This is a genomic window from Bradyrhizobium sp. UBA2491, assembly GCF_002341725.1.
Classification (GTDB): Bacteria; Pseudomonadota; Alphaproteobacteria; order Rhizobiales; family Xanthobacteraceae; genus Bradyrhizobium.
The window spans coordinates 1-55254 of the sequence record NZ_DDOP01000061.1 but is presented as its reverse complement, the minus strand read 5'-3'; the positions used below and the strand labels follow the sequence as shown (position 1 = coordinate 55254).

The 55254-nt window shown below is 65.1% G+C and carries 58 protein-coding genes and 1 tRNA gene (1 of these 59 only partly in view); 28 read left to right on the top strand and 31 right to left on the bottom strand.

Features of this window, described 5'->3' with window-relative positions:
• Positions 1-34, bottom strand: the 5' end (the start) of a protein-coding gene (gene rpoZ, locus B2W55_RS20730) for a DNA-directed RNA polymerase subunit omega (RefSeq protein ID WP_024512695.1). It extends 359 nt beyond the left edge of the window; the window shows 34 of its 393 coding nt (coding positions 1-34); the start codon lies at positions 32-34; its stop codon lies off the left edge, out of view.
• A gap of 360 nt (positions 35-394) precedes the next feature.
• Between rpoZ and B2W55_RS20725 the strand changes: the two genes are divergently transcribed.
• From B2W55_RS20725 to B2W55_RS20715, 3 genes are read left to right on the top strand one after another with little or no spacing between them, the layout of a single operon-like run.
• A complete protein-coding gene (locus tag B2W55_RS20725) occupies positions 395-1036 on the top strand; it encodes an NYN domain-containing protein (protein ID WP_024583334.1) in 642 nt (213 codons plus the stop codon).
• The gene (locus B2W55_RS20720) at positions 1017-1679 is read left to right on the top strand and encodes a uracil-DNA glycosylase (protein ID WP_024583333.1); all 663 of its coding nucleotides are present in this window, start codon (positions 1017-1019) and stop codon (positions 1677-1679) included. Before B2W55_RS20725 ends, B2W55_RS20720 begins: the two co-directional genes overlap by 20 nt.
• A 17-nt stretch (positions 1680-1696) precedes the next feature.
• Entirely contained in the window at positions 1697-2872 is a 1176-nt protein-coding gene (locus tag B2W55_RS20715; protein WP_024583332.1) for a lanthionine synthetase C family protein, read from the top strand.
• Between the two features lie 234 nt (positions 2873-3106).
• Here B2W55_RS20715 and B2W55_RS20710 read toward each other — a convergent pair whose 3' ends face one another.
• From B2W55_RS20710 to dapA, 4 genes are all read right to left on the bottom strand, one after another.
• Positions 3107-3688 (bottom strand): peroxiredoxin, encoded by a 582-nt coding sequence (locus tag B2W55_RS20710; RefSeq protein WP_024583331.1) that lies wholly within the window; start codon positions 3686-3688, stop codon positions 3107-3109.
• Positions 3689-3796: 108 nt separating this feature from the next.
• Positions 3797-4270: an SsrA-binding protein SmpB gene (smpB, locus tag B2W55_RS20705; RefSeq protein ID WP_024583330.1), complete on the bottom strand. Its 474-nt coding sequence runs from the start codon at positions 4268-4270 to the stop codon at positions 3797-3799.
• A gap of 1 nt (position 4271) precedes the next feature.
• The gene (mscL, locus tag B2W55_RS20700; RefSeq protein ID WP_024583329.1) at positions 4272-4685 is read right to left on the bottom strand and encodes a large conductance mechanosensitive channel protein MscL; all 414 of its coding nucleotides are present in this window, start codon (positions 4683-4685) and stop codon (positions 4272-4274) included.
• Between the two features lie 59 nt (positions 4686-4744).
• Entirely contained in the window at positions 4745-5635 is an 891-nt protein-coding gene (gene dapA, locus B2W55_RS20695) for a 4-hydroxy-tetrahydrodipicolinate synthase (RefSeq protein WP_024583328.1), read from the bottom strand.
• A gap of 331 nt (positions 5636-5966) precedes the next feature.
• Between dapA and B2W55_RS20690 the strand changes: the two genes are divergently transcribed.
• Complete coding sequence (locus B2W55_RS20690) at positions 5967-8465, top strand: transglycosylase SLT domain-containing protein (RefSeq protein ID WP_024583327.1); 2499 nt, start codon at positions 5967-5969, stop codon at positions 8463-8465.
• Positions 8466-8704: 239 nt separating this feature from the next.
• A tRNA-Ser gene (locus tag B2W55_RS20685) sits at positions 8705-8797 on the top strand.
• 43 nt (positions 8798-8840) lie between these two features.
• On the opposite strand, the gene B2W55_RS20680 is transcribed toward B2W55_RS20685, so the two are convergent.
• A complete protein-coding gene (locus tag B2W55_RS20680; RefSeq protein ID WP_024583326.1) occupies positions 8841-10025 on the bottom strand; it encodes an IS481 family transposase in 1185 nt (394 codons plus the stop codon).
• 240 nt (positions 10026-10265) lie between these two features.
• A complete protein-coding gene (locus B2W55_RS20675) occupies positions 10266-10553 on the bottom strand; it encodes a hypothetical protein (protein ID WP_145987198.1) in 288 nt (95 codons plus the stop codon).
• 54 nt (positions 10554-10607) lie between these two features.
• Here B2W55_RS20675 and B2W55_RS20670 point away from each other — a divergent pair, with 54 nt between their 5' ends.
• From B2W55_RS20670 to B2W55_RS20655, 4 genes are all read left to right on the top strand, one after another.
• Positions 10608-10901 carry a DUF3606 domain-containing protein gene (locus B2W55_RS20670; RefSeq protein WP_052506903.1) on the top strand — a complete coding sequence of 98 codons (294 nt, stop codon included), beginning with the start codon at positions 10608-10610 and terminating at the stop codon, positions 10899-10901.
• A 211-nt stretch (positions 10902-11112) separates the two neighbouring features.
• Positions 11113-11949, top strand: a complete 837-nt coding sequence (locus tag B2W55_RS20665; protein ID WP_244468643.1) for a hypothetical protein — start codon at positions 11113-11115, stop codon at positions 11947-11949.
• Between the two features lie 299 nt (positions 11950-12248).
• The gene (locus B2W55_RS20660; RefSeq protein WP_024582063.1) at positions 12249-12413 is read left to right on the top strand and encodes a Flp family type IVb pilin; all 165 of its coding nucleotides are present in this window, start codon (positions 12249-12251) and stop codon (positions 12411-12413) included.
• Between the two features lie 265 nt (positions 12414-12678).
• Complete coding sequence (locus B2W55_RS20655) at positions 12679-14277, top strand: hypothetical protein (protein WP_244442231.1); 1599 nt, start codon at positions 12679-12681, stop codon at positions 14275-14277.
• Positions 14278-14393: 116 nt separating this feature from the next.
• Here the strand turns inward: B2W55_RS20655 and B2W55_RS20650 are convergent, their stop codons facing one another.
• Entirely contained in the window at positions 14394-15299 is a 906-nt protein-coding gene (locus B2W55_RS20650; protein ID WP_024582065.1) for a DMT family transporter, read from the bottom strand.
• Between the two features lie 112 nt (positions 15300-15411).
• On the opposite strand from B2W55_RS20650, the gene B2W55_RS20645 reads away from it, so the two are divergent.
• Positions 15412-16185 (top strand): AraC family transcriptional regulator, encoded by a 774-nt coding sequence (locus tag B2W55_RS20645; RefSeq protein WP_024582066.1) that lies wholly within the window; start codon positions 15412-15414, stop codon positions 16183-16185.
• 17 nt (positions 16186-16202) lie between these two features.
• Here the strand turns inward: B2W55_RS20645 and gcvA are convergent, their stop codons facing one another.
• Positions 16203-17105 carry a transcriptional regulator GcvA gene (gene gcvA, locus B2W55_RS20640; RefSeq protein WP_029879306.1) on the bottom strand — a complete coding sequence of 301 codons (903 nt, stop codon included), beginning with the start codon at positions 17103-17105 and terminating at the stop codon, positions 16203-16205.
• Positions 17106-17298: 193 nt separating this feature from the next.
• On the opposite strand from gcvA, the gene B2W55_RS20635 reads away from it, so the two are divergent.
• The 4 genes from B2W55_RS20635 to B2W55_RS20620 all read left to right on the top strand — a co-directional run bounded on the left by B2W55_RS20635 (position 17299) and on the right by B2W55_RS20620 (position 20689).
• A complete protein-coding gene (locus B2W55_RS20635; protein ID WP_024582068.1) occupies positions 17299-17805 on the top strand; it encodes a PaaI family thioesterase in 507 nt (168 codons plus the stop codon).
• Positions 17802-19064: an MFS transporter gene (locus B2W55_RS20630; RefSeq protein ID WP_029879309.1), complete on the top strand. Its 1263-nt coding sequence runs from the start codon at positions 17802-17804 to the stop codon at positions 19062-19064. Before B2W55_RS20635 ends, B2W55_RS20630 begins: the two co-directional genes overlap by 4 nt.
• Positions 19065-19149: 85 nt before the next feature.
• Positions 19150-19851: an AraC family transcriptional regulator gene (locus B2W55_RS20625; protein ID WP_024582070.1), complete on the top strand. Its 702-nt coding sequence runs from the start codon at positions 19150-19152 to the stop codon at positions 19849-19851.
• A 73-nt stretch (positions 19852-19924) separates the two neighbouring features.
• Entirely contained in the window at positions 19925-20689 is a 765-nt protein-coding gene (locus tag B2W55_RS20620) for a sulfite exporter TauE/SafE family protein (RefSeq protein WP_024582071.1), read from the top strand.
• 47 nt (positions 20690-20736) lie between these two features.
• Here the strand turns inward: B2W55_RS20620 and B2W55_RS20615 are convergent, their stop codons facing one another.
• The 9 genes from B2W55_RS20615 to B2W55_RS20575 all read right to left on the bottom strand — a co-directional run bounded on the left by B2W55_RS20615 (position 20737) and on the right by B2W55_RS20575 (position 30190).
• Positions 20737-21003 carry a hypothetical protein gene (locus B2W55_RS20615; RefSeq protein WP_024582072.1) on the bottom strand — a complete coding sequence of 89 codons (267 nt, stop codon included), beginning with the start codon at positions 21001-21003 and terminating at the stop codon, positions 20737-20739.
• 1515 nt (positions 21004-22518) lie between these two features.
• Positions 22519-24006, bottom strand: coding sequence for an Asp-tRNA(Asn)/Glu-tRNA(Gln) amidotransferase subunit GatB (gene gatB, locus B2W55_RS20610; protein WP_024582073.1), 1488 nt, complete (start codon positions 24004-24006; stop codon positions 22519-22521).
• 118 nt (positions 24007-24124) lie between these two features.
• On the bottom strand, positions 24125-25486 hold the full coding sequence (locus B2W55_RS20605; protein WP_024582074.1) for a patatin-like phospholipase family protein: 1362 nt from the start codon (positions 25484-25486) through the stop codon (positions 24125-24127).
• A gap of 165 nt (positions 25487-25651) precedes the next feature.
• Positions 25652-25933 carry a hypothetical protein gene (locus tag B2W55_RS20600; protein WP_029879313.1) on the bottom strand — a complete coding sequence of 94 codons (282 nt, stop codon included), beginning with the start codon at positions 25931-25933 and terminating at the stop codon, positions 25652-25654.
• Positions 25934-25936: 3 nt separating this feature from the next.
• Positions 25937-27412, bottom strand: a complete 1476-nt coding sequence (gatA, locus tag B2W55_RS20595) for an Asp-tRNA(Asn)/Glu-tRNA(Gln) amidotransferase subunit GatA (RefSeq protein WP_024582076.1) — start codon at positions 27410-27412, stop codon at positions 25937-25939.
• Positions 27413-27652: a hypothetical protein gene (locus tag B2W55_RS20590; RefSeq protein ID WP_024582077.1), complete on the bottom strand. Its 240-nt coding sequence runs from the start codon at positions 27650-27652 to the stop codon at positions 27413-27415.
• 66 nt (positions 27653-27718) lie between these two features.
• Positions 27719-28006 carry an Asp-tRNA(Asn)/Glu-tRNA(Gln) amidotransferase subunit GatC gene (gene gatC / locus B2W55_RS20585; RefSeq protein ID WP_024582078.1) on the bottom strand — a complete coding sequence of 96 codons (288 nt, stop codon included), beginning with the start codon at positions 28004-28006 and terminating at the stop codon, positions 27719-27721.
• Between the two features lie 94 nt (positions 28007-28100).
• A complete protein-coding gene (locus B2W55_RS20580) occupies positions 28101-29177 on the bottom strand; it encodes an NAD(P)H-dependent flavin oxidoreductase (protein WP_024582079.1) in 1077 nt (358 codons plus the stop codon).
• Between the two features lie 23 nt (positions 29178-29200).
• Positions 29201-30190, bottom strand: a complete 990-nt coding sequence (locus B2W55_RS20575) for an NAD(P)H-dependent flavin oxidoreductase (RefSeq protein WP_256372054.1) — start codon at positions 30188-30190, stop codon at positions 29201-29203.
• Positions 30191-30292: 102 nt separating this feature from the next.
• Here B2W55_RS20575 and B2W55_RS20570 point away from each other — a divergent pair, with 102 nt between their 5' ends.
• The 4 genes from B2W55_RS20570 to B2W55_RS20555 all read left to right on the top strand — a co-directional run bounded on the left by B2W55_RS20570 (position 30293) and on the right by B2W55_RS20555 (position 33223).
• Entirely contained in the window at positions 30293-31183 is an 891-nt protein-coding gene (locus tag B2W55_RS20570) for a LysR family transcriptional regulator (RefSeq protein ID WP_024582081.1), read from the top strand.
• 75 nt (positions 31184-31258) lie between these two features.
• Complete coding sequence (gene ruvX, locus B2W55_RS20565; RefSeq protein WP_024582082.1) at positions 31259-31741, top strand: Holliday junction resolvase RuvX; 483 nt, start codon at positions 31259-31261, stop codon at positions 31739-31741.
• Between the two features lie 2 nt (positions 31742-31743).
• Positions 31744-32670, top strand: coding sequence for an AEC family transporter (locus B2W55_RS20560; RefSeq protein WP_024582083.1), 927 nt, complete (start codon positions 31744-31746; stop codon positions 32668-32670).
• Positions 32671-32683: 13 nt separating this feature from the next.
• A complete protein-coding gene (locus B2W55_RS20555) occupies positions 32684-33223 on the top strand; it encodes a chloramphenicol phosphotransferase CPT family protein (RefSeq protein ID WP_024582084.1) in 540 nt (179 codons plus the stop codon).
• A gap of 39 nt (positions 33224-33262) precedes the next feature.
• Here B2W55_RS20555 and B2W55_RS20550 read toward each other — a convergent pair whose 3' ends face one another.
• From B2W55_RS20550 to irrA, 8 genes are all read right to left on the bottom strand, one after another.
• Positions 33263-34036, bottom strand: coding sequence for a CPBP family intramembrane glutamic endopeptidase (locus tag B2W55_RS20550; protein WP_024582085.1), 774 nt, complete (start codon positions 34034-34036; stop codon positions 33263-33265).
• Between the two features lie 122 nt (positions 34037-34158).
• Positions 34159-35802 (bottom strand): acyl-CoA dehydrogenase family protein, encoded by a 1644-nt coding sequence (locus tag B2W55_RS20545; RefSeq protein ID WP_024582086.1) that lies wholly within the window; start codon positions 35800-35802, stop codon positions 34159-34161.
• 182 nt (positions 35803-35984) lie between these two features.
• Positions 35985-36398, bottom strand: a complete 414-nt coding sequence (locus B2W55_RS20540) for a hypothetical protein (protein ID WP_024582087.1) — start codon at positions 36396-36398, stop codon at positions 35985-35987.
• 132 nt (positions 36399-36530) lie between these two features.
• Positions 36531-37292 carry a M15 family metallopeptidase gene (locus tag B2W55_RS20535; RefSeq protein WP_024582088.1) on the bottom strand — a complete coding sequence of 254 codons (762 nt, stop codon included), beginning with the start codon at positions 37290-37292 and terminating at the stop codon, positions 36531-36533.
• A 111-nt stretch (positions 37293-37403) separates the two neighbouring features.
• A complete protein-coding gene (locus B2W55_RS20530; protein WP_024582089.1) occupies positions 37404-38012 on the bottom strand; it encodes a superoxide dismutase in 609 nt (202 codons plus the stop codon).
• 39 nt (positions 38013-38051) lie between these two features.
• Positions 38052-38684: a hypothetical protein gene (locus B2W55_RS20525; protein ID WP_291532278.1), complete on the bottom strand. Its 633-nt coding sequence runs from the start codon at positions 38682-38684 to the stop codon at positions 38052-38054.
• Positions 38636-39175 carry a peroxiredoxin gene (locus tag B2W55_RS20520; protein WP_024582091.1) on the bottom strand — a complete coding sequence of 180 codons (540 nt, stop codon included), beginning with the start codon at positions 39173-39175 and terminating at the stop codon, positions 38636-38638. Before B2W55_RS20520 ends, B2W55_RS20525 begins: the two co-directional genes overlap by 49 nt.
• Before the next feature lie 63 nt (positions 39176-39238).
• The gene (gene irrA, locus B2W55_RS20515) at positions 39239-39853 is read right to left on the bottom strand and encodes an iron response transcriptional regulator IrrA (RefSeq protein WP_244442247.1); all 615 of its coding nucleotides are present in this window, start codon (positions 39851-39853) and stop codon (positions 39239-39241) included.
• 366 nt (positions 39854-40219) lie between these two features.
• On the opposite strand from irrA, the gene B2W55_RS20510 reads away from it, so the two are divergent.
• The 3 genes from B2W55_RS20510 to plsY all read left to right on the top strand — a co-directional run bounded on the left by B2W55_RS20510 (position 40220) and on the right by plsY (position 43303).
• Positions 40220-41173 (top strand): aspartate carbamoyltransferase catalytic subunit, encoded by a 954-nt coding sequence (locus B2W55_RS20510; RefSeq protein ID WP_021078323.1) that lies wholly within the window; start codon positions 40220-40222, stop codon positions 41171-41173.
• A 5-nt stretch (positions 41174-41178) separates the two neighbouring features.
• A complete protein-coding gene (locus B2W55_RS20505; protein WP_024582093.1) occupies positions 41179-42480 on the top strand; it encodes a dihydroorotase in 1302 nt (433 codons plus the stop codon).
• A gap of 226 nt (positions 42481-42706) precedes the next feature.
• Entirely contained in the window at positions 42707-43303 is a 597-nt protein-coding gene (plsY, locus tag B2W55_RS20500) for a glycerol-3-phosphate 1-O-acyltransferase PlsY (protein WP_024582094.1), read from the top strand.
• 113 nt (positions 43304-43416) lie between these two features.
• Here plsY and B2W55_RS20495 read toward each other — a convergent pair whose 3' ends face one another.
• Positions 43417-44655, bottom strand: a complete 1239-nt coding sequence (locus tag B2W55_RS20495; protein WP_024582095.1) for an amidase — start codon at positions 44653-44655, stop codon at positions 43417-43419.
• Between the two features lie 103 nt (positions 44656-44758).
• Here B2W55_RS20495 and dprA point away from each other — a divergent pair, with 103 nt between their 5' ends.
• Positions 44759-45874, top strand: coding sequence for a DNA-processing protein DprA (dprA, locus tag B2W55_RS20490; protein WP_024582096.1), 1116 nt, complete (start codon positions 44759-44761; stop codon positions 45872-45874).
• Positions 45875-46039: 165 nt separating this feature from the next.
• Here the strand turns inward: dprA and B2W55_RS20485 are convergent, their stop codons facing one another.
• Complete coding sequence (locus B2W55_RS20485; protein WP_024582097.1) at positions 46040-46438, bottom strand: winged helix-turn-helix transcriptional regulator; 399 nt, start codon at positions 46436-46438, stop codon at positions 46040-46042.
• 99 nt (positions 46439-46537) lie between these two features.
• Between B2W55_RS20485 and B2W55_RS20480 the strand changes: the two genes are divergently transcribed.
• Positions 46538-47146, top strand: coding sequence for an FMN-dependent NADH-azoreductase (locus B2W55_RS20480; RefSeq protein ID WP_024582098.1), 609 nt, complete (start codon positions 46538-46540; stop codon positions 47144-47146).
• Positions 47147-47258: 112 nt separating this feature from the next.
• Here the strand turns inward: B2W55_RS20480 and B2W55_RS20475 are convergent, their stop codons facing one another.
• Complete coding sequence (locus tag B2W55_RS20475) at positions 47259-48059, bottom strand: DUF899 domain-containing protein (protein ID WP_024582099.1); 801 nt, start codon at positions 48057-48059, stop codon at positions 47259-47261.
• A 206-nt stretch (positions 48060-48265) separates the two neighbouring features.
• On the opposite strand from B2W55_RS20475, the gene B2W55_RS20470 reads away from it, so the two are divergent.
• From B2W55_RS20470 to B2W55_RS20450, 5 genes are all read left to right on the top strand, one after another.
• On the top strand, positions 48266-48769 hold the full coding sequence (locus B2W55_RS20470; RefSeq protein WP_024582100.1) for a MarR family winged helix-turn-helix transcriptional regulator: 504 nt from the start codon (positions 48266-48268) through the stop codon (positions 48767-48769).
• Entirely contained in the window at positions 48766-49623 is an 858-nt protein-coding gene (locus tag B2W55_RS20465; protein WP_024582101.1) for a DMT family transporter, read from the top strand. Before B2W55_RS20470 ends, B2W55_RS20465 begins: the two co-directional genes overlap by 4 nt.
• Positions 49624-49695: 72 nt before the next feature.
• Positions 49696-51282 carry a tetratricopeptide repeat protein gene (locus tag B2W55_RS20460; RefSeq protein WP_080891135.1) on the top strand — a complete coding sequence of 529 codons (1587 nt, stop codon included), beginning with the start codon at positions 49696-49698 and terminating at the stop codon, positions 51280-51282.
• A 45-nt stretch (positions 51283-51327) separates the two neighbouring features.
• Positions 51328-52200, top strand: coding sequence for a helix-turn-helix domain-containing GNAT family N-acetyltransferase (locus tag B2W55_RS20455; RefSeq protein ID WP_024582103.1), 873 nt, complete (start codon positions 51328-51330; stop codon positions 52198-52200).
• A 192-nt stretch (positions 52201-52392) separates the two neighbouring features.
• Positions 52393-52890 carry a peptide deformylase gene (locus B2W55_RS20450; protein ID WP_024582104.1) on the top strand — a complete coding sequence of 166 codons (498 nt, stop codon included), beginning with the start codon at positions 52393-52395 and terminating at the stop codon, positions 52888-52890.
• A 106-nt stretch (positions 52891-52996) separates the two neighbouring features.
• Here the strand turns inward: B2W55_RS20450 and B2W55_RS20445 are convergent, their stop codons facing one another.
• Both B2W55_RS20445 and B2W55_RS20440 read right to left on the bottom strand, forming a co-directional pair.
• Positions 52997-54256 (bottom strand): serine hydrolase domain-containing protein, encoded by a 1260-nt coding sequence (locus tag B2W55_RS20445; protein WP_024582105.1) that lies wholly within the window; start codon positions 54254-54256, stop codon positions 52997-52999.
• 159 nt (positions 54257-54415) lie between these two features.
• The gene (locus tag B2W55_RS20440) at positions 54416-54889 is read right to left on the bottom strand and encodes a VOC family protein (RefSeq protein ID WP_024582106.1); all 474 of its coding nucleotides are present in this window, start codon (positions 54887-54889) and stop codon (positions 54416-54418) included.
• Positions 54890-55254 lie beyond the last annotated feature (365 nt).

The window sequence follows — 55254 nt, the reverse complement described above, 5'->3', positions numbered from 1 at the left end:
TGTCAATGCAGTCTTCGACGGTGACGCGAGCCATCTCGAGGCGCTCCGTGGTAAAAGGGTCCAAACATGTCGGTTATGAGGGTTAGTTATAGGGCTAGACCCGGTTTCGCAAGGTAAAATTTGTGATTTGCCTTCCCAACAGGCTCTGATAACCCCGTCAGCCGGGGCCAGAACGGCCGGAGCGTCTGACGACATGGCTAGGTTGCCGTCCCAGACAAGTAAATCTCTTCATTGCAACGTCAAAGGTCTAGGCTTTTTGCCCTCGCCTCACCATAATTGCGGTGGTGACTGTCGTGGGGAAAGATTCACCGAACTTTAGGCAGCAACGCAGGAAATTGCGCGCGGTTGATCACCGCTGCGCTAAGAACACTAACAACCACGCGAGAACACTTTGATGTCGTCACCTGTTTCCAACAAGATCGCGCTCTTCATCGACGGAGCGAATCTTTACGCAACCGCAAAGACACTGGGCTTCGACATCGACTACAAGCGCCTCCTCAAGGAATTTCAGGGCCGCGGCACGCTGCTCCGCGCGTTCTACTACACGGCGATCATCGAGGATCAGGAATATTCGTCGATCCGTCCGTTGATCGACTGGCTCGACTACAATGGCTACACCGTGGTCACCAAGGCCACCAAGGAATTCATCGACGCCAGCGGCCGCCGCAAGGTGAAGGGCAACATGGACATCGAACTCGCTGTCGATGCCATGGAGCTTGCCGAACACATCGACCAGATGATCCTGTTCTCCGGCGATGGCGACTTCCGCTCGCTGGTCGAGGCGGTGCAGCGCCGCGGCGTCCGCGTCACCGTGATCTCCACCATTGCCAGCCAGCCGCCGATGATCGCCGACGAGTTGCGCCGCCAGGCCGACGTCTTCACCGACCTCGTCGAGCTGCAATCCAAGCTTGGCCGCGATCCGTCCGAACGCCCGGCCCCGCGCGAACCGCGCCACCATACGTCGCATTCCCCGCAATTCCTGCAACGCGCGACCACGATGGCCCCACGGGGAGCCGATGACGATTTCGACGAGTAATATCGTCGCTCGAGCCACGCGCCCCGACAGCAACTGTCAGCTCTGTCCACGGTTGGCCGGATTTCGCGCCGAGAGTCGCGCGCGCCATCCGGACTGGTTCAACTCGCCGGTGGAATCGTTCGGCGATCCGAATGCACGGCTGTTGATCGTCGGGCTCGCACCGGGCATGCAGGGTGCCAACCGCACCGGCCGTCCCTTCACCGGCGACTACGCGGGCGATCTGCTCTACGCCACCCTGCTCGAATATGGTTTCGCCAGCGGCGTCTATCAGGCGCGGCCGGACGATGGCTTCACGCTGGTCGACAGTCGAATCAGCAACGCCGTGCGCTGCGTGCCGCCGCAGAACAAGCCGCTGCCGGTCGAGATCAACACCTGCCGGCAATTCCTCAGCACCACGATCGCCGCGATGCCGAACGTACGCGCGATCGTCCTGCTGGGACGCATCGCCCACGAATCGACCTTGAGGGCATTGGGGCTTCGCCTGGCTGCCGCGCCATTTGTGCACGGTGCCGTGCATAGCGCAGGCAACTACAAGCTCTACGACAGCTACCACTGCTCGCGCTACAACACGAACACTGGCGTGTTGACGACCGACATGTTCCGCAAGGTCTTCGCGACCGTGCGGAAGGATCTGGAGACCTGACGAAGCGCGGGGACGCGATGGCGGACAGTCTACATATTCCGTTGCAGCCAATCGACTGGGACGCCGAGGATGTGACGGCGGCGATCGGAGAGATCGTCACTGACGCGCTCGCCAGCCTTGATCCTGTGCATTTCTGGCCGGCGCACCCCAAAGATGACGGCCTTCCGGATGGAACCGCGAGCTTTTACTTCGGCGCGACGGGGATGATCTGGGCGCTCGACTATCTCAGGCAGGTTGGCGCGATCAGCGTACCCTTCGATTTCGGCCCGGTGCTGCCGCGCCTGATTGAGAACAGCAGAGCTGAATTCGCAAAGCGCAACTATTCGGCACACGGATCGCTCCTGTTCGGCGATCTTGGCAGCCTCCTCCTCATGATGCGGCTGCGCCCCGACGCTGTCGTCGCAGATCAAATCTACGACCGAGCCGAAGCAAACATCTCCCTTCCGATCCGTGAGTTGATGTGGGGCATGCCGGGCTCGATGCTGGCGTGCCTCCATATGCATGACATGACGCGCGAGGCGCGTTGGCGTCCGTTGTTCAACGCCCAGGCCACGCGGCTGCTGTCCGAGCTTGAAGACACCGAGCTGGGACCCCTGTGGCGACAAGATCTGTACGGTCATCATCACCGTTGGCTTGGTCCCGTGCATGGTTATGCCGGGAATATGATCCCGTTGCTGCGCGGCTGGAGCTGGCTGGAAGAAGAGCAGCGCGCGCTGGTGACCACGATCGTTCCGCAAACCCTGACACGGAACGCGTGGCGAACCGCCGCGGGCATCAACTGGCCGGCCATCGCCGGCGGCACCTCGCGTCTGTGCCAGCACTGCCACGGCGCACCAGGCATGGTCACGACGTTTGCCGACGTGCCCTTGGAATCGCCTGGGCTGGACGAGTTGCTACGGCAGGGCGGCGAATTTACCTGGAACGCCGGCCCGCTCAGCAAGGGCTCCAACCTCTGTCACGGCACGGGCGGCAACGGCTACGCCTTCCTGAAGCTCTTCCGCCGGCTCGGCGACGCCACTTGGCTTGAACGGGCGCGATCGTTCGCGATGACGGCCATCGCCCAATGCCGCGAAGAAAGGTCGGAACTCGGACGAGGCCGCTATACGTTATGGACCGGCGACGTCGGTCTGGCGGTCTATCTCTGGGATTGCCTAACCGGCGAACCCCGCTTCCCGACTATCGACGTGTTCTAACGAGCAACCGGATTGTCCTGGCGCCAGTTGCACGGGCTCGCAAATGCCAGTTGCGACCGCTTCGGGGCTGAAGACACCCGCGAAAATTCTGAATAATAGAAAAATATCACTGAGTTGCCCGACATGTCAAGTTGCTTGGTCGAACGCCGGCCGCCGCTGGCTGCTTTGCATGGGGTTGTTTTCGATATTTTGGCTGCCCCCCTGCGACCGCCCCACGGCTTCATATTGCTCCAGCTAGTCGTTCCGCGGATTGTCCTTCAGCCATTCCAGCACGTTGCCGGCGTTCCGGTCGGGTGGAAACACCGGATAGAACACGTGCGTGATGCGCGCATCGTCGATGATGAGCGCGAGCCGCTTGATCAGGGTCTGACCGGCCACCGACATCGTCGGCAACTTGAGCGTGTGCGTCAGTTCCAGCGCTTCGTCGGACAGCACTGCGAACGGCAGATGCAGGCGCGATGCCATCTCGATCTGATAGTCGTTGCTCTGCGTCGACAGCCCGAACACCTGCGCCGCACCGGCCGCCTTGAGGTCGGCGAACAGGTCGCGGAACGCGCAGGTCTGCGGCGTGCAGCCGCGCGCACCCGGGATCATGTCCCAATCATCGACCAGCCCGATCTTGCCGGGCTCGCCGGTTCGCGGATAGGCGAACACCACGGTGCGGCCCTCGAGCGCCGCCAGCACCACCGACGTATCGTCGGTCGCGCGCAGCCGGACCGGCGGGATCGTCATGCCGGTCAGATGGGCCGCGCCGCCGTCGTCGCGAGGTGGCGGAATCTTGCTCCAGTCGACGTCGGTGAGGCTGCTCTGGGTCATGGCCGACATCTCCCTGGGCGTCATTGCGAACGAAGCGAAGCAATCCGTAGCGACGCGCACTGGATAGATGGCTTCGTCGCTGCGCTCCTCGCAATGACGGCTTGAACTCTATCCCCGCGCCCGCATCAGGCGGCCCTTCTCGCGGCCCCAATCGCGCTTCTTCTCGCTCTCGCGCTTGTCGTGCAGCTTCTTGCCCTTGGCGACCGCAAGCAGCAGTTTGGCACGACCGCGCTCGTTGAAGTACAGCTTCAGCGGAATGAGCGTCATGCCCTCGCGGTCGACCGCACCGAGCAGCTTGTTGATCTGCTTGCGATGCAGCAGCAGCTTCCGCGGCCGCTTCGGCTCGTGGTTGAAGCGGTTGGCCTGCAGATATTCGGGGATATTGGCATTGATCAGCCAGATCTCGCCGTCCTTGGAATCCGCATAGGATTCCGCGATCGTGCTCTTGCCGCTGCGGATTGATTTCACCTCGGTACCGGTCAGCGAAATGCCGGCCTCGATGGTGTCCTCGATGGCGTAGTTGAAGCGGGCCTTTCGGTTTTCGGCGACAACCTTGATCGGGCGTTCGTTCTTCTCGGCCACTTTAGCTCTTCTTGAGGAGGTCGCGGATTTCCGTCAGCAGCACGACCTCGGCGGACGGCTTCGGCGGCTCGGCGGGCGCAGCCGCCTCCTTGCGCTTGAGCTGGTTCATGGTGCGGATGACGATGAACAGCACGAATGCGACGATGACGAAATTCACGATCAGGGTGATGAAGCTGCCGTAAGCCAGCACGGCACCTTGCTTCTTGGCGTCGGCCAGGTTGGTGGCCACCACGTTCTTGGAGAGCGGGACGAAATAGTTGGAGAAGTCGAGGCCGCCCAGCATGCCGACGATCGGCATGATGATGTCGTTGACCAACGACGTGACGATGCCTCCGAAGGCCGCACCGATGATGACGCCGACGGCGAGGTCGACGACATTGCCCTTCATGGCGAAATCGCGGAATTCCTTCAGCATTCCCATCCCCTTCTGTTCGACATTGCGCACGACATCGTGCACGGCAGTACAGTCTTGGCTCAGTTGATCAGGCCGGCATGCACCATGGCGCTGCGGACGGCCTGGCGGGTCGGCTCCGAAACCGGCACCATCGGCAAACGCAGCTTCTCGTCGAGCTTGCCGAGCAGCGACATCGCATACTTCACCGGCGCCGGGTTGCTCTCGATGAACAGGTTGGTGTGCAGCGGCATCAGCTTGTCATGGATCTTCAACGCGGTGGTGACATCGCCCTTCTGCCAGGCGGTCTGGAATTCCGAGCACAGCCTGGGCGCGACGTTCGAGGTCACCGAGATGCAGCCATGGCCGCCGTGTGCCATGTAGCCGATGATGGTGGCATCCTCGCCCGACAGTTGGTTGAAGTCCTCGCCCATCGCGGCGCGCTGCTGCGACACCCGCACCATGCTGGCGGTCGCGTCCTTCACGCCGGCGATGTTCTTCAACTCGAACAGCCGCTTCATGGTGTCGACCGACATGTCGATCACCGAACGCGGCGGGATGTTGTAGATGATGATCGGAATGTTGATCGCATCGTTGATCGCCTTGAAGTGCTGATACATGCCCTCCTGGGTCGGCTTGTTGTAGTACGGCGTCACCACCAGCACCGCGGTCGCACCGGCCTTCTCGGCATGCTCGGCCAGCTCGATCGCTTCCTTGGTCGAGTTCGAGCCCGCGCCGGCGATCACTGGCACCCGGCCCTTGGCCTCCTCGATGCACCACTCGACCACCCGCTTGTGCTCGTCATGGCTGAGCGTCGGGCTTTCGCCTGTCGTGCCGACCGGCACCAGGCCGTGCGTGCCCTCGGAAATCTGCCAGTTCACGAGGCTTCGGAACGCCGCCTCATCCACGCCGCCGTTCTTGAAGGGCGTCACCAAGGCAGTGAATGACCCCCGGAATTTTGTCTTGGCTGCCATGGACTTCCTCCAAACGCTTCAGGCTAAGGCTAAGGTCGACGGACCCGTGTTTTTGGCGTGCTTCCGGCCGTGCGACCAACCCGGTTCATGTGAAACCGCCATGAAAGGCAATTCATACCGGGTCTGACCGACCGGCGAAAGGGCCGTACCGTACCTATTCCCAGCCGGTTCCAGCCGCGATTTTGCCGCGGTGCTGGCGCAAACAGCCGCACCGGCAGGCTTCTTAGTATTTTGTCTACGTTTTCACTCAAATAAGAACCCATGGCCCGATCGACCAGATGATTCGGGGCCACGGAGGGCTTCCGTGATTCGTTCCGCCCGAGCAGGTACATTGCGATCGACGGCACTGGCGACGAGCCTGGCGCTCGTCGTCGGCCTTGCGACTCTGACGGCCGACGCATGGGCTGCCTCGGATGCTCCGGCGGCGGCGCCGGCTGCCGACAGCACCTCTTCCAAACCCACCGCTCCCAAATCCACCGCGGCCAAGACCACGCCGAAGGCTTTTCCCAAGACCACGGCAAAGCCGACCGCGGCCAAGCACAACGATACCAAGGCCAGCGCAGCCAAGACGAGCGAGACCAAGGCCGAAACGGCCAAGACACACGCGTCCAAATCCAGCGCGGCCAAGACGGAGGGCGCCAAGACCAGCCCTGCCAAGACCACCCCTGCCAAGACCACGGATTCCAAAACCTCGGACTCCAAAACCTCGGACTCCAAAGCGACTGCGTCAAAGACAACCGCGTCAAAGAGCACGACAACCAAGTCCGGCGCAGCGAAGTCGGCGGCTCCGGTCGCGACCGGAAGTCTGCCGAAGCGACCGGCGCCAGTCAGCGCTTCCGCGCCCGCGCTGGTTCCGGCGACCCGCCAGCACGCCGCGCCGATCGTGCGCAAGCCGGTGCTGCCCGCGGCGATCGCAGCGACATCGTCGACCTCGCAGTCGGACAAGGATGTGCTCGCAAGCGTCGTCGAGCTGCTGCGCAAGCGCCGGCCGGCCGACGCCACCGAAGCCGAGGCCTCGATCTCCGACCCGGTCGCGCGCAAGCTCGCCGAATGGCTGATCCTGCGCAGCGAGAACAATGGCGCCTCGGTCGAACGCTACCGCACCTTCCTTGATGCCAATCCGGGCTGGCCGTCACAGACCTTCCTGCGGCGCCGGATCGAGGCCTCGCTGTGGGACGATCGCCGCGACGACTCCGCGGTCTGGGCCTGGTTCCAGAATGAATCGCCGATCTCGGCCAAGGGCCGCCTCGCGCTCGCCAAGGTGATGGTCTCCCGCGGTGATCGCGGCAATGCCGAACGCCTGGTCCGCGAGGCCTGGCGCAACGACGGCATGAGCGAGGACACCGAAACCGCCGCGCTCGATATGTTCGGCTCGTTCCTGACCGCGGGCGACCACAAGGCGCGCATGGACGCGATGCTCTATGGCACCGACAACGAGGCTGCCGGCATGCGCGCAGCCAAGCGTCTCGGCTCCGGTTACGTCGCGCTGGCCAAGGCGCGCATCGCCGCCACCCGCAAGGGCTCGAACCTGCGCGCGCTGCTCGAGGCGGTGCCGAGCGAACTCACCGGCGACACCGGCTATCTGTTCGCCAAGATCCAGTTGCTCCGCCGCGAGGAGAAATTCGCCGAAGCCGCGCGGCTGATGCTGAGCGCGCCGAAGGATCCATCGCGCCTCTACAACGTCGACGAATGGTGGATCGAGCGCCGGCTGCTGGCGCGCAAGATGATCGACAACAACGAATTTCGCACCGCTTATCTGATTGCGCGCGACGCGGCGCTGCCGGCCCGCGACATCTACAAGACCGAGCAGGAATTCACCTCGGGCTGGATCGCGTTGCGCTTCCTCAACGATCCCGCCCTCGCCTCCGAGCATTTCGCGCGGATCGGCGTCGGCAGCGCCAACCCGACCGCGCTGGCGCGTGCCGGCTATTGGCAGGGCCGCGCCGCGGAAGCCGCCGGCCGGGGCCAGGAGGCACGCGCCGCCTATGCCCGCGCGGCCGAGCAATCGACCAGCTATTACGGCCAGCTCGCGCGCGCCAAGCTCGGCCTGCCGCAGATCGAGCTCAACAGCGCGCCGCGCGGCCGCGGCGCCGACCGTCTGGAAATCGTCCGTGCCGTTGCGCTGCTTTATGAGATCGACGCCCGCGAGTTCGCGATCCCGATCTTCGGCGACATGGGCGACAATGGCGATCCGGAAGCTCTCGCCGGGCTCGGCGAGCTGACCGCACGCAACGGCGATGCCCGCGGCATGCTGCTGATGGGCAAGGCCGCGCTCAATCGCGGCCTGCCGTTCGACCACTACGCCTATCCGGTGAACGGCATTCCCTCCTTCCGGCAGGTCGGGCCGGAGGTCGAGCAGAGCGTGGTCTACGCCATCGCCCGCCAGGAGAGCGCGTTCAATCCGGCCGTGGTGTCGCCGGCGCAGGCTTATGGCCTGATGCAGGTGACGCCGGATGCCGGACGCTATGTCTCCAAGCGCGCCGGCATCACCTTCGATCTCAACCGGATGAAGACCGACCCGGTCTACAATGCGATGTTGGGCGCCGCCGAACTCGGCGGCCTGCTCGAGGACTATCGCGGCTCCTATATCCTCACCTTCGCCGCCTACAATGCCGGCCGCGGCAGCGTGCGGAAGTGGATCGAGCGCTACGGCGATCCCCGCGATCCCAAGGTCGACGCGGTCGATTGGGTCGAGCTGATTCCGTTCTCCGAGACCCGGAACTACGTCCAGCGGATCATGGAGAACCTGCAGGTCTACCGTGCCCGGTTCGGCGGCGGCAGCAGGTTGCAGATCGAGGCCGACCTGCATCGCGGCGCCAGCGTGGAATGAGCTGGCCCGGCCGGTTTTCAACAGAGATGTGACGGGACATTGCTGATCGCGGCCAGATCTTGAGCTAACCCGTTGTTATAGCATAATTTTCATGAACTTTTGCACCCCCGCACCGGGAATCAGCGCCTTATATAAAGGCTGCGCACTCTGCTGGTGGCGGAGCTGCCACTAAATCACCTTGTCGCAATCTGAATCTGCCGCTTGCGGCTCAGCGCCCACTCGGGCATATCGGCGCCACCGGAGAGGTGGCCGAGTGGCTGAAGGCAACGCTTTGCTAAAGCGTCATACGGTCTCAAGCTGTATCGAGGGTTCGAATCCCTCCCTCTCCGCCAGCCCTCGGCTGTCCGGCCCAGACAGATGGGTAACAGATCGTACCTAAGACATGGGTGACAACCTCGTGCCGAACGGGTTGTCGAGTGGTTGCAGGGTTTTCTGCTCCAGGTCAAAGTATCCCAAATCATAGTGCATGAAGCTGGCGAGCCAAATGCCGTCGTCGACCTCCTTGATGCCGAGTTTCTGGCCGGCCAGGACGGTGGAGATGTTGATTCTCTTGCGGAGTAGGCAGAGGCGTCCGCAGGCGGTGACGAGGACGTCGCGGTCGTGGAACGGATAGGTCAGCTCAGGCAGGCCTGCATAACGACGTGGTGAAGCGCCGTAGAGCTCGGCCGGGCACTTCATGTCGAGCGCCTCATGAGGTCGTTCGGTATTGAACTCGCGGATGAAGGCGTCGAAGCGGTCCTGCTGCTGTAAACTGTTGGAGCCGGGCGGACGGGTGGCTTCCTTCTTGAGCGTCAGGTGCATGCGTTCATGGCGGCCATTTTGCTGCGGATGGCCAGGTTTGATGCGCTCGATCGCGATGCCGAGCCGGAGCCACCACACCGACAGCTTTGAGAGATTGAACAAGGCATTGGGACTGGCAAAGGGCACGCCATTGTCGGATCGGATGGCAAGCGGCAGGCCGCGTTCACGGAACAGGCGCTCGAAGGCATCAATTGCAGGCTCCTCGCGCGTTGAATCGAGTGCTTCGCATAAGAGCAGAAAGCGCGAGGCATGATCGGTGACGGTCAAGGGATAGCAGTACCGGCCGTTGCCGAGCTTGAACTCGCCCTTGAAGTCGGTGCACCACAGATCATTGGGCACGGCGCCTGGCGACAGCGGCGTGCCGCGCGCGCGGTGGCGCGGCCCGCCTCCGCGCCTGACCAGACCGTGGCGGTCGAGTACCGCATGGATGGTGCTTTTGGCCGGAACGCGGATATCGCCATCGAGCCGCCGTACCAAAAGTTCGCGGATCTTGCGGGCTCCCCAGTGCGGCTTCTCGGCCTTCAGCCGGACAATCAGGGCTTCAAGCGGCTGCGGGAGCTGGTTGGCATAACGCACCGGCCGGCGCGACCGGTCGCTCAGCGCTTCGAGCCCGTGCTCCTTGTATCGATCGAAAATCTTGTACCCGGTCTTCCGCGAGATGCCGAACTCCCGGCAAACCTCGGTCATCGCCTCTCCATCCAGCAGGCGGGCGACAAAGCGAAGGCGCTCTTCCATTACCGAACTCGCTTTCCACGGCATCCACACCTCCCGCAGAACAAAAGCGGAAAGTGTAACCCATGTGTCCGGTACGTTCTGTCACCTATCTCTCGGGCCGCTCAGGCTGTTCAACGATGCTCCCTAACGATCTCCGTCGAGAAATTTGGGCGCCCACCCGTCCGGCATGAGCCGGCGGTAACCTCCGCGTGAACGAAACGTCATTCCCGGCACCTCGAAGCGAGCGCGAAACAGACCCCGTTCAAGCTGGCTGCATTGTTTTCCTCACCTGATCATTTCCGGGGTAAAGCCATGCAGCAAGACGGTGGCATTCAATTCCAGGATCTCGACAAGATCTTGCGTGACGCGCAGCTTCGTCGCTCCGGCGACCTGGGTCCGTGGTTTCGGCAGCGCTTCTCTGCCAGAGCAGCCGGCTTCGTTATGGCAACTTCGTTCGCTTTCATGGTTTTCTTGCTGACGATCGTGGCCGCCCCACGGCCGGTCTCGAGCGCTGCGCTCGGCAGCGACTGGCAATGCAGCAAGGCGGCGTTTGTCGTGACGACCTGTCGTCAAGCCGATCCCGCACACTCATAGCAAGCGGCCCTATCGTTGAAGGAACGTCGGCGTTTGCCCGGCGTTGCAAAGGCGGCGACGGCACTTGCCAGCACAACCGGTCCCATCGTCGACCAAACGATGTCGACGCAATGCCGCAACATCGCGAGCAACATTCTCTTTGCGAGGCAAATTGCCATGAACAAACGCAGGCAGACCTATTTTCGCAATGCGCTGGATCTGAGGGACAAGATCCAGGTCAAGATCTTGAGGAAGCGTCTCAAGGTCTCCGATCAACAGTTTGCTTCCATCGTTCGGAAATCTGGCCCTTCGATTTCCGCCATCACCAAGGAAGCAAAGGTGATCTGATCCAACAACTCCAAGGGATCGGACGGTCGCCACCTCAATGGCGGGGCTATCTGCCCGTCGACGCCATAGAAGAGCGCCGGCCCTCCCGTTTGTGGCGCCACCGGCGACGGCTCTGCTTTTGCGCCCATCCATGCTGCGTGTCGGCTTCCCCGCGGCACGGCTATTTGGCATCATGAACGAACCTTCGGCTGGGCGGGATCGAAGACATAAGATGAATGGCCCAAGCGGTCTCAGGTTGGCGACCTGCTTCGGACTGGCGGTTGTTCTGCCCGCTGCGCAGACACCGCCAACGGCGCATCCGCGGGACGAATGGCGTGTCATTGCCAAGGAATGTCGCGACGTCTTGCCTGCGCAGGCAAAGATACGGGCGTGTCTCAATTTACTGAGCGATCAGCGGCTCGCGCCCGCCTACCTTGCGCCGATCAACGCCGAGATCTCGAGCACGTTCCAAGGCCTGCGGGACTACGGCAACGCCATCAAATACAAGAACATCGAAATCGCGCACGCCAATACCGCGGTGGAGCAACCTTCGGCTTCCAGCGAAGCGCTTCCCGCAAGTTTTGGCGCGATGTCCCTGCGTTACCTGGAGCTGGGTACACTCCAGTCGCTCAATCGCCTGGCCTTCTTCGACAGTCAGTCGGATGAAGCGCGCCGAGACGCAACTGAAGAGCAAAGCAACTACAACCAAGCGCTTTCATACAACCCGATGAACTACAGGGCTATCGGTACCGGGCTGAAATTCGCAGCCTGTTCTGCGATCGCGCGTCTGCTGCCCAGGACATGGAAGCCGCGGTCAGGTTTGCTGAACAGGCTGGTGATCAGGACGCCGCTCGGGACTACAAGCATGTCACGCTCAGCGCTTGCATTCCGGCCTGGCGCCGGGACTAGTTTGCGAAACCCGTCCGTCGCCACCCGGCAAAATAGCGCCGCGCCAGACCATCCCGACCGAACCGAAAGGTATCAAAAAACCTGCGAAATCGAAGTCGACCATCTGGAAGCCTTGCGCAAAATGCGACAGAATGTCGCAGCAATTCGGTTCCGTCGATAGCCCCACCGGCGGCCATTTGCCCCGCTTTGGACGCTGCGGGCCAATCAACCAAAAGTCGAATTGAGGCCACAAGGCATTGTTTCAAGTGCGCTTTGGCGACCAATCCTGCCGTGGGCGGCAAGCCGCCTGCACCGGAGCCATGGAGTCTCAGCACCATACAATCAAACTTAACGAAAATTGAGATTCTGGTTCCCCAAAAAATAGCTACCTGCGGTTTACACAACCGTAGGGTTTGTCAGTCCATTTCGGAAACGGGATGCGCGGATATCCCGCATGTTCAGTAGTCGAAAGGTAGAACAATGAAAGCAGTTTGCATTTCGTTCCTTAAGGACGAGACCGGAGCCACGGCCATTGAATACGGCCTGATCGCCACCGGCATTGCTATCGCCATCATCGCTGCGGTGAAGGGCGTCGGAACGGCGCTGAGCGGGACCTTCAACTCGGTGAGCAGCTCACTGAAATAATCGGAAGCTATGGACAGCGTTCTCAGCGCAACCATGGCCAGGCACCGGGCGGTTTCCTGTGTCCGTCCCGGTGCTGCTCCATCGTCGGCCCGCTGAACAGCCGACCTGTTGAAGCATGAATGACGATTGCGGATTCGAATTTCCTTCGACGCGCGCCCTGCATGTTGCTTGATCATCGCGAGCCGCAGGCAGTCTGCCCTCCCTAGCCTCGCTGTAGCATTGTCAAGGACCGCAGCTCATGACCGCGGGCTGTCGGAAAGTTGGAATGTCCCTCCCGATTTGCGCGCCGGTCGTAGCGGCGTCTAACACCCCAACTCAACTGGTGAGCGCGGCTGCCCGGATGTGGCTGGCGACAGCCCTGGCGCTTGCCGTCGTGCTGCTCGTGCCGTTCTTCGTCGTCGATGTTCCACCGGTCCTGGACTATCCGAACCACCTCGCGCGGTTCTTCATCCTGGCGCATCCCGACGATCCAGTTCTCTCGAAAATGTATGCGCCGCACTGGACCGTCCTGCCCAATCTCGGCGTCGACCTCATCGGCGCTGCACTGCTGCGCATGACCGATGCGCACACCGGTGGTCGGATGCTGCTGGCCTTGTCCCTGATGTCTCCGGTGGCCGGGGCCATCATCTACCATCGGACCGTGTTCGGTACGCGTTCCTACTGGCCGCTGGCGTCGGGACTGGTCGCCTACAATGCGTGCTTCTTCCTGGGCTTCATGAACTACCTGCTGTCGCTTGGCCTGGCGCTGGCGGGCGCGGCTGCCTGGATCGCGCTTCGTCGGCGGGATCGTTCGGGCTGGAAGGCGGTCGCCGGCGCGGTAGCGGCGATCGTGACCTTCTTCAGCCATATCTTCGGGCTCGCGTTGCTGTTCCTGCTGATTGCAGCAGACGAAGTGGCCGAGCTCTGGAGGAGGCACGAGTCGGGTACACTCACGCCGCGCGCCTTCCTGAAGGCCGCCGTCCCGATGCTGGTCGCTCTCGGACCCGTCGTGGTGCTGTACGGCATGAGTCCGTTCGGCGACAAGGCCACGACGTTCGGTGCCTGGCGGGCCATTTCCAAAGTCATGAGGCTCGTAAGTCCATTCATGACGACGAGCGTCGCTCTGACACTCGTGACCACGGTCGCGGTTGCCGTTGTGCTGATCGCGATGCGCCGCCGGATCACGTTTGCCCCGGGACTGCCGCTCGTTCTGGCGGTGCTGGCGATCGTCTACGTCGCCGCGCCATTGCGGCTAAAGGGCGGCTCCTTCATCGATCTGCGCGTGGCGCTGATGTTCGCCCTGCTGTTGTTCGCGGGCATTCAACCGCGGATCGCACGGCGCGAGGCAATGTTCGTCGCGTTCACTCTGGCGGCCCTGATTTGCGTCCGCTCCGCCTATGTCGGGGCAACGTGGATCGATCACCGCAAGGACGTCGCCGATCTGCGGGCTGCGATCGCCAGTGTCGAGCCCGGCGCGCGCGTGCTGGTTGCAACGGGATATCAGGGAGAGGTGGCGCAAGCCGATCCCGAGCGCAGGGCCCTGTTCGGCATTTACCGATTGACCGGACACCTCCCCGCCTTGCTGGCGATCGAACGCTCGGCATTTTGGCCGACCCTGTTCGCCGATCCTTCGCAACAGCCGGTGACCGTGTTGCCGCCATTCCGTCGGATTTCGACCCCGTTGGGGGAGCCGCTGGACTGGAGCACGCTGGCCAGCGAACGATATTCCGAGGAGACGTTGCAGTTTGCGCCGTACCTCGCCCGCTGGCGCGCCGATTTCGACTACGTGCTGCTGATTGATCCAACGCCCGAGCCTGAGCATATAGCGAAGCTGTCGTCGCTCTACGATGGCAACTTTGCGAAGCTCTATCGGATCGATCACTGATCCATCGCCGCGCTCGCAGCAGCTCCCGGTCAATGATGCGACGCCGCGGCGCCGATCGCGAGGCCGCCAGTTGCGGCAGCCGCGCGATCGATCACCTCGCGACGGGATCCACCCGTTCAGGCGCGCTGCACTCTCAGCAGCGGCCGCGGAAAGGCCTGCGCGCAGGCGACGCCGAGCAGCGCGAGACCGCCGCCGATGACGTGGAACGGCCTGACCGGTTCTCCCAACATCACGATCGCGGCGGCGGCGGTCAGCACCGGCAGCAGGTTCATGAAGATCGCGCAGCGGTTGGGGCCGAGTTGCGCGACGCCGCGGATCCAGAGGAACGGCAGCACGACCGAGGCCAGCGCGCCGGCGTAGACGATCAGCGGCAGTGTCGCAGCGTTGACCTGGCGCAGCGGCGCCGGCGTGGCGAGGAAGGCGGGAAACATCACGGCCAGCGCGCACAGCGCCTGCATGTAGGTCGACTGCCATCCGGTGATCGGCAGATTCCACCGCTTCAGCAGCACGCCGTACAGCGCGTAGACGATCGCGGCCAGCAGCATCAATGCGTCGCCGGCATGCACGCCGTTGCGCAGCAGTGATGACAAATCACCGCCGCTAACGAGATAGATCAGGCCCGCGAACGACAATGGCGCGCCGCAGATCATGCCGAACGTCGGCTGCTCGCCGAGCAACGCGGCACTGAGCGCGACGGTCAACAGCGGCGTCAGCGCGGTGAACACCGCCATGTTGGTCGCGGTCGTTGTCTCGGCCGCCAGATACGACAGGCTCTGGAACAGGCACATCGCAAGAAAGCCAAGGATCGCGAGCGGACCGAGATGCGGCCAGATCGCAAGGCGGTTGCGCCAGACGGCGCGCGCCACGAACGGAGACATCAACAGGACCGCGACCAGCAGGCGATAGAAGGTGATTGCCTGCGGACCGATGGTGTGCGCCGACAGGCGGGACACGATAACGTTGCCGGCCCACAGCACGATGGCGACGAAGGGATAGAGAAGTGCGGCTTTCTGCTTGAACATGATCTGATCGCGGGGTTCGAGGAATACCCGCCAGCAACTAGCTGTCGCATGATGGTCCGTCTCACGCTAGAATGACCCAACCTAGCGAAATTGGGACATTCGAGATCAAGACGTGTTCGACGAGCTGATCACACGGCACCTCGACTATCACGCCACGGCACGGCCGATGGCGGCGATGGAGATCGATTATCCGAGCGGCGCCTCGACTGGACTTCACGCGCATCCGCGCGGCCAGCTGCTCTACGCCATCGAAGGCGTCATGATCGTGCGCTGCGCCGAGGGCACCTGGGTGGTGCCGCCCAATCGCGCGGTGTGGCTGGTGGCTGGGCTGGAACACGAGGTCCGCATGTGCGGCGCGGTCAAGATCCGCACCGTGTTCGTCGACGCCGGCACGGCGCCGAATCTGCCGCAGACCAGTTGCGTGTTCACGGTCTCGCCGCTGCTGCGCGAATTGTTCGTCGCTGCGATGCGTGTCCCGCTCGACTATGCGCCCGCGACCAGCGACGAGCGCCTGATGCTGGTGCTGCTCGACCAGCTGCGCGAGGTCGATGTGCTGCCGCTGCATCTGCCGATGCCGCGCGACGAGAGGCTCGCGCGGATTTGCGAGGCGCTGGTGAGCCACCCGGACGATGCCTCCACTGCCGAGCAGTGGGCGCGCCGGCTGAAGTTGACGTCGAAGACCGTCCATCGCCTGTTCGCGAAGGAAACCGGCATGACGTTCGGCGAGTGGCGTCAGCAGGCCCGCCTGCTGTTCGCGCTCGAGCGCCTCGCGCGCGGCGCGCGGGTGGTCGATGTCGCGCTCGACGCCGGCTATGCCAGCCAGAGCGCGTTCACTGCGATGTTCCGCCGGCATTTCGGTGTGCCGCCAAACGCCTTCTATCGATAGGCCCTCACGGCGGAGAGCTAACGCTCGGCTGGCGCTGACTGGGCGGCCGGCCCCAGGATCCATTCCCTGAACGCCGCGATTTTCGGCAGCGACTGCCTGTTGTCGGGACAGACGAGATAATAGGCGAATTCCTCCAGATGCGCGGTGTCCTGCAATTGGATCAGTTCGCCGCGCGCGATCTGGTCTGCGACCATCGCCGCCGGCAGCAGCCCCGCACCCTGCCCCGTCAGCACCGCCTTCAGCAGCAGGCTGCCGTCATCGAACGAGGGGCCGCGCGGCGTCCGAACCTCCGCGATGCCGTTGGCCTGAAACCACAGGCTCCAGCCCTTGCGCTCGGCGTCATGCACCTGCGGCCAGCCCGCGAGCTCATCGGGAGATGCCGGCCGCCCGAGCCGCTCGACCAGCGATGGCACGGCCACCACCACCATCTCGACCGTGACGACGCGATCGCTGCGCAGCCCCGGATAACGGCCAAGGCCGTGGCGCACCGCGATGTCGACACCGCTGCGCGAGAAGTCCACCAGCGTGTTACCGGTGACGATCTGAAGATCGATCTCGGGATGCGTATTCTGAAATGACGCCAGGCGCGGCACCAGCCAGGCCGATGCGAAGAATGGCGTGACGCTCACCGTCAGCGTGCCGATATCGACAGATGCGGTGACACGGCGCGACGCATCCGCGATCTGGCGAAAGGCATTGCGGATCGACGGCAGATAGTCGCGACCGGCGTCGGTGAGATAGATGCCGCGCGGCACCCGCTCGAACAGTTTCACCCCCAGATGGGCTTCGAGGGTCTTGAGCATCTGGCTGACCGCGCCCGGCGTCACGCACAGCTCCTCGGCCGCGAGCTTCACCGAGAGGTGGCGGGCGGCGGACTCGAACGCCTTGAGCGCGTTCAGGGGTGGAAGCCTGCTCTCCATGATTTAGATTTTCTAATCCAAAATTCGCAGCAAATCTGGTTTGCCAACCTGGTCTTCTGCGCGCTCTATCAGCCTATCCTACTGCTGAAAGCCTCGTCAACGCAGAGCATTCCTAGCTGAAAAGTTAGATTTTCTAATCTTTCGATGCCTCCCAGCGACGGCTTTCAGTTCACGCATGAAACCAGGACAAGGCATGTTTGAGGTCCCCGATAGATTAGACCTGCGCGAAGTCAGCGCAGGTAGCCCCGCCAGCAGACTCGTCGATCGCATCAACGCGTCGCAAGCCGGCGCCCTGCCCGGCCTGCTGGGCTTTCGCTGGATCGAAGCCGAACGCGGCCACATCCGCGGCCGCTTCGACATCGCCGCAAAGCACTTCTCGCCGCACGGACTGTTACACGGCGCGAGCATCGTCGCGTTGGCGGATACCGCGTGCGGGTTCGGCTGCCTCGCGTCCTTGCCGGACAGTGCCATCGGCTTCGCGACCGGCGAGTTGAAGACGAATTTCATCGGCGCAGCGCGCGAAGGCGGCGTGAGCTGCGAGGCGCGCCTCGTTCATGCCGGGCGCACCACCCAGGTGTGGGATGCCGAGATCCGCAGCGAGACGACCGGCAAGACGATCGCGTTGTTCCGCTGCACGCAAATGCTGCTCTATCCGCCGGCCGGATCCAGTGACCGCGCGGTGCAAGGAGAACGATCATGAGGAGCGCCACCATGCACGCCAGACAACAACGCGCGAAGCCGTTCTACGGCTGGATGGTGGTCACGGCCGCCTTTGTCGTCACGTTCATCGGCTTCGGCAGCGCCTACACGTTCTCATCCTTTGTCGAGTCCTTGCAACGCGAGTTCGGCGCCTCGCGCGGCTCGGTGTCGCTGGTGTTCTCGTTCGCGGGCTTCCTGTATTTCGGCCTCGGCATCGTCTCGGGCCCGCTTGCCGACCGCTGGGGCGCGCGCCGGCTGGCGGCAATTGGAATGGCGCTGATCGGGCTTGGCATGGTGCTGGCGGGACAGGCGCAAACCATCCTTCAGGTCTACGCCGCCTACAGCATCGGGATCGGCGCCGGCGTCGGTTGCGCCTACGTCCCGACGCTGGGTGCCGTGCAACGCTGGTTCGTCCGGCGGCGCGGCTTTGCGTCGGGCCTCGCCGTCAGCGGGATCGGGGTCGGAACATTGGTGATGCCGCCGCTCGCCACCTGGCTGATCGCGAGCCTCGGCTGGCGCGATGCCTATGTCGTGCTCGGCGTCGTTGCCGTTATCGCCGGCATCGGCGCATCGCTCCTGATCGCGGACGATCCGCGCCGCTACGGCACCGGACCGGATGGCGACCCGCTCGATATGGCGTCAGGGCCGCCGCTGCGTCAGGGTGTTTCGATCCGGCATGCGGTACGCACCGCCCGCTTCGCGGGGCTCTATGCGGCCTGCCTGGTCAGTGCGTTCGGCGTGTTCGTGCCCTTCGTGCATCTGGTGCCGTTCGCGCTCGACCATCAGGTGACGCCGACGCTTGCCGTGCTACTGCTCGGGATGATCGGCGTCGGCAGCACGGCCGGTCGCTTCGTCCTGGGGAGCATCGCCGACCGGGTCGGCCGTGACGCGTTCCTGATCGCGATGTATCTCGGAATGGCCGCCTCGCTGGCGATCTGGGCGTTCGCCGGCGCATTCTGGTCGCTGACCGTCTTCGCGCTGTTGTTCGGCGTGTTCTATGGCGGCTGGGTCGCGATCCTGCCCGCCGTGGTCACCGACCATTTCGGCGGCCGCAATGTCGGCGGCATCATCGGCATCCTCTACACCAGCGTCGCATTCGGAACGCTGCTCGGGCCAAGCGCCGCGGGCTTCGCGTTCGACATCAACCACAGCTACCTCGTTCCGATTGCGATCAGCGCAGCCGCCAACCTGGTCGCCGCCCTCCTCGCAATGGCCACGATGCGAACCGCCTCGCCGATCGCTACAGTCACGCCGCGTTGATCCCCATGACCGTCGGTGGCATCAATGCTAGGTTCGGGGATCACCGCCCCCGCTGGTTCGAGCCACGGAGATCCCTCGCATCGCCATGACCAACGCCTGGAGCTACCGCCGCGCAGATCGAGACGACATCGTCGAACTGGCGGCGTGGTCCGGTGCCGGCTCGCCTGGCCTCAGGCCGCACTTCCATGACGAGAGCCAGATCGTCCTGGTGCTGTCGGGGGCGCGCGCCTTTCGCATCGACGGCGCGACCGTCACGGTGCCTGCCGGACATGCCGCGCTCATTCCCGCCGGAATGCTCCATGCGCCGCTGCCGACACCGGATCAGACGGTTTGCCTGAATGCCTATGTCCCAACGAGCCGCGCCGCGTCGTCGCTACGGATCATCAGCGTCGGGACACGGCTTCGGCGCTTGGGTGAGATATCGCCCGAGCACATGCTCGGGATCACCGGCGACATCCTGTCGCGTGAGCCGTCTCCCCCGATGCAGCTCACCGGCAGGGCGAAGCTCGGCACCGCCCTGACGGGAAGCACCGAGCCGATCGGCGAGATCGCGGCGGGCTTCGGACGCAGCCGGGAAGGCTTCAGCCGCATGGTGAGGCGCGAGCTCGGCGTCTCGCCGCATGCCTTCCGCCTGCTGGCCCGGCTCAATCGTGCCCGGCAACTGCTGCGCGCCGGCGAGCCGATCGCAGCAGCGGCGGCCGATGCCGGCTTTGCCGACCAGAGCCATCTCACCCGTCTGTTCCGCCGCACCTTTGGCACCACACCCGGCGTCTACTGGCGTGACTGATGACGCGTCACAGACGTTCCAGACGGGCCGGCGCTCCACCCGCTAGCCTGCTCACCCTCAACGAGGGTGATGCATGGATCCCCAGACAAGTCTTCTGCTGCTCGCGGCCGGCGTCGCGGGAGGCGTCATCAATGCATTGGCGGGCGGCGCAACGCTGATCACGTTTCCGGCGATGCTGGCGGCCGGCCTGCCCGCCGTCATCGCCAACGCATCGAATGCGGTGGCGATCTCGCCGGGGCACCTGATCGCAGCGCTAGCCGACCGCGGCAAGATCCCGCCACCGACGCGGCGCCTGCTCGGCTTCATCATCGTCTCCACGCTTGGTGGCGCAATCGGCGCCGGCGTCTTGTTGCTGCTTCCCGAACGGCTGTTCGTCCTGCCGGTTCCGGGGCTGATCGCCTTCGCGACGTTGCTGTTTGCTTTCGCGCCGCAGATCCAGGCCTGGACCATCGGACGGCAGGCCGGCGCGGCCTTGCCCTCGACCGGCATCAGCAGTGCCGTGCTCGGACTCGCGTGCGTCTACGGAGGCTTCTTCGGTGCCGGGCTCGGCGTCATCCTGACCGCGGTGCTGTCGATCACGGAGCCCAACGACATCAGGGCGATCAAGGCGTTGAAGAACCTGCTCGCGACCTGCGTGTCGCTCGCCGCCACCGTGATCTTCATCGTGCAAGGCGCGGTGCGATGGCCGGAGACCGTAGCCATGCTGATCGGCGCGATGATCGGCGGTTATGCGGGAGGTCACCTGATCCGGGTGCTTCCCGCGACCGTCGTCCGGCAATTCGTCATTGTGGCCGGGGCGGTGATGACCGTGATCTACGCCGCGCGATACTGGCTCTAGTTGGAGCGAGGGAGCCGAGGCTCCCAGCTCGATCGCGAAGACTTAACTTAGTGCGTCGTCATCCAGGCGCGGGCTTCGCGCTGGGCAGCCGCGATCTCGACATCGGACATCTGCTCGGCGACCTCCCGGCGGTACGAGATCGCGTCGGTGCGCCCTTTGAGCGCCGCCAGGTTGAACCATTTGTGCGCCGCGACGAGGTTGACCACACCGGACCGGCCGCTTGCCCAGTACATGCCGCGCTCGAACAGCACGTCCTGGATCGCGGTCGCAGCAACCGGGATGGCAGCTTCCTGATCGATGACCCCCTGAAACATTGTCGTCATTCCCCTTTTTGTTGTTGGCCGCCCTCCCCCGAGCGCGGCCCCCGTCCACTGTTCAAACGCCCTGTTATGTCCGCGCTGACCTTCGTCATGCGCCGCGCCGATCCGCTGGATCACCGCTCGCCGGTTGCCGGCTTGTTGGGATGATCATGGCCCATCAAATTTGAAGAGCGGTTTAAGTATCGCGATGAACGGGATGTAAACCGGCAGCGCCGGGAAGCTTTGCCGGAATCGCAGAAGTGCCTGTGCCGCAGGCATTTCCGCACATTCGTGAACGCCGGTTTACCCTGGCGTTTCGGACATCGATAACCATGGCGGACATTGGCCCTGCGCGTCGGCCGGTCCAAATCGGCAACCGGTCTTCGAATCGACGGAGGGGCGCACGTCCCTCTTGCCGACGCAGGACAGCGAGCGCGGCCGGCACGCGCACAACAACGCACGGCCGTCGAGGCTCGACATCGATTTAGAACTGGAATGGGGGAATGGATACCGGGGCGCGGACTGCGCAGGCCGCCGGAACGAGGGGGTCGGCGAACACGTCAGGACCAGATTTCAACGCGGCATTCTCGCCGGTGAAACTGCGGAACCAAGCGGGCTCCGCACCGAACGAAGAAATCTCTGTTTCTTCTGCCGGACCGGTTTTGGGAAGGTTACCCTCTCCGAAATTCGATCCAGCCGTTTGACCTGATGTCTCGCCGACACCCTCTTTCGTCAGCCAGAGCCTTGGGGTGGATGTGCCTCTCAGCAGTCCGTCCGATGGCTCTCGCGACGTGCCGGCATCAAGCCGCCGGCAATCCTCTCAAGGCGAGAGGCTTACTTCTTCTTCTTGGCGACCTTGCGGGTCTTCTTCGCAGTCTTCTTCACTGCGCTCTTCGCCTTCTTCGCCTTCGCCTTCTTTGCCTTCTTAGCCATGTTGCCCTCCAGTATGTGAGATGGCTCTACGCTGCGTGCACTCGGGAATCGATATGCACTACTTCCCGAATACACCAACAGACCAAAAAAAACAGTGTCCCGCTTAAGGAAGTGTTGACGCAGCGATGGCAGTGCGCGCAGCGCGCGTCGCCGGAAAACTTGCCGACGCGTTCAAGCGTCAATGCGAGAAACGCAATCGCGTCCGACATCGGAATTTGTCAACGTCGTCGGAAACCACTTGTATTGTAGGCAATTCGTGAATTCGCATTCGAACACGCGACGCACGATCGCGGTCGCGCTGAGTCGAACGCGCTTGCGCGAAACGGCGCGCCGCAACCTCCGAGTCGCAATTTTTGGCAACGAAAAAAATTTCGTGGGTAAGCCAACTTTTGCCTCGTCTGAGGTCATCCGAACCCGATTCCCGGTCGAATCGTGGATCCCGCGATTCGGCACCGACGGCATCATCGAGGCGACAAAGGGAGGCCGTGAGGCGAGATCACGCTGCGTTCACGCGCGCGCGACGACGCTAGATGCGATCACGCGAGAGCATGATCCGGTTGGATCAAACGCCAAGGACAACATCATTGTCCTGTTGGTTCAGATGCCGAGCTTGGACTTCAGAAGGTCGTTGACCGACTGCGGGTTGGCCTTGCCGCCCGACGACTTCATCACCTGGCCGACGAACCAGCCGACCAATTGGGGCTTCGCCTTGGCCTGCTCGACCTTGTCGGGATTGGCCGCGATGATGTCGTCGACCACCTTCTCGATCGCGCCGAGGTCGGTGACCTGCTTCATGCCGCGCGTTTCAACGAGCGCGCGCGGATCGCCGCCCTCCTGCCACACGATCTCGAACAAGTCCTTGGCGATCTTGCCGGAAATCGTTCCCTCGCCGATCAGGTCGACGATCGCGGAGAGTTGCTGTGCCGACACCGGCGAGGCTGCAATGTCGACGCCTTCCTTGTTGAGCCGACCGAACAGTTCGTTGATCACCCAGTTGGCGGCGAGCTTGCCGTCGCGCGCCTTGTCGGCGAGGCCCGACAGCACCGTCTCGTAGAACTCTGCGCTCTCGCGCTCGGCGACCAGCACGCTTGCATCATAGGGCGACAGACCGAAGCCCGTAATAAACCGGGACTTCTTCTGGTCCGGCAGTTCCGGCAGCTGCGCCTTGAGATCGTCGACGAAGGCTTGACTGAACTCGAGCGGCAGGAGGTCGGGATCCGGGAAGTAGCGGTAGTCGTGCGCCTCTTCCTTCGACCGCATCGAGCGGGTCTCGCCCTTGTTCGGATCGAACAGCCGGGTTTCCTGGTCGATCGTGCCGCCATCCTCGATGATCTCGATCTGACGCCGCGCCTCGTACTCGATCGCCTGACCGATGAAGTTCACCGAGTTCATGTTCTTGATTTCGCAGCGGGTGCCGAGCGCGGTCTCGCCGTAACGGCGCACCGAGACGTTGACGTCGGCGCGCAGGCTGCCCTTCTCCATGTCGCCGTCGCAGGTGCCGAGGTAACGCAGGATCGAGCGCAGCTTGCTGACATAGGCCTTGGCCTGCTCGGCGTCGCGGATGTCGGGCTTGGAGACGATCTCCATCAGCGCGACGCCGCAACGATTGAGGTCGACATAGGACATCGTCGGCGACTGGTCGTGCAGCAACTTGCCGGCGTCCTGTTCCAGATGCAGCCGCTCGATCCCGATCGTGACGTTACGGCCGCCGTCGAGTTCGAGCGACACCTCGCCCTCGCCCACGATCGGCGACTTGTACTGGCTGATCTGGTAGCCTTGCGGCGAGTCCGGATAGAAGTAGTTCTTGCGGTCGAATACCGAGCGCAGATTGATCTGGGCGTTCAGCCCGAGACCGGTGAGCACCGCCTGGCGGACGCACTCCTCGTTGATGACAGGCAGCATGCCCGGCATCGCGGCATCGACCAGCGAAACGTGCGAGTTGGGCTCGCCGCCGAACGCGGTCGACGCACCGGAGAACAGCTTCGAGGACGAGGTGACCTGGGCATGGACCTCCATGCCGATCACGACCTCCCAATCGCCGGTGGCGCTCTTGATCAGTCTGTGCGGGGCGGCGGATGCGGTCATGGATCTCGTTGTCCGGATAAAGTGATATCTGGGATGCTAATGGGCTTCGCGCAACCAACCGCGCCAGTCAAGCCGCCTTGCGGCCCCTCGTCGGCCGCGCCGTCGCATGCGGCGCTGCTCAGAGCCCGCGCCGGAACTGCTGAAAGGCCTTGCTCGCGCGCAGTGCGTCCGCGCCGCCCGTGATCAACTGGTCGACCTGCTCCGGCGGCAGCGAAAGCCGGGTCGGGATGGCGTTCAGGATGCCGGCACGCTCCGGTCCGAGCCGGTCGAAGCCCAGTCGCTCGACATAGATCGCGACATCGCCGCATTTCCAGCCGGGCCCGACGCCGAGACGGCTGCGATCGGCCGCCGACAGTCCGCACCGCCAGTGCTTCAGCTTGCCCGACCAGTCGTTGGCAAGCGCGGTGAAGGCCGCGTAGCTCGATCGCACGCTGGCATCGATCGCGGTGTCGGCGGCCGCCGACACCAGTTCGACGCCGCTCGGCCCTTCGAGCGTCTGCACGAAGTCGCCGGAGATGCCGCGGCCGGCGTCGACCACCAGGAACAGGATGCGCTTGAGCTTGGCCGCTTGCCGCTCGCTCAAGGGCTCGTAGGGACGCTGCGCCGCGAGCAAGCCGATGCTCAGCCCCGACAGGCCGTAATTGTCGACCAGCCCGCCATCGAGCAGCTTGACGTAGCGCATCGAGCCGTCGCGGTAGCGTGCCTGGGCCTCGGCATAGGAGCGCAACAGCGGCTGCGCGTTCGGATCGTTGCGTACCCGTTCGAGCCAGGGCGGCAGCGGCGCCGCACAGCCGCCGGGGAAGGTTTCCAGCACGATCGGCGCGAACGCCAGCGGCACCGCCGCGGATGCCGCCACCGCTTCGGCGACACGATAGGAGCGGATGTCGCTGCACAGCGCATCGAATGAGGTCTTGCCGAACACGAACGGCGTGCGGTTGTAGATGTCGGATGCGTTGATCCAGACCCGCGGCCGGCGGTCGTCGGGCAACGCCTCGAACCGCGCACCGTTGAACAGATTGCGATCGAGCCAGTCGGTGAATTGGCTGTCGTTGACGCCGCCACCCAGTGCGCGTCCGATATTGCCGAGCGAGATCTGGGTCTTCAGGCCTTCCTCGGCGTTGCGCAGCAAGAAGCGTTCACGAAAATCATCGAGCGCCGCACGCCGCTTCAATCCGAAATAGGCGGCGGTGATTGACCCGCCGGAGACGCCGGAGACGAAGTCGACGCGATCCAGCAGCGTCTTGGTGCCGGCGGCACCGGAATGCACCCGATCGAGTTCCTCCAGCACGCCGAACGAAAACGCCGCCGCGCGGGTGCCGCCACCGGAGAACGACAGTGCGAGCAGCAAATCATCTTCATAGGTCGGAAAGTCGCGGGCACTGCTGTTGTCGGCAAGCGCGGCGCCAAGCGGCACGTTGCCCGGCAGGTTATAGACGGTCGCGCAGCCGGCAAGGCCCGCCGCCACCACGGCCACCAGCATCGCTGACAGCCATCCCCCTATCCCCGACCCACGCACGAAATACTCTCTTTGCCGCTGGCCCCCGCCCGGTTCACCAGCCTATCACGGCCAATCTGGGCGGCGGCATGGCGGCCGAAACAGGGTTAATGTTCGCGGTGCCGAGACACCGCATCTGGTACCGATCGTTCAGGCCAACAACGCGGCGACGATCCGTTCCCACTCGGCCTCGACCATGTCCTTGGCGACCGGCTGGCCGGCCTGGCGATACCAGTAGCCGGCATTGCCGAGATCGCCTTCGACGCGATGCAGATAAGCGTGCACCCAAGCCGAACTGGCATCGCTCTCATTCATCACGATGCGGTGCGCCTGGTCCCAATCGCCCTTCGCCGCCCACCACAACGCCGCGAGCGCGGGCGACAACGTCGAGTCCGGCACAGCGTCATGCAGGCTGGCGCGGAACTCGGCCATCGCTCACCACCATTTCGCCGGCGTGAAGCGGCCGGCAGCCTGCTCGATCACCTCGCCGAGCGAGAACAGCGTCTCCTCGTCGAACGGCCGGCCGATCAGTTGCAGGCCGAGCGGCAAGCCCTGGCTGTCCTTGCCCGCGGGCACCGCGATGCCGGGCAGGCCCGCCATGTTCACGGTCACCGTGAAGATATCATTGAGATACATCTCGACGGGATCGGCGCCGCCCTTCTCGCCGATGCCGAACGCGGCTGACGGCGTCGCTGGCGTCAGGATCGCGTTCACGCCCTTGGCGAAGCAGTCCTCGAAATCCTTCTTGATCAGCGTACGCACCTTTTGTGCGCGCAGATAATAGGCATCGTAATAGCCGGCCGAGAGTACATAAGTGCCGATCAGCACGCGACGGCGCACCTCGTCGCCGAAGCCGTCGGCGCGGGTGTTCTCGTACATCTCGATGATGTTCTTGCCCGGATCGCGCAATCCGTAGCGCACGCCGTCATAGCGCGCGAGGTTTGACGAGGCCTCGGCAGGCGCCACGATGTAATAGGCCGGCAGCGCGTATTTGGTGTGCGGCAGCGACACCTCGACCAACTCGGCGCCGGCGGCCTTCAGCCACTGCGCGCCTTCGCTCCACAGCTTCTCGATTTCGGCCGGCATGCCGTCGAGCCGATACTCCCTGGGGATGCCGATCTTCATGCCCTTCACGGACTTGCCGATCGCTGTCTCGTAGTCCGGCACCGCGATGTCGACCGATGTGGTGTCCTTGGGATCGTGCCCGGCCATCGAGCGCATCAGGATCGCGGCATCGCGCGTGGTGCGCGCGATCGGGCCGGCCTGGTCGAGCGAGGATGCGAACGCCACGATGCCCCAGCGCGAGCAACGGCCATAGGTCGGCTTGATGCCGACGGTTGCGGTGAACGCAGCAGGCTGGCGGATCGAGCCGCCGGTGTCGGTCGCGGTCGCGCCCATGCAGAGCGACGCCGCCACCGCCGAGGCCGAGCCGCCGGACGAACCGCCTGGCACCAGCGTCGTGTTAGAGCCTTCGCGGCGCCACGGGTTGGTGACCGGACCGAAGAACGAGGTCTCGTTCGACGAGCCCATCGCGAACTCGTCATTGTTGAGCTTGCCGAGCAGCACGGCGCCGTCGCGCCACAGCTGCGAGGTCACCGTCGACTCGTAAGGCGGGATGAAGTTGCCGAGGATCTTCGAGCACGCCGTGGTCCTGATATCGCGGGTCGCGAACAGGTCCTTGATGCCGAGCGGGATGCCGGCCAGCGGGCCGCCCTCACCCTTTGCGATTTTCTCGTCGGCCGCCTTCGCCATCTCGCGGGCGCGGTCAGGTGTTTCGAGCACATAGGCATTGAGCACCCGCGCGGCCTCGATGGCGGCGAGATGCGCATCGGTCAGCTCAACGGCGGTGAAAGACTTGCTCGCCAGGCTCTCGCGGGCCTCGGCGATCGTCAACGATGTCAAATCGGTCATTTATTTGTTGATCGGGCTGCAGAAAAACGGAGACAGGGTCTTGTCGTTGGCGGGATCGTCCAGGCGCGCCCTGTTTGCCTTGGCGTTCTCCTTGGCACGCTCGGCGTCGAGCGCCTCGAGCTGGTCGAGCACGGCGTCGATCGCCTCATTGGGATCGGCGACCTTCCCCTTGCGCTCCATCACATCGAGGAAATCCATATAGGCCTTGTAGGCCTTCTCATCGTCGCAGAGCAGACACATTGGACTTTGTCGCTTTTGTTTGATGCGCTTCCGGCATCCAGTTCGCTCGAAAACACCAGGCGAGTGTTACTCGACCACCTTCGGCACCAGGAAGAAGTCGTTCACGGTATCCGGCGCGTTGCGGACGATGACATCGGCGATCTCACCGTCATTGACCACATCGGCGCGCTTCTTCATCTCCATCGGCGTCACCGAAGTCATCGGCTCGATGCCGTCGATATTCACTTCCGACAGCTGCTCGACGAAGGCCAGCATCGCGTTCAGCTCGCCCTGGAGATGGGGAACTTCGGCGTCGCTGACCGCGATCCGCGCCAGATGCGCGATGCGACGGACGGTCGTGGCGTCTACGGACATTATATAGGGCCTCGGGTGGTCAGGCTGAAAGGTCAGCCTGCCGTATAGCAGAGGCCGGTTTTGCGCCGCAACCGCGCTGGAAACCGGGGCAAAATCAGCCCGCCAGCTGCCCCATCCGTGCCAGCGCCGCCCCGGCCAGCGCCCGGGTCAGCTCGGCGGCCGGCATTTCCTTGCCCATCCGCACCGCCTGCCCGGCCCAGAGATTGGTGAAATCGACCTTGCCCTGTTTTTCGGCAGCCGCCTTCAGGGGCCCGAGGGCGGTCGCCGCGTGCGGAAATGCCGGCGCATCCGGTGAGATCGGGCCGACCTCGCGCATCACCCGGTTGGCGACGCCACGCGCCGGGCGCCCGGTCATCACGTTGGTGATGACGGTCGATTCGTCGCTCGCCTGCGCCAGCGCGACACGGCCCTGCGGGGTCACCTTGGATTCCGGGCAGCGCAGATAGGCCGAGCCGATCTGCACCGCGGATGCACCGAGCGCGAACGCCGCCGCGATCCCGCGCCCGTCGGCAATGCCGCCGGCGGCGACGACCGGCACCTTCACCGCATCCACCACCTGCGGCAGCAGCGAGAACGTGCCCGGCTGTTCGGAGATATTCTCGGTCAGGAACATGGCGCGATGGCCGCCGGCATCGGCGCCCTGCGCGATGACGACGTCGGCACCGTTCTCTTCCAGCCAGATCGCCTCCTTCACCGTGGTCGCCGACGACATCACGATGGCGCCCGCTCCCTTCACCCGCTGGAGGAGCTTTGGCTCAGGCAGGCCGAAATGGAAGCTGACGACCTCGGGCTTCAATTCCTCGACCACGGCGCAGAAGGCCGCATCGAACGGTGCGCGGTTGGCGGCGTTGATCGCCGCATCCGGATCGAGGCCATGCTCGCGAAAATAAGGCGCCAGCCGCTGCCGCCATCGCGCCTCGCGCGCCGGATCGGCGTCGACCGCCTTGTGGCAGAAGAAGTTGAGGTTGACCGGCGCGGAGACGCGCTGGCGGATGATGTTGACCTGCTCGCGGGCCTTCTCGGCCGACAGCATCGCGCATGGCAGTGAGCCGAGCCCGCCCCCTTGCGCCACTGCGATCACCAGCTCGGCATCCATTACGCCCGCCATCGGCGCCAGCACGATCGGGAATTCGGTCTTGAAGCGATCGATCAATCGACGGTCTGGCCACATGGTGTGCCTCGCACTTGTTCAGGTCAAAGAGGAAGAGAGTTGCGCCTGCCGTGCAGCGATTGCTCGGCCTCGGCGACGATGCGGCCGACGATCTCGGCCGCGGGAACGATATCATGGATCAAGCCGACGGATTCGCCGGCGAACACCGCGGCGATGTCGAAATTGCCCGCCTCCCTCGCGGCGGCATATTCCACCGCGATCTCATCCGCCCGCTGCATCAGCTCGATCTCGCGGCCGCTCCAGCGCCGCGAATGATCGTTGGAGAGCGACCGCGCGGTGAACGGTGCCGGCCACATCAATTTGCGCGACCAGTCCATCACCACGCCGCGCACCGTCTCGCCGCTCTTCGCCGCGCGGATCAATTGCTTCGCCCGCTCCGGCGCATCAGCTTCGAGGCTGGCATAGAAGCGCGTGCCCATCAGCACGCCGGAGGCGCCGAGCATCATCATCGCAGCCAGGCCGCGGCCATCCGCGATGCCGCCCGCCGCGACGACCGGTACCCGCCCTGCCGCGAAATCGATGATCGCAGGCACGATGTCGAGCGTGGTGCGCGAGGCGCCATGACCGCCCGCCTCGGTCCCCTGCGCAATCAGGATATCCGCGCCGCAATCGAGCGCTTGTTGAGCGAGTTCCTCATTCTGCACCTGACAGATCAGCAGCGCGCCCGCCGCCTTGATGGCAGACGCGAACGGCGCGGGATCGCCGAACGACAACATCACCGCGCGCGGCCGCGCCGCCAGCGCGATGTCGATCAGTTCGGGCTGCTTGGCGAGGCCCCAGGTGATGAAGCCGATGCCGAATGGCCTTGCGGACCCCTTCAGCTTTGCGGTTTCTGCCTCAAGCCAGGCCCTGTCTCCGTAGCCACCGCCCAGAATGCCGAAGCCGCCCGCCTCGCTCACCGCCCTGACCAGCCGGCTTCCCGCGATCATCGCCATCGGCGCCGCCAGGATCGGATGTTCGATGCCCAGACGCGCCGTCAAGTCGGTGCCGATCGGCATGCGTTGCTCCCTGATCTGGACTTGCTGTTCTGGACTCGCAGCTTAAGCCGGCCTAACATTCTCCGAAAATGAATACTAGAGAACGCTACCATCTCTAAAATAAAACGGTGATCCCAGATGGAATTGACCGACCTGCTCACCTTTTCCACGGTCGCGCGGCTTGGCGGCATCACCCGGGCCGCCGAAGAGCTCAATACCGTGCAGTCCAACGTCACCCAGCGCATCAAGGCGCTGGAGGCCGAGATCGGCACCCCACTGTTCGAACGGCACAGCCGCGGCATGTCACTGACCGGCGCCGGCCGTCGCTTGCTGCCCTATGCCGAACGGATGGCGGCGCTGTCGCGCGAGGCCGTGCTCGCCGCGCGCGACGATGGCGAGCCGAAGGGCCCGTTGTCGATCGGCTCGATGGAAACCACTGCCGCGGTGCGACTGCCGACACTGCTGGCCGAGTTCCACCGCCGTTATCCTGCCGTGCGCCTGAGCTTGCGCACCGCGACAACCGCCGATCTCGTCGCCGCCGTGCTCGACGGTTCGCTCGATGGCGCTTTCGTCGCCGGCCCGATCGAGCACGCCGACCTGTCAACGACATCAGCGTTCACCGAGGAACTGGTGCTGGTCACCGCGCCGCGCTGGAAATCGCTCGCGGCGCTACGCGCCGGCACCTCGGAGTCGGGTCCGACCGCGCTGGTGTTCCGCACCGGCTGCACCTACCGGCAGCGTCTCGAACAGGTGTTCACCGAGTTCGGCTGGCCGTCTGCCGTCCGCTTCGAGTTGGGCACGCTCGACGGCATGGTCGGCTGCGTCGCCGCCGATATGGGGGTCACCCTGCTGCCGCGTGCCGTCGTCGAGCGCGATCATGTGCTCCGCGACGTCAACATCCACAGGCTCGGCTCGCAACACGCACATGTCGAGACGCTGTTCATCCAGCGCCGCACATCGCATCAATACAGTCCCTTGCAGGCGCTTGCCGCGTGCCTCGGCAACGACGACCGGGTGATTGCCGCCTGACCGGCGTTTTCGCATGGCGCCAGCCCGCCGCCGGACTTTGCCTCGGCGCGTGGCCGCGTGCTAAGCGCTAGCGCCATGCCCGCCCTCATCCTTCCCCTGATCGAAGCCGCGCCGCACTGGCCCGATCGCGGTGCGCTGATCGGCCTCGACCTCGGCACCAAGACCATCGGCGTTGCGGTCTCCGATCCGGACCGGCGGCTCGCCACCGGCGTCGAGACCATCCAGCGTAAGCAATTCAAGACCGATGCGGCGCGGCTGCTCGCGATCGCGGCCGAGCGCAACGCCGCGGGCTTCGTGCTCGGCCTGCCGATCAACATGGACGGCAGCGAGGGCCCGCGCGCGCAATCGACCCGGGCCTTTGCCCGCAATCTCGCAGGCCTCACCACGCTTGCGATCGGCTTGTGGGACGAGCGGCTCTCGACCGCCGCGGTCGAGCGCGAGCTGATCGGGATGGACGTCAGCCGCGCCCGCCGCGCCGAAGTGATCGACGAGCACGCCGCGATCTTCATCCTGCAAGGCGCGCTCGACCGCCTCGCCAAGCTGCGCGGAGACCGCTGACCATGGCCGTGGTGATCGCGGCCCTGCTGCCGGTGTTCCTGCTGATCGTGCTCGGCTTCATCCTGAAGCGGACGCTGATGCGGCTCGACAGCCAATGGCACGGGCTGGAGCAGCTCACTTACTATGTTCTGTTCCCGGTGCTGCTGGTGCAGACGCTGGTCAAGGCCGACCTGACCAAGGTGCCGGTTGCCGGCGTCGGCGGCGCGCTGCTGCTCGCGGCGCTCGTGATGTGCCTGTTCTGCCTTGCGCTGCGCGGCCCGCTCGCCCGTGCCGGGGTCGACGGCCCGGCCTTCACCTCGATCTTCCAGGGCGCGACCCGCTGGCAGACCTATGTCGCGCTGTCGGTGTCGCGCAATCTCTATGGCAGCACCGGCCTCGCGCTCGCCTCGGTCGCGATGGTCGCGATCATCCCGCTGGTCAATGTCTTCAGCGTCGCCGTGCTGGCGAAATATGCCTCGTCGGAGAAGCGATCCGTCGGCGCCATCGTGATGACGGTGCTGAAGAACCCGTTGATCTGGGCCTGCGTGATCGGCCTCGCCATCAATGTCGCGCACGTCCCGCTGCCGCAGCTCTGGCACGACGTCGCCGACGCGCTCGGCGGCTCGTCGCTGGCGATCGGCCTGCTGGTCACCGGCGCCGGCCTGCATCCGGAAGGCATCTTCCGCCCCAGCCTCGCCGCCAGCGTTGCTTTGGTACTGAAGCTCGTGGCGATGCCCGTGCTCACGGTTGCGCTCGCGGTGTGGTTCGGCGTCACCGGCTCCAATCTCGCCATCGTCGCGGCTTGCGCCGCGGTGCCGACCTCGCCGTCAGCCTATGTGCTGGCGCGCCAGATGGGCGGCGATGCCCCCCTGCTGGCCCAGATCATCACGCTGCAAACCATCCTGGCGGCGGTCACGATGCCGCTCGTGATCGCCGCGGTCGGACCGTAAGCGAAACACTGCGATGGCGCAGATCATCTTTCTTCATGGCGCTTCGAGCAGCGGAAAATCGACCATCGCGAAACCCTTGCAGGCCCGCATCGAAAAGCCGTTCTGGCATATCTCGATCGATCACCTTCGCGACTCGGGCGTGCTTCCGATGAGCCGCTTCCAGAGCGGCGAATTCGCCTGGAAGGACGCGCGGCGAGCGTTCTTCGATGGCTTCCACGCCTCGCTCGCCGCCTACGCGGATGCGGGCAACGACCTCATCCTGGAGCACATCCTGGATACCGAGGGCTGGCTGGAGACGCTTCGCGACCTGCTGGCCGGCCACGACGTGTTCTTCGTCGCCGTGCATTGCCCGCTCGATGTCCTGATCGAACGGGAGCAACGGCGCGGCGACAGACCCGCAGGCAGCGCGAAACGCGACTACGAGACCATCCACGCCGGCAAGGCCTACGACCTCGAGCTGGATACGGCCGACGGTGTCGACGCCAACGTCGAAAGGCTCCTTGCAGCCTGGCGGTCCGCAAAACGCTCTTCGAGTTTTCGTTCGAACGCCTGAACGTCCGGCTGCTCCCCGCAATGACGGTTGGCGAAGGTGCTACTGCCCCGCCAGCCACCAGGTCTGGATCGTCGCCGCAAGGTTGTTCAATCCGTGCAGCAGGATGGTCAGCCAGGTCGAACCGGTGCGGAAGCGCAGATAACCGAACAACAGCCCGATCGACAGCACCTCACAGAGGAAGAACCAGTCGTACTGGAGGTGCATCAGCGTCCAAACCAGCGACGACAGTAGGATCGCGCCGATCGGGCCGAGCCTGGATTCGGACCAGCCGCGATAGAGCCAGCCGCGCGCGAACAGTTCCTCCCAGAGCGGTGCGGCAACCGCAAAGGCGATCACCAGCAGCCACAGCGCGCTGTGCTCCTGCGCGGATTTCAGCACGTCGCCCATGAAGCCCGGCGTCACGTCGCGGCCGGCGGCGCGGGACACCATGTCCCAGGCGCCGACCAGCACGACCAGCGCGACGATGCCGATGATCACGTTCTTCCACGACGTCCCGCGCAGCCCGAGATAATCGGCGAACGGGATCCGGGTCCGGCGGATCGCAAACCACAGCGCCAGCAGCACCATCGGCAGGCCGGCGAGCACCGAGAGCGAGATCGTCAGGCCGTCGGCGACCACATGGGTGATGCCGGCGACCGAAAGCTCGGCACCCTGCGCGATGATGCGGTAGATGATGACGCCAACCTGGCCGACGAACATCGCGGCGAAGATCACGAGGCCCCACAGCGCGGTGCCCCAGAACTTCCAGACCCGCGGAGGGCGCGGCGCAGCATCGATAGCGGCAGCAGTGTCTTGCGGCGTAACAGAATCCATCAGCGAACCTCGGTTCTATCGGCTCGTCATGGCCGGGCCTGTCCCGGCCATCCACGTCTTTCTTGCTCGATCGAAACAAGGACGTGGATGCCTGGCACAAGGCCGGGCATGACGGTGGTGAATCATGGCAGCGCCCGCGCCAGCAGCGCGCGCTGATCGGCATCGGAGAGGTCGACCGCGCCGTACATGCCGGCATGGTTTCCGGCGAGCCGTGTCGCCGCGAACAGTTCGGCGCTTGGCGGCGAGACCTGGTTGAGCGCCGCAGTCGCGGCCAGCAGCGCGAGCTTCTCGACCGCAAGCCGCGCGAGGCGCTCGCTGTCGGGCCGGCGGAACGATTGCCCGATCGATGCGACGGTTTCGACGGCCCCCGGCAGGCCCCTGGTCGCTTCGGCGAGCGCGCGCAACACGGCGAGCGCGGCATCCGCCTCGCGGCCGAGTGCGCGGAGCACGTCAAGGCACATCACGTTGCCGGAGCCTTCCCAGATCGCGTTGACCGGCGCCTCCCGGTAGTGGCGCGCCAGAATACCCTCCTCGACATAGCCATTGCCGCCGAGGCACTCCATCGCCTCGTAGACGAATCCGGGCGCGCTCTTGCAGGTCCAGTATTTGATCGCCGGCGTCAGCAACCGCATATAGGCCGCCTCGCCGGCATCGCCGGGCGCGCGGTCGAAGGCGCGGCAGAGCCGCATCACCAGTGCTACCGATGCCTCGACATGCAGCGCCATGTCTGACAGCACCGCCTGCATCAGCGGCTGATCGGCAAGATGCTTCTGGAACACGCTGCGATGCCGCGCGTGATTGAGCGCATGCGCCAGCCCCGAGCGCATCAGGCCTACGGATGCAATCGCGCAATCCTGCCGCGTCAGCTGCACCATCTGGATGATGGTGCGGATGCCCTTGCCCTCCTCGCCGATCAGTTCGGCATGGGCGCCGTGGAATTCGACCTCGGAGGAGGCATTGGAGCGGTTGCCGAGCTTGTCCTTCAGCCGCTGGAAGTGGATCGCATTCACTGTGCCGTCGGGTGCAAAGCGCGGCATGAAGAAACAGCTCAAGCCGTCCTTTGCCTGCGCCAGCACCAGGAACGCGTCGCACATCGGCGCCGACATGAACCATTTGTGCCCGGTGATGCGGTAGGCAGCGCCATCAGGCTCGGCGCTCGTCATGTTGGCGCGCACGTCGGTGCCGCCCTGCTTTTCGGTCATGCCCATGCCGAGCGTCATGCCGCGCTTGCTCCACCACGGCGCGAAGCTCGGATCGTAGGCGCGCGTGCCGATGACCGGCATCGTCTTCGCCAGAATGTCGGGCTGCGAGGCCAGCGCCGCGACCGAGGCGCGCGTCATCGTGATCGGGCAGAGATGACCGGTCTCGACCTGCGACGCGATGTAGAATTTCGCCGCGCGCACCACCTCGGCGGCTCCGCCAGCGGGCTTGCCCTCGGCGCTCCAGGTCGAATTGTGCACCCCGGCATGGGCCGAATGCGCCATCAGCTCGTGATAGGCCGGATGAAATTCGACCTCGTCGCGGCGATTGCCCCTGGCATCGAAGCTGCGCAGCTTCGGCGTATTCTCGTTGGCGACGCGGCCGCGCTCCGCCATCGCGGCGGAGCCCCAATGCTTGCCGAAGTCGGACAGCTCGACCGCTGCCGCCGTCCCGCCATTGGCGGCAACCGCCGCAACCAACGGTGCGTCGGCCGTGAACAGGTCGATGTTCTCGAACGGCGGCGACTGGTTCAGCACGTCGTGGGTGGCAAACGGAGCCTGCGTCATGGTCTCCTCGGGGAACAATCTCGTCGCGCACAAGGCCGGGAATACCGGCTTGCAGCGGCGAGGATCATGCGCCGGCAGCAGCGCAATGGAATCGGAGGATCATAAGCCTGCGATCCGGCGCGGGGCAGCAAAAAGTACACGTCAGCGAGACCTGCCATGCCAGACGCCCGGGCGGCGGGCGGTCAGGTCAAGCGTGTCCTGTCCACCTTGGTCCTGGAAGCCAGGACCGGAAGCAGATCGCCGGCGTGCAGCGGCTGGCCGCACGGGAACGACGCCATCCGCAGCACCGACTGGTGCGAAATGCCGTCGACCGGCGAGACATAGACGACGCGCAGCTCAATCTTGTGCCCCACATTGTAGCCCTGCCACTTCGGATTGTCTTTCCGCATCAGTTCGGCAGCTTCGCAGCCGACCATGTCGGAGGTCCACCTGGTCTTGGTGAGGATCCCGCGCTCGATCTTTTCCAGATAGCATTGGTCGTTGACGCCGCTGACGCGCGCATCGACGCGCGTGTAGTTGGTGCTCTTGTCGTACTGGTCGTAGGCCACGATGCCAACCGCACTGGCCAGAATGATCGCAAGGGCCGCCAGACGCATGTGCTGTGCTCCCGCTCCGTCCAACCATGATAGACGGGGGCCTTAAGGAGTCTTGAATGCACGCGCCGTGGCTTGCGCGACGGCAACCACACTGTTGCGGAAATACCTTGGATTTGAGGAAATTCCGTCGCGTCAGCGCGGCCGCGTGATCGGGAAATCACAGGCCTGCCCGCCGGCCCCCGGCAGCGAGAAATGCCACCATTCCTTTGCAAAGTTCACGAAGCCCTGCCCGGCCATGGCCGCGACCAGCCGCGTCCGCCAACGCCGCTGCGCTGCCGTGATCGAGCGCGCGGCGGTATGCCCCTTCGGATCGGAACAGTCGTAACCGGTGCCCATGTCGACGCTGCCCTCCGGCGCGCGGATCGCGGCCGGCGCCGTGCAGTCGGCATAGGCGCGCGCCGGATCGAATTTTCCCGCATTGTCCGCCGTCAGGTCGACCAGCGTCAGATCGACCGCCGCCCCGGTCGAATGGCCGGAATGGGTGGCGATGTAGCCCAGCCGGAACAGATCGGCCTTCGGGAATGCCGGGTTGTAGCGCCGTTCGGCCGCGGTCTCGCGGCCATTCTGCGACCATGCCACCATGTCGGCGACCGCGCGGGCCGGCCGGTAACAATCGAACATCTTCAACGACAGTTTCTGCGGTGCCAGTTCCTGCTGCACGGCCTTGAGGCGAAGCCCCACATCCCGCCTGACCACGCATTCCGCCGCGCCATAGCCCGCGATCGGCCGTCCCATGAAATTGTTCGCGCCGGCGTAGCGGATGTCCTGGATGATGGTCGGATCGATGTCGCGAAGGAACGCGAAGTCGCCGGGCAGGCCCTGCGCAGCGGCCGGTGAACTCGCGGCCATCGTGGCCGCGACAATCAAGATGCTTCTCGGCCGGCGCACGCTCATGCATCAATCCCCGCCCATGCGCTGTCCGTCGCCTGCGGCGACGGCACGCGCATCATCGCGGATCGAGACTACCGCAAGACCGGTCCGGGATACTTTGCGTGGGCTCCGATCCTAGCTGGCCTTGATCGCACGCTCAAATCGCGCGGTCACCGTTTCCCAATCAACGAGGTTCGACAAGAAGGCATCGACATATTTCGGCCTGAGGTTGTGATAGTCGATGTAGTATGAATGCTCCCAGACGTCGCAGGTCAGAAGCGCGGCGTGCCCCTCGGTCAGTGGCGTGTCGGCATTTCCGGTCTTGGTCACGGCCAATTTCTCGCCATCGAACACCAGCCATGCCCAACCGCTGCCGAACTGGGCGATGCAGGCGGACTTGAAGTCGTCCTTGAATTTCTCGACCGACCCGAAGTCGGCAATGACACGCTTTTCGAGATTACCCGGGATCGGACCTCCGCCGTTCTTCTTCATGCCGAGCCAGAAGTGGCTGTGGTTCCAGTGTTGACCCGCCTGATTGAAGATCGTGCGGTCGGCCGGGTTTTGGGCACTCGTCCTGATGATCGCTTCGAGATCCATGCCATCGTACCGGCCGGCCGCCGTCAGTTCATTGAGCTTGTCGACATAGGCTTTGTGATGCCTGCCGTGATGGAATTCGAGCGTCTGGGCGGACATGTACGGCGCCAACGCATCGATCGGGTAAGGCAAGGTCGGGAGCTGAAACAAGAGACTATCCTTCCATTCATCGGCTGACGTTGCGCCCGGTCACGAGGGCCGGACGGTGGGATGATCGTAATTCAGGCGCGCTGTCTCGGCGTGTTTCGCGGCGTGGAAGACCGCGAATGCCGCCGCCTGCGCCTGCTCGACATAGGTCGCAATTTTTGCATCCGGTGCGGCGCGCGCGTGCAGATGCTGAACGAGAAGCGCCAGGCCATGCTTCAGATGCCGCGCGCAATCGAGCCTGAGCGGGAGCGGCGTCTCGGGAGACGCCGCACTCGCGCGCAGTTTGTCATAGGCCCGAACCAGGAATTCCTCGGCAGAATCCTGGTCGCCCAGCTGAGCGGCAATCTCCGCCAGATTGTGGGAGGAGATGTTGTAGATGACCGGCGCCGGCACCGACAGGTTGGCCTTCGACGCCAGAGCGAACAGCCGTTCCGCCTCGTCAAGCGCGCTGTGATAGAGGTCGAGCGCACGCCGCAAATCGCGGGCGACATAGGCCGCGTTGGCAGCCACGGTAACCGCCTGCCAGATCGCATCATCGGCAGCACCGTCTCGCGGCGGAGTTGCCGAGGGGGGCGCCGCCGTCGGCGCCCGGCGTTGCGAGTTCGGATCCATGTCGCCTCCTCCGGTCAGGCCGCGTCGAGCACGGCCTCGCCTTTCTGCCAGTTGCAGGGACAAAGCTCGCCGGTCTGGAGCGCGTCGAGCACGCGCAGGACCTCGTGCGGATTGCGCCCGACCGAGAGGTCGTTCGCCGAAACGAAACGGATGATACGGTCGGGATCGACGATCAGGGTGGCGCGCAGGCAGACGCCTTCCTCGGGATGCAATACGCCGAGCGCCGTGCTCAATTCCCGCTTGATGTCGGCGAGCATCGGAAACGGAAGGGTCTTGAGATCGGCATGGGTCTGCCGCCAGGCCAAATGAACGTATTCGCTGTCGGTGGAGACGCCGTAGATCACCGCATCTCGATCGGCGAATTCGCCGCTCAGCGCGCCGAAGGCTGCGATCTCGGTCGGGCAAACGAAGGTGAAGTCCTTCGGCCAGAAGAAAATTACCTTCCATTTGCCGACATCACTCGCCTCGGTGATGCGGGTGAAGGCGGTGCCGGGTTGGTTCGAGACGACAGCGGTGAGATCGAAGGCGGGCAGCTTCGTGCCAATCGTGACCATGTTTTCAGTTTGCTCCTGGGAGGGGTTGCGGGGGAAAATGAGCGCCGCGCGCGGCCGTCGACGTCATTCCGCAGACCTCGGCGGAGCGTCGGGATGCGCGCATGGTCCAGGTGCGATGCCGGCCTTCGCGCCGACGCCGCCGGCTGCCTCGCCGGTCCGCCTCAAGCGAATGACCACATCGATCCTGGCGACCACGTAACCGTCCGGTAGAGCCGGGAGAGATCCGATCTCGATCGCGCCTTCCGGAATATCGATGATGCGATCCTCGATCTCGACATAGAAATGATGGTGGTCGCCCACATCGGTATCGAAATAGGTCTGGTCGCCGTTCACGGCGATGCGGCGCAGCAGGCCCGCATCCGCAAGCTGGTTGAGCGTATTGTAGATCGTGGCGAGTGACACCCGGATGCCGGCGGCGGCGGCCTCCCAGCAAAGTCCGCCCGCCGTCATATGCCGATGGCCCTCCCCGAACAGCAGACCGGCGATCGCCAGGCGTTGGCGCGTTGGGCGCAGCGACGCCAGTTCGAGCAGAGCGTGAACGTCCCTGCTCTCCGCAGCAAGAGACCGGACATGGCCGTGCTGCGGATGTCGGGCCGCCGGATTCATCAAGGCAGAGTGTTCGAGCATGGGACCATCATCAGGATGCGTTGCAACGACCTTAATGCTATTAAGAAGCATTCGCAATAACGAATATTGTCCTAGATCTCGTACGCGGCCCTAAACCAAAGGATTTGGCTTCCGCAACGTGTCCGCCTTCCTCACCGCGGGCCGATGCCGCCGCGGAGATTGTTCGAGATGCGGAAATGCACGATGCAGCGAATAGCGCCGGCCGCGAGGTTGGTGAGGGGCGCCGCGGGCTACCCAACCGGCGGGCTTGACGAGACGAACCCGCTGTCACGCACCACGGAACGACTGCAGCCGGCGCGAGGTCGACACCGACTGCGGCGAGCTATCGACGTGCCCGCGCGGTTACACGGGGATAACTTCGATCACCCCTCTTCGCGCTTGCCCCACCGGCCATCCGCGCCTATAGCTCTGGCTTTAATGACCCCATCATTGAAATCGACTTTTGTCCTTGGTCACCGGCATCTGCTGGGCATCGAGGGCCTTTCCGCCGACGACATCACGGGCCTGCTCGACCTCTCCGAGGAGTATGTCGAGCTCAACCGCCAGGTCGACAAGAAACGCGCCAGTCTGCGCGGCCGCACCCAGGTCAATCTGTTCTTCGAGGCCTCGACCCGGACCCAGTCCTCGTTCGAGATCGCCGGAAAACGGCTCGGCGCCGACGTCATGAACATGTCGGTCTCGTCGATGTCGACCCGCAAGGGCGAGACCTTGATGGACACCGCGGTGACGCTGAACGCGATGCACCCGGACATCCTGGTGGTGCGCCATCACGCCTCCGGCGCAGTCGAACTGCTGGCGCGCAAGGTTGACGGTTCCGTGATCAATGCCGGCGACGGCAGCCACGAGCACCCGACCCAGGCGCTGCTTGATGCGCTGACCATCCGCCGCAACAAGGGAAGGCTCGAAGGGCTCGTGATCGCGATCTGCGGCGACGTGCTGCATTCCCGCGTGGCGCGCTCCAACATCTTCCTGCTCAACACCATGGGCGCCCGCGTCCGCGTGGTCGCCCCCTCCACCCTGCTGCCGCCCGGCATCGAGCGGATGGGCGTCGAGGTCGCGCGTGACATGCGCGAGGGACTGAACGGCGCCGACATCGTGATGATGCTGCGGTTGCAGCGCGAGCGCATGAACGGCTCGTTCGTGCCGTCATCGGGCGAGTATTTCCACTATTTCGGGCTCGACCAGAAGAAGCTCGGCTACGCCAAGCCGGATGCGCTGGTGATGCATCCGGGCCCGATGAACCGCGGTGTCGAGATCGACACCTTCGTCGCCGACGGCGCGCAGTCGCTGATCCGTGAACAAGTTGAAATGGGTGTGGCAGTGCGCATGGCGGTGCTCGAAGCGCTCGCCCGCAACCTGCCGAACGCGTGAGTCCGATGCTGACCGACCGCCGCCCCATCCTGCTCGCCAACGCCCGCGTCATCGATCCGTCCCGCGACTTCGACGGTCCGGGCGATGTCCTGATCGCCGACGGCGTGATCCGTGACGCCAAGCGCGGCATCGGTGCCGCCGGCGTCCCCGAAGGCACCGACATCGTCAACTGCGCCGGCAAGATCGTGGCCCCCGGCCTGATCGACATGCGCGCCTTCGTCGGCGAACCCGGCGCCAGCCACCGCGAAACCTTTGCCTCCGCCAGCCAGGCCGCCGCCGCCGGCGGCATCACCACCATCATCTGCCAGCCCGACACCTCGCCGGTGATCGACAATTCGGCGACCGTCGACTTCGTGCTGCGCCGCGCCCGCGACACCGCGATCGTCAACATCCATCCGATGGCGGCGCTGACCAAGGGCATGCAGGGCCAGGAGATGACCGAGATCGGCCTCTTGAAGGCCGCCGGCGCCGTCGCCTTCACCGATGGCGACCGCAGCGTCACCAACGCCCAGGTGATGCGTCGCGCGCTGACCTATGCCCGCGATTTCGACGCGTTGATCGTGCATCACACCGAGGACCCGAACCTGGTCGGCGAAGGCGTCATGAACGAAGGCGAATTCGCCACCCGGCTCGGCCTCGCCGGGATTCCGACCGCGGCCGAATCGATCATGCTGGAGCGCGACATGCGGCTCGCCGGGCTGACCGGCGGGCGCTATCACGCGGCCTCGCTGACCTCGACCGAGTCGCTCGAGATCCTCAAGCGCGCCCGCGACGCCGGCCACAACGTCTCGGCGTCGGTCTCGATCAACCACGTGACCTTGAACGAGAACGACATCGGCCCCTACCGCACCTTCCTGAAGCTGGCGCCGCCGCTGCGCACCGAGGAAGACCGCAAGGCGCTCGTCGCCGCTCTCGCCTCCGGCCTGATCGACGTCGTGATGAGCGATCACAATCCGCAGGACGTCGAGGTCAAGCGGCTGCCCTTCGCGGAAGCGGCGAGCGGTGCGGTCGGCCTCCAGACCATGCTGCCGGCGGCGCTGCGTCTGATCCACAATGGCGAGATGGACTTCAAGACGCTGATCCGGGCGATGTCGACGCGACCGGCGGAACTGCTCGGGCTACCCGGCGGCACGCTGCGTGCGGGCGCCCCGGCCGACGTCATTGTGATCGACGCCGACACGCCCTGGATCCTCGACCGCGACGACCTCAAATCGCTGTGCAAGAATACGCCGTTCGACGACGCCCGCTTCTCCGGTCGCGTGACGCGGACCATCGTCGGCGGACGCACCGTGTATGAGCACGTCTGATCGCGTGTGGAACTCAGTGCGCTGTGAGTTGTGACATCGCTTCCATCGTCGTGCCAACGACGATGGCTGCCACGTAAACGACGAAGAAAAGCTGCTCCAGCCGCGTGCGAACAGAAGCCATGATAAGCTCCCCTAATACCGAGGCCATGGTGCGGATCGATGGTTAATTTTTTGTTGACGAAATCAGCCAAAACGGACCGGACCGCCCGTCGACGGAGCCACCGCGATGTCCGCTGATGTGCTGCTGCTGCCCGCCTTCCTGATCGGCTATCTGTTGGGCTCGATCCCGTTCGGGATGATCCTGACCCGGCTCGCTGGAACGCAGGACCTGCGCACGATCGGCTCCGGCAATATCGGCGCCACCAACGTGCTGCGGACCGGCCGCAAGGGCCTCGCCGCGGCGACCCTGATCGGCGACATGCTCAAGGGCACGGTCGCCGTCATCATCGCGGGCACGATCGGCGGCCCGAACGCGGCGATGGTCGCGGCGCTCGGTGCGTTCCTCGGCCACCTCTTCCCGGTCTGGCTCAAATTTCGCGGCGGCAAGGGCGTCGCCACCTATCTCGGCGTGCTGCTCGGCCTGTTCTGGCCGGCGGCGCTGATTTTTGCGGTGATCTGGCTCGGCACTGCCTACACCACGCGCTACTCGTCCCTGTCGGCGCTGATCGCCGCCTTCGTGACCCCGCTGTTCCTGTGGTGGTTCGGCCACAACGCGCTCGCTTCCCTGTTCGCCGTGCTGACGCTGCTGCTGTTCTACATGCACCGCGAGAACATCAAGCGCCTGCAGGCCGGCACCGAAGGCAAGATCGGCGAGAAGAAGTAGTTCTCCGTCATTCCGGGGCGATGCGCAGCATCGAACCCGGAATCCATTGGGCAGCACATTCGCTGTGAAATGGATTCCGGGCTCTCGCTTCGCGAGCCCCGGAATGACGGCGGTTATTTCCTCAACGCATCCTCAACAAAACTCGCCGCCGCCAGTGCCTTCGCATCGCAGCCGAACGGCGCGATCACGGTCACCCCGACCGGCAATCCACCCTCGGCAACCAACGTCGGCACATTGACGCAAGGCACGCCCATCAAGGTCCAGAGCCGGTTGTAACGGGGATCGCCGGTCGACGTCAGGCCTTTGGGGGCTGCGCCCGGCGCCGACAGCGTCAGCAGCACGTCGACCTCGTCGAAGATGCCGGCCAGTGCCTGCTGCGCCCGCAGTGTGACGTCCATCGCGTCGTCATACTCGGCGGGCGTACCGCCCTTGCTCTCGTCGAGCCGGCCACGCAGCAACGGCGGCATCGCGTCGTAATTCTGCCCATACTCCCAGGCCAACGACTGGTGCGCTTCGAACTCCTGCACCACCGGGTGGATGCGCCACGCCTCCGCGATGATTTCGGGCATCGCAAGCTCGCGAACCACCGCGCCGGCCTGCTCCGCCGCGCGCGCCGCCACTTGCAGCGCCTGCGCGCCGGACGTTTCGGGCGCGCCGGCGAATGCCTGCGTCACCACGCCGATGCGCGGCGCCGCCACCTGCGATGGCACCACAAGGTCGGTCCGCTTGGTCATCGCGGCCAATCCCAGCGCGACATCGCGCACGCCGGCGCCGAACAGCCCCACCGTATCGAGCGTCCACGAAAAACACTTCACGCCGACGGTCGGCAGCAACCGGTAGCTCGGCTTGATCGCGGCGACGCCGCAGTATGAGGCCGGGCGGATCACCGAACCGCCGGTCTGGGTGCCGAGCGCCAGCGGAACCATCCCGGCGGCGACCGCGGCCGCCGAACCCGACGACGAGCCGCCAGGGGTATGCGCATGATTATGCGGATTGACCGTCGGCGTCGGATCATTCGCCGCGAACGCGGTCGTCGTGGTCTTGCCGATGATGCTCGCGCCGGCCTGCTTGAGCGCCATCACGACCGGCGCATCGGCGCGCGGCTGATGGCCGCGGTAGATCGCGGCGCCCATCTCGGTCGGGAAATCGGCGGTATCGATGATGTCCTTGATGCCGACTGCAATACCGCGCAGCGGGCCGCTCGTCTGCGCACGCGCCCTTGCGTCGTGACGGACGTAGGCCCCGATCGCATTGTCCTGCGCGCGGATCGCCTCCAGCGTTTGAGCGATGGCCGCATCGGGCGACAACGCCCCCTGCTCGATACGCGCTGTGAGGTCGGCGAGTGAGATCATGGGATGGCTTCCTGACACTGACGGCTGCTTTTAGCGCGTTGCGAAGGGCTGCGCCAATGTCGCAGTTGATCGCAATCTCAGGTTGGGCGAAGCTGCTTCCCGCATGCATGACCGGTCATCCAGCACCGCAAGACTGACCGACACCGAACGGCTCAACCGCCTGCGGCTGATCCGCTCCGACAATGTCGGCCCGCGCACCTTTGCATCGCTGCTCCGCCATTTTGGCAACGCGGCGCATGCGCTGGAGCGCCTGCCCGATCTCGCGCGACGCGGCGGTGCATCGGGTCCGGGGCGGATTTGCAGTGAAGCCGACGCTGCCGCGGAGTTCGCCGCCTGCCGCAGGTTCGGCATCGATCTCGTCGCGCCCGAAGAGGCGCACTATCCGGCGCGGCTCGCCACCATCGACGACGCACCGCCGCTGCTCGCCGTGCGCGGCGCGCGTGATGCCCTGACGCGGCCGATGATCGCGATCGTCGGCTCGCGCAACGCCTCCGGCGCCGGGCTGAAATTTGCCGGCACCCTGGCGCGCGATCTTGGCGACGCCGCCTTTGTCGTGATCTCGGGCCTCGCCCGTGGCATCGACCAGGCAGCGCATCGCGCGACGGTTGCAAGCGGCACGGTCGCGGTGCTCGCCGGCGGCCATGACAGGATCTACCCGCCGGAGCACGAGGACCTGCTCGCCGCACTGCTCGAGCATGGTGCGGCGATCTCCGAGATGCCGCTCGGCCATGTGCCGCGGGCACGCGACTTCCCTCGCCGCAATCGGCTGATCTCAGGGGCATCGCTCGGCGTTGTGGTGGTAGAGGCAGCGCATCGCTCAGGCTCGTTGATCACGGCGCGGATGGCGGCCGAACAGGGCCGCGAGGTGTTCGCGGTGCCGGGTTCGCCGATCGATCCGCGCGCCGCCGGCGCCAACGACCTGATCAAGCAAGGCGCCACGCTGGTGACCGAAGCCGCCGACGTCATCAACGCGGTAACGCCGATCATGGAGCGGCCGGTCATGTTTTCCGCGCGCGAGGACGACGAGCCGCTGGAATTCATCAACGCCGCCGACGATCGCGCCCGCATCGTCAATCTGCTCGGGCCGAGCCCGATCAGCCTCGACGACCTGATCCGGATGGCCGACGTCTCGCCCGCCATCGTCCGCGCTGTGTTGCTGGAGCTCGAGCTCGCCGGCAGGCTCGAACGTCACGGCGGCGGGCTGGTGTCGATGATCTAATCAGACGAATTGGCGGGCTCAAATGTCAGTCCGTCATCCTGAGGAGCGCGTAGCGCGTCTCGAAGGATGCACGGTCCGTCTGCTGGCCGTCGACCTTTCGAAACGCGCGCAAGAGCGCGCTCCTCAGGGTGACGGATCGGTGTCTAGGCATGCGGAAGGAAGACTTCACGCCTCATTCCGCGCGTCGAACTTGCTCCGCGCGCCCTCGATCTCAGGAAGATGCGCGAACGCCCATTCGCCGAGCGCCATCACAGGCACCGCGAGCCCACGTCCGAGATCGGTGAGTTCGTAATCGACCCGCGGCGGAATGGTCGGAAACACCGTGCGCGTCACCAGCCCGTCGCGCTCCAGCCCGCGCAAGGTCAGCGTCAGCATGCGCTGCGAAATGCCGTTGATCATGCGCTTCAGTTCGTTGAAGCGGCGCGGTCCGTCGCGCAGCAGCATGATGACCAGCACGCTCCATTTGTCGCCGACGCGCGACAGCACGGATGCCACGCCGCGGCAGTCCTGGTGCTCCGCCGGATTGGGCGGCAGGCCGGTTACATGGATGTGCTCAGGTCTCATCGGTGTGCTCGGGTTTCAAAAATGTGCGTTCTTGCGGAGATTTAGGGCGGTCACTCATATAGCGCCAGTTACAAACCTATACCAAAGGTGACCTCTGCCATGAAACTTCTGCACATCGACTCCTCGGTTCTCGGCCCCCACTCCGTCAGCCGTCAGGTTTCGGCCGCCGCCGTCGAGCGGCTGCGCCAGGCCAATCCCGGGCTCGTCGTGAGCTATCGCGACCTCAGCCAGACTCCGCTCGCCCACCTCTCCGGCCTGCACCTCGCCGCGAGCCAGGGCGCAGCGCCGGACCCGTCGGTGCGCGACGACATCGCGGCCGGCCAAGCCGTGCTCGACGAGTTCCTCGCCGCCGACATCGTCGTGATCGGCGCGCCGATGTACAATTTCACGATCCCGAGCCAGCTCAAGGCCTGGATCGACCGCATCGTGGTCGCGGGCAAGACCTTCAAGTATGGCGCCACCGGCGTCGAGGGACTGGCCGGCAACAAGCGCGTCATCATCGCGATCTCGCGCGGCGGTTACTACGGCGCCGACACGCCGATGGCCGCGCTCGAGCATCTCGAGACCTATCTGCGCGGGGTGTTCGGCTTCATCGGCGTCAGGAATCTGGAGTTCATCCCGGCCGACGGCATCCAGGTCGGCCCCGAGCATCGCGAGAAGGCCGTCGCCGGCGCGTTGCAGGCCGCAGGCAGCCTGAACGCGGCCTGAGGCGAGCGAGCGCGGTTTCACGCGCGCTGAACAAACAGCGAGAGCTCCGGCTCTGATTGCATCAGATCCGAAGCTCTCGGCACGACGCGGCGGGCTCTCGCCGCTACGATCCTTACGTGGCCTTGCGCTCCTGCTCCGCGATCTTGCGGAACGCGGCCTCGCCGGCATCGGTCACCGCGGCCCATTTTGCGTTGGGCGCGGCCTCGGCGTCGTAATTGTCATGCCAGTTCCACCATTTGTAGGTCGGTCCCTGCGGATAGCCCTTCGGTGAATCTTCCCACAGTTCCTGGCGGCCAAGCGGCGTGATGTCGAGATAGCTCCACACCGTGCCCATCGCCTCGTCGCCGCGACTGTTGACGAGATAGCTGCGGAAGATCCGCTCGCCGTCGCGAATGAACACGTTGTGGCCGTGCCACTCGGCGACACCGAAATCCGCATCGAAGCTGTCGGTGATGGTGTACCACGGCATCTCCCACTCCATCCGCGCCTTCAGCCGCGCGATGTCCGCCTGGGGCGCGCGCGAGGCGTAAGCCAGCGTGGTGTCGCGCTGGTTGAGATGCGCGAGATGGCCGACCTGGTCGGCGCCGAGTGAGCAGCCGCGGCAGCCATGATCCGGCCAGCCGAACACGCCGGGCTCGAAGAAGGCGCGGTAGACGATCAATTGCCGGCGGCCCTCGAACAGGTCGAGCAGGCTCACGCTGCCGTTCGGTCCCTCGAACACATAGGCCTTCTCGACCGCCATCCACGGCATCCGCCGCCGCTCGGCAGCCAGCGCGTCACGCGCCCGCACATGCGCCTTCTCCTTGACCAGCAACTCCAGGCGCGCCGCCTCCCACGCCTCGCGCGACACCACCGGCGGCGTCTGCATCGTGGCCAGTTCGGCGCTGTGGTCATTGTCGGCTGATTTGCTCATGATGGTCTCCATCTCCGATTTGGACGAACTCCGCGACATCCGCGCGGTTCCACCACGCGCCGCCGGTCGTCATTGGCCATGCCGCAATCTGGCGCGGCGGCGATCGCAAGCGGGAGTGACAAGTGTGTCGGGATTTTCGCGCAGGCGCGCCGGAGGCTGCTTGCGAGATGCTTGCACTATGCAAGTACATATGAAACCCTCCGCACATGAAACAACCTGCTCCCGCATCCGATGACGGCTTGAAGCTCAGCGCCTGGCTGCCCTACCGCCTGTTCCTGGTCGCGGCGCAGGTGGCGCGTCCGCTGGAAAGTTTCTACGGCGAGACATTCGGACTGAGCCAGGCCAGCTGGCGCATCCTCGCCGTCATCGCCGAGCGCGATGCCGCCAATGCCTCCGAGATCGGCCGCGCCTGCGCGCTCGATCCATTCGCGGTCAGCCGCGGCATCGGCCAGCTGGTCGAGCTCGGCTTCGCGCTGCGACGTCCGGGCAAAACCGATCGGCGCTTCGCCGCGGTGAGCATCACGCGCAGCGGCCGCGCCGCCTTCAACCGGATCGCAGCCCTCGGCAGTGCGATCGAGGCGCGGCTGCTCGGCAGGCTTTCGCCGGGCGAGCGAACGATGCTCGATTCCGCGCTCACCCGGCTCGAGGCGGAAAGCGCGCGGATCGATGCGGGCGGCTGGCGCGCGCTGCTCAACGGCGACACGCCATGACGGCCGCATTGTTCGCGCTGACCGCACTGCTCTGGGGCGGCGGCGCGCTGGCGACCGCGATGCAGGCCGGCGTCACGCCCGCGCCATGGTCGGTCGCGCTGCGGATGGCGCTGGCCGGCCTCATCCTCGTCGGCTACGCGCGGTTGCGCGGCGTGCCATTGACGATCCCGCGCAAGGACCGGCCGGCGGTCGCGTTGCAGGGCCTGCTGTTCTTCGCCATTGCCTTCATCGCGTTCTATGAGGCGACCGCGCGGATGCCGAGCGGGCTTGCGGCGCTGGTGCTGTCGACCTCCTCGCTGTTCGCGGCCGTGATCGCGCGCACGACGCTCGGCGTGCCGATCTCCGCCGGCTTCGTCTGGGGCGCGCTGTGCGGTATCCTCGGACTTGCGATCATCTTCCTGCCGGGCGCCGGCGCGCATGGCACCGCGCCGCTTGCCGGCTTCGCCTGGGCTCTGGTCGCGGCGATGGCGACCGGCGCCGGAACCAGCGTCGGCGCCCGCAACCAGCGCGCCGGATTGCCAGTCGTGTCCGTGCTCGCCTGGGCGGCCTTCGTCGGCTCCGCGGCGAGCGCGCTCTGGGCAATCGCGACGGGCACGCATTTCGCGGCCGACCTCTCGCTCTCCTACGCCGCGAGCTTCCTCTATCTCGCCGTCGCCGCGTCCTGCGTCACCTTCATGCTCTATTTCGAGCTGGTGCGCCGACTCGGCCCCGGCCGTGCCGCCTACACGCTCGCACTGGTGCCGCTGGTCGCCCTCGTGCTGTCGGCGCTGTTCGAGCATCTTACGCTGGGCTGGCCGGTGCTCGCCGGCGCCGCCGCGATCCTGGCCGGCAATGTGCTGGTGCTGTCGCGCTGACAGTGGCGCAACGGGCCGGCCGTCGGCGAAAAATGCTACCGTCACCGCGTCAGACGATTCGAAGGCGCTTCCATGCCGGCAAGTTGGACCAGCACATCCGGACGGATGCCGAACCTGGCGCGGATGCAGCGCAAGGCCTTCGAGTCGTTCCAGCAAGGCGATCTCGCCAGGGCCGAGCGGCTCTGCACCGGGCTGCTCGAACACGTGCCCGACGATTTCGACACGTTGCACCTGCTGGGCATGGTCAATTTCCGGCGCCACCGGCTGGCGGAGGCGCTGCGCTTGCTCGGCGCCGCGCTGAAGGCCAATTCGGTTTCGTCGGAGGCAATGTCGAATCTCGGGCTGGCGCTGCACACGGCCGGACAGTACGACGAAGCCATCTCGCGCTATCGCAGCGCACTGCAACTTGAGCCCGACCACCCCGAGTTTCTCTACAATCTCGGCAACAGCTATCTGGAGCTCGGCCGCTACGACGAGGCGGTGGCGAGCTATGACGCCGCGCTCGCAGCCAAGCCCGATCACGTCGGCGCGCTGGTCAACCGGGGCAACACCCAGCTGAGATTGAATGCGCCGCTCGCGGCGCTTGCGAACTACGATGCCGCGCGCGGGCTGATGCCGCGCCATCCGCAGATCCTGACCAATCGCGGCCATACCCTTCGCCGGCTCGACCGGCCCACGGAGGCGCTGCCCGAATTCAGCGCGGCGATCGCGGTCGCTCCGGATTTCGCCGAAGCGCATTTCGAAGCCGCGATGGCGCATATCACGCTTGGCGATTTCGACGCCGGCTGGAAGGCCTATGAATGGCGCTGGAAGACCGGCGCGTTCGCCCGGCAGCGTCGGTCGTTGCCGGCTCCGTTGTGGCTGGGCGACCGGCCGGTCGGCGGCAAGACCATTCTGTTGCACGCCGAGCAGGGTTTTGGCGACACCATCCAGTTCATCCGCTACGCGCCGCTGCTGACCCGCCTGGACGCCAACGTCATCTGCGAGGTTCAAGGCGAATTGTGGCCATTGCTTTCGCAGCTCGACGACGTGCAGGTCATCTCGGCCGGCGCGCCGCTGCCCGCGTTCGACCTGCATTGCCCGCTGCTCAGTCTTCCGCTGGCGTTCAGGACGCAGCTCGAGACGATCCCGGCATCGATCCCCTATCTCTCGGCGCCTGCCGATCGGCTGGAGCGTTGGCAGACCCGCTTGCCGCCCGGCCGACCGCGCGCCGGCTTCGTCTGGTCCGGCTCCGCCACCCACAAGAACGACGCCAACCGCTCGATCCCGCTGGCGCGGCTGGCTCCGCTGCTCGAGACATTGCCGCTGCAATGCGTCAGCCTCCAGAGCGAGTTGCGCAGCGCCGATCGTGAGATCTTGCGCGATCTGCCGAACCTGGTTCAGCTCGGCGACGAGTTCGGCGATTTCGCCGATACGGCCGCCGCGATTGCGCTGCTCGATGTCGTCGTGTCGGTGGATACCGCGGTCGCGCATCTCGCCGGCGCGCTGGGCAAGCCGGTGTTGCTGCTGTTGCCGCATGCCGCGGATTTCCGCTGGATGCGCCAGCGCACGGACACGCCGTGGTATCCGACCGCGACGCTGCTCCGCCAGCAGGCTTTTGGCGATTGGGACAGCGTGATCGATCGGCTGCGCGACGAACTGCGTCGGTTCCAACACTGAGGCAGCCGATTGACGGCAGGACGATATCTGACTAAAGTCAGATATATGCTCGACCCTGTCGCCCGCGTCCGTCGTTTCAACCGTTCCGTCACGCGTGCGGTCGGTGCGCTCGACACCTCGTTCCTCGGCCGCGGCCGGCCGCTCGGTGCGGCGCGGGTACTGAACGCGATCGGGCATGGCCGCGCCGATGTCGGCGACATCAGGGATTACCTCGGGCTCGATTCCGGCCTGATGAGCCGGCTGCTGCGCAGCCTCGAGGACGAAGGGCTGATCGAGACCACGGCGCATGAGGACGACGCCCGCCGCCGCATCGCAAAGCTGACTTCGGCCGGCAAGCGCGAGTTCAACGCCTATGAGGCGCTCTCCAACCGGCAGGCGACCGACTTCCTTGCGCATCACACCCAGCGTGAGGCGCTGCTGGCGGCGATGGATCTGATCGCCTCGGCGCTCGGACGCGACGCCACGTCGCTGGATGAGATCGACCCGCGCAGCGAGGAGGCACGCTACTGCCTCGGCGAATATTACGCGGAGCTGGCGCGGCGCTTCAAACAGGGTTTTGACGTCAAGCTGTCGCGCGATCCTGATGCGAAGGACATGGTGCGGCCGCGCGGCAGCTTCATCGTGGCGATGTCGGACGGCCTGCCGCTCGGCTGCGTCGGGTTGAAGGGTGGCGGCCGCGACTACGCCGAGATCAAGCGGCTGTGGGTCGCGCCCGCTGCGCGCGGCCTCGGGCTCGGCCGCCGCTTGATGGACGATGCCGAACGCGTCGCGCGCGAGCTCGGCATCGCGGTGCTGCGGCTCGACACCAACAGCGCGCTGGCGGAGGCCGGCCAACTCTACCGCAGATCGGGCTGGACCGAGATTCCGCGCTTCAACGACGATCCCTACCCCGATCTGTTCTTCGAAAAGCGCCTCTGAGGCGCTGCCATTTCCACATTCGTCATGGCCGGGCTTGTCCCGGCCATCCACGCCTTTCGCTCTCGGAAACCAAGACGTGGATGCCCGGCACGAGGCCGGGCACGACGCGTTCGTGGAGAGATCAAACACAGATTCGATAGACCTCCTTCTCCGCGTGTTGTCCGGCGCCATGCGCTGGCCTAAGACAGCGGGATGACCATTCGCCCCATCGTCCGCTATCCCGATCCGCGGCTGGCGCGGCCCGCCGAGCCGGTGAGCATGTTCGACGACGCGCTGCGCGAGCTGGCGCAGGATCTGCTCGAGACCATGCGTGCCGCGCCCGGCATCGGCATCACCGCGCCGCATATCGGCGTGGCGCTGCGCGTCGTGGTGCTCGAGCTCGACACGCGCGAGGGGCCGCGGACCTATGTCAATCCGGAGATCATCTTCACCTCGGACGAGATGATCCTGCACAAGGAAGGCAGCGTCTCGATGCCCGGCGTCACCGACGAGGTCGAACGCCACGCGCGCGTCCGCATCCGCTATCAGGACACCGACGGCAACGCGCAGACCGAGGAGTCCGACGGCCTGCGCGCCGTTTGCCACCAGCACGAGATCGATCAGCTCGACGGCATGTTCTGGATCAGGCGGCTGTCGCGGTTGAAGCGGGAGCGCCTGATCAAGCGGTTCGAGAAGATCTCGCGCGGATGAGCGAATTTCGTAGGGCGGGTTAGCGAAGCGTAACCCGCCGCAGCTCTTGCGATGGAGCGATGGCGGATTACGCCTTCGGCTAATCCACCCTACAACACTGAACGTCCTACCCTCCCGCCATCAGATCCTTCGCCAGCGCCATGTACGCCGGCAAGGTCACCGGGTCGTTGGCGGCGTTGCCGGCCATCGGGTGCGAGGCGTAGCGCGCGATCACCATCTCGGCCCTGGGATCGATGTAGATGCCCTGGCCGTGCACGCCGCGCGCCATGAAGGCGCCGTGCGCATTGTGCGTCACCCACCATTGATTGCGGTAGGAGGCGCCGGGCAGCGTGGTGTAGCCGGCCGGCTTGAACTTCGCGGGATCGCCGCCGCGCGCGATGTCCTCGACCACTTGCGACGGCACGATCTGGCGGCCGTTGAAGCGGCCGTGATTGCGGATGGTCTCGCCGAAGCGGGCGAGATCGCGCAGCGTGGTCGACAGCCCGCCGCCACCGCTTTCGGTGCCGATGCGGTCGACGTGATAATGCGCATCCTCCTCCGCGCCCATCGGCGCCCAGATCCGCGCGGACAGCAGATCCGACAAGGTCATGCCGCTGGCGCGCCGGATGATCCAGGCCAGCACGTCGGTGTTCACCGTCTTGTAGGCGAAGGCCTTGCCGTGCTCGCCCTGCTTCTGCTGCGCGCAGAGGAAGTCGAAAATGGTGGTCGCGCCCTCATAGCCCGGCGGGATCGGCGCCATGCCGTTGGCGCGGCGCAGCCCCCAGACGTCGGAATTCTTGTCGGTGTAGACCTCGGTGTATTTCAGGCCGGTGGTCATATCCATGACTTCATGCACCCGCGCATCGCCGAACGCGCTGGCCTTCAGCTCCGGCACATAGTCGGTGACCGGCGCCTGCGGATCGATCTTGCCCTCGGCGATCAGGATGCCGGCGAGCGTGCCGGTGAACGACTTGGTCACCGACATCGCGATATGCGGCTTGTGCGGCTTCAGTGCGCCGAAGTAGCGCTCATAGATCAGCTTGCCCCGATGCAGCACGGCGATGCCATCGGCGTAGCTGTCCTCGAGCATGCGCGCGAAGGTCTGCGGCCGGCCGTCCATCGTCACCGAGGCCGACGCGCCGATGTCGTGATCCGCGCGCGGCAGCACCGACGCGCCCCCTGCTCCGCGCCAGACATTCACCGTTGGCACCAGCTGGCGGATGTTGCTCCAGGCCCAGCGCAGTTCGGGGAAGCCGCGGAACGAGCCGTCCTGGAAGGTGATGGTCTTGTCCTGCGGCGGCGGAAAGCCCTGCATCCAGCCGAGCTCGTTCGGATCGGTCTCGGCGGCGGTGGGGTTTTGTTGCGGATTGGCGGCTGCGACGGACATCAAGGTTGGCTCCAGAGCTGCGATACGAGGTTTCGTATCACGCAAGGGCAGCGGCCACACCCGGCGTTTGCGCCGGGGTGGTCGTCGCCGCGAGCGCGCCGTCCGCGCGATCCGACACCCGACTGTCGCGCCCGGGCCAAACCTTCCCGCGCCAACGGATTACCCAGCCGCCGCCCGCTCGATCGCAGCGATGTCGATGTTCTTCATCGTCATCATCGCCTCCATCGCGCGACGCCCCGCGGCTTGATCGGAGCCGTTGACCAGTTCGAGCAGCCGCCGCGGCGTGATCTGCCAGGTGAAGCCCCAGCGGTCACGGCACCAGCCGCACGGCAATTCCGCGCCGCCATTTTTCGTCACCGCGTTCCAGTAGCGATCGGTCTCCTGCTGGCTGTCGGTCAGCACCATGAAACTGACGGCCTCGTTCGGCACATAGTTGGAACCGCCATTCAGCCCGACGAAGCGGCGGCCGAGCACCGTGAACTCGACCGTCAGCTCATCGCCCTGCCCGATGCCCGGGATCGGCGAGACATGCCTGGCACCGACATGGCTGTCGGGAAAGGTCGCAGCGTAAAACTCCGCCGCTTCGCGCGCCCGGCCCTGATCGAACCAAAGGCATGTGACGAGATCGGTCATGTGCAGTCTCCTTGTTATGCGCAAAGGACGCTTGGCGACGACGGCAACCGACAGGCCGACGAAAATAATTCGCGGGAACTAGTTTGTGACGGCACGCCTCCGCACACGCCGTCGTCCTCGCTTTCGCCAGGACGACGGCGGGTATAGTTCGCAATTCAAGATGTCCAACACGCGGTGTCATCGCCTGGCTCGACCAGGCGATCCAGTATTCCAGAGACAGTCGTTGTTGAACGGATGGGCCGCGGCGTACTGGATCGCCCGGTCGAGCCGGGCGATGACAGTTGAGGTTGGGGATACGGCTTCGCATTCTCGCGACATGACCTGTCCGAAGTTTTGCATTTCGTTCCGCCCTCCTCTCACAGAGG

Excerpts from the sequence above, each read along its gene's own strand:
- B2W55_RS20725 (WP_024583334.1), top strand. The coding sequence starts at position 395 with ATGTCGTCACCTGTTTCCAACAAGATCGCGCTCTTCATCGACGGAGCG.
- B2W55_RS20720 (WP_024583333.1), top strand. The coding sequence starts at position 1,017 with ATGACGATTTCGACGAGTAATATCGTCGCTCGAGCCACGCGCCCCGAC.
- B2W55_RS20715 (WP_024583332.1), top strand. The coding sequence starts at position 1,697 with ATGGCGGACAGTCTACATATTCCGTTGCAGCCAATCGACTGGGACGCC.
- B2W55_RS20710 (WP_024583331.1), bottom strand. The coding sequence starts at position 3,688 with ATGACCCAGAGCAGCCTCACCGACGTCGACTGGAGCAAGATTCCGCCA.
- mscL (WP_024583329.1), bottom strand. The coding sequence starts at position 4,685 with ATGCTGAAGGAATTCCGCGATTTCGCCATGAAGGGCAATGTCGTCGAC.
- dapA (WP_024583328.1), bottom strand. The coding sequence starts at position 5,635 with ATGGCAGCCAAGACAAAATTCCGGGGGTCATTCACTGCCTTGGTGACG.
- B2W55_RS20680 (WP_024583326.1), bottom strand. The coding sequence starts at position 10,025 with ATGCCGTGGAAAGCGAGTTCGGTAATGGAAGAGCGCCTTCGCTTTGTC.
- B2W55_RS20665 (WP_244468643.1), top strand. The coding sequence starts at position 11,113 with ATGAATGGCCCAAGCGGTCTCAGGTTGGCGACCTGCTTCGGACTGGCG.
- B2W55_RS20660 (WP_024582063.1), top strand. The coding sequence starts at position 12,249 with ATGAAAGCAGTTTGCATTTCGTTCCTTAAGGACGAGACCGGAGCCACG.
- B2W55_RS20655 (WP_244442231.1), top strand. The coding sequence starts at position 12,679 with ATGTCCCTCCCGATTTGCGCGCCGGTCGTAGCGGCGTCTAACACCCCA.
- B2W55_RS20650 (WP_024582065.1), bottom strand. The coding sequence starts at position 15,299 with ATGTTCAAGCAGAAAGCCGCACTTCTCTATCCCTTCGTCGCCATCGTG.
- gcvA (WP_029879306.1), bottom strand. The coding sequence starts at position 17,105 with ATGGAGAGCAGGCTTCCACCCCTGAACGCGCTCAAGGCGTTCGAGTCC.
- B2W55_RS20635 (WP_024582068.1), top strand. The coding sequence starts at position 17,299 with ATGTTTGAGGTCCCCGATAGATTAGACCTGCGCGAAGTCAGCGCAGGT.
- B2W55_RS20630 (WP_029879309.1), top strand. The coding sequence starts at position 17,802 with ATGAGGAGCGCCACCATGCACGCCAGACAACAACGCGCGAAGCCGTTC.
- B2W55_RS20625 (WP_024582070.1), top strand. The coding sequence starts at position 19,150 with ATGACCAACGCCTGGAGCTACCGCCGCGCAGATCGAGACGACATCGTC.
- B2W55_RS20620 (WP_024582071.1), top strand. The coding sequence starts at position 19,925 with ATGGATCCCCAGACAAGTCTTCTGCTGCTCGCGGCCGGCGTCGCGGGA.
- B2W55_RS20615 (WP_024582072.1), bottom strand. The coding sequence starts at position 21,003 with ATGTTTCAGGGGGTCATCGATCAGGAAGCTGCCATCCCGGTTGCTGCG.
- gatB (WP_024582073.1), bottom strand. The coding sequence starts at position 24,006 with ATGACCGCATCCGCCGCCCCGCACAGACTGATCAAGAGCGCCACCGGC.
- B2W55_RS20605 (WP_024582074.1), bottom strand. The coding sequence starts at position 25,486 with ATGCTGGTGGCCGTGGTGGCGGCGGGCCTTGCCGGCTGCGCGACCGTC.
- B2W55_RS20600 (WP_029879313.1), bottom strand. The coding sequence starts at position 25,933 with ATGGCCGAGTTCCGCGCCAGCCTGCATGACGCTGTGCCGGACTCGACG.
- gatA (WP_024582076.1), bottom strand. The coding sequence starts at position 27,412 with ATGACCGATTTGACATCGTTGACGATCGCCGAGGCCCGCGAGAGCCTG.
- B2W55_RS20590 (WP_024582077.1), bottom strand. The coding sequence starts at position 27,652 with ATGTGTCTGCTCTGCGACGATGAGAAGGCCTACAAGGCCTATATGGAT.
- gatC (WP_024582078.1), bottom strand. The coding sequence starts at position 28,006 with ATGTCCGTAGACGCCACGACCGTCCGTCGCATCGCGCATCTGGCGCGG.
- B2W55_RS20580 (WP_024582079.1), bottom strand. The coding sequence starts at position 29,177 with ATGTGGCCAGACCGTCGATTGATCGATCGCTTCAAGACCGAATTCCCG.
- B2W55_RS20570 (WP_024582081.1), top strand. The coding sequence starts at position 30,293 with ATGGAATTGACCGACCTGCTCACCTTTTCCACGGTCGCGCGGCTTGGC.
- ruvX (WP_024582082.1), top strand. The coding sequence starts at position 31,259 with ATGCCCGCCCTCATCCTTCCCCTGATCGAAGCCGCGCCGCACTGGCCC.
- B2W55_RS20560 (WP_024582083.1), top strand. The coding sequence starts at position 31,744 with ATGGCCGTGGTGATCGCGGCCCTGCTGCCGGTGTTCCTGCTGATCGTG.
- B2W55_RS20555 (WP_024582084.1), top strand. The coding sequence starts at position 32,684 with ATGGCGCAGATCATCTTTCTTCATGGCGCTTCGAGCAGCGGAAAATCG.
- B2W55_RS20550 (WP_024582085.1), bottom strand. The coding sequence starts at position 34,036 with ATGGATTCTGTTACGCCGCAAGACACTGCTGCCGCTATCGATGCTGCG.
- B2W55_RS20545 (WP_024582086.1), bottom strand. The coding sequence starts at position 35,802 with ATGACGCAGGCTCCGTTTGCCACCCACGACGTGCTGAACCAGTCGCCG.
- B2W55_RS20540 (WP_024582087.1), bottom strand. The coding sequence starts at position 36,398 with ATGCGTCTGGCGGCCCTTGCGATCATTCTGGCCAGTGCGGTTGGCATC.
- B2W55_RS20535 (WP_024582088.1), bottom strand. The coding sequence starts at position 37,292 with ATGAGCGTGCGCCGGCCGAGAAGCATCTTGATTGTCGCGGCCACGATG.
- B2W55_RS20520 (WP_024582091.1), bottom strand. The coding sequence starts at position 39,175 with ATGGTCACGATTGGCACGAAGCTGCCCGCCTTCGATCTCACCGCTGTC.
- irrA (WP_244442247.1), bottom strand. The coding sequence starts at position 39,853 with ATGCTTCTTAATAGCATTAAGGTCGTTGCAACGCATCCTGATGATGGT.
- B2W55_RS20510 (WP_021078323.1), top strand. The coding sequence starts at position 40,220 with ATGACCCCATCATTGAAATCGACTTTTGTCCTTGGTCACCGGCATCTG.
- B2W55_RS20505 (WP_024582093.1), top strand. The coding sequence starts at position 41,179 with ATGCTGACCGACCGCCGCCCCATCCTGCTCGCCAACGCCCGCGTCATC.
- plsY (WP_024582094.1), top strand. The coding sequence starts at position 42,707 with ATGTCCGCTGATGTGCTGCTGCTGCCCGCCTTCCTGATCGGCTATCTG.
- B2W55_RS20495 (WP_024582095.1), bottom strand. The coding sequence starts at position 44,655 with ATGATCTCACTCGCCGACCTCACAGCGCGTATCGAGCAGGGGGCGTTG.
- dprA (WP_024582096.1), top strand. The coding sequence starts at position 44,759 with ATGCATGACCGGTCATCCAGCACCGCAAGACTGACCGACACCGAACGG.
- B2W55_RS20485 (WP_024582097.1), bottom strand. The coding sequence starts at position 46,438 with ATGAGACCTGAGCACATCCATGTAACCGGCCTGCCGCCCAATCCGGCG.
- B2W55_RS20480 (WP_024582098.1), top strand. The coding sequence starts at position 46,538 with ATGAAACTTCTGCACATCGACTCCTCGGTTCTCGGCCCCCACTCCGTC.
- B2W55_RS20475 (WP_024582099.1), bottom strand. The coding sequence starts at position 48,059 with ATGAGCAAATCAGCCGACAATGACCACAGCGCCGAACTGGCCACGATG.
- B2W55_RS20470 (WP_024582100.1), top strand. The coding sequence starts at position 48,266 with ATGAAACAACCTGCTCCCGCATCCGATGACGGCTTGAAGCTCAGCGCC.
- B2W55_RS20465 (WP_024582101.1), top strand. The coding sequence starts at position 48,766 with ATGACGGCCGCATTGTTCGCGCTGACCGCACTGCTCTGGGGCGGCGGC.
- B2W55_RS20460 (WP_080891135.1), top strand. The coding sequence starts at position 49,696 with ATGCCGGCAAGTTGGACCAGCACATCCGGACGGATGCCGAACCTGGCG.
- B2W55_RS20455 (WP_024582103.1), top strand. The coding sequence starts at position 51,328 with ATGCTCGACCCTGTCGCCCGCGTCCGTCGTTTCAACCGTTCCGTCACG.
- B2W55_RS20450 (WP_024582104.1), top strand. The coding sequence starts at position 52,393 with ATGACCATTCGCCCCATCGTCCGCTATCCCGATCCGCGGCTGGCGCGG.
- B2W55_RS20445 (WP_024582105.1), bottom strand. The coding sequence starts at position 54,256 with ATGTCCGTCGCAGCCGCCAATCCGCAACAAAACCCCACCGCCGCCGAG.
- B2W55_RS20440 (WP_024582106.1), bottom strand. The coding sequence starts at position 54,889 with ATGACCGATCTCGTCACATGCCTTTGGTTCGATCAGGGCCGGGCGCGC.